This is a genomic window from Rhodococcus sp. NPDC060086 (genome assembly GCF_042730275.1).
GTDB lineage: Bacteria > Actinomycetota > Actinomycetes > Mycobacteriales > Mycobacteriaceae > Rhodococcus.
Genome location: NZ_JBHWWZ010000042.1, coordinates 1 through 41455, shown reverse-complemented (window position 1 = coordinate 41455; position 41455 = coordinate 1). Strand labels below are relative to the sequence as shown.

39 protein-coding genes, 2 rRNA genes and 1 riboswitch are annotated in these 41455 nt (G+C 65.0%); of the genes, 34 read left to right on the top strand and 7 right to left on the bottom strand.

The genetic code is table 11. The annotated features are described in order from the left end of the window. Positions 1-146: ribosomal RNA gene (locus ACFWB0_RS19850) — 23S ribosomal RNA — on the top strand; the annotation flags it as partial. A gap of 151 nt (positions 147-297) precedes the next feature. Beyond that, positions 298-414 (top strand): 5S ribosomal RNA (gene rrf, locus ACFWB0_RS19845). A gap of 176 nt (positions 415-590) precedes the next feature. Here rrf and ACFWB0_RS19840 read toward each other — a convergent pair. Both ACFWB0_RS19840 and ACFWB0_RS19835 read right to left on the bottom strand, forming a co-directional pair. Further along, positions 591-1367, bottom strand: a complete 777-nt coding sequence (locus ACFWB0_RS19840; RefSeq protein ID WP_378492169.1) for an SDR family NAD(P)-dependent oxidoreductase — start codon at positions 1365-1367, stop codon at positions 591-593. Between the two features lie 16 nt (positions 1368-1383). Further along, positions 1384-2652 (bottom strand): cytochrome P450, encoded by a 1269-nt coding sequence (locus tag ACFWB0_RS19835; RefSeq protein WP_378492168.1) that lies wholly within the window; start codon positions 2650-2652, stop codon positions 1384-1386. A 241-nt stretch (positions 2653-2893) separates the two neighbouring features. On the opposite strand from ACFWB0_RS19835, the gene ACFWB0_RS19830 reads away from it, so the two are divergent. The 10 genes from ACFWB0_RS19830 (at position 2894) to ACFWB0_RS19785 (ending at position 13054) form a co-directional block, all read left to right on the top strand. Next, positions 2894-3469, top strand: a complete 576-nt coding sequence (locus ACFWB0_RS19830; protein WP_378492167.1) for a TetR/AcrR family transcriptional regulator — start codon at positions 2894-2896, stop codon at positions 3467-3469. A gap of 299 nt (positions 3470-3768) precedes the next feature. Continuing rightward, positions 3769-4677, top strand: coding sequence for an MlaE family ABC transporter permease (locus ACFWB0_RS19825; protein ID WP_378492166.1), 909 nt, complete (start codon positions 3769-3771; stop codon positions 4675-4677). Beyond that, positions 4678-5532 (top strand): ABC transporter permease, encoded by an 855-nt coding sequence (locus ACFWB0_RS19820; protein WP_378492165.1) that lies wholly within the window; start codon positions 4678-4680, stop codon positions 5530-5532. It abuts the gene before it with no gap. Positions 5533-5535: 3 nt separating this feature from the next. Further along, positions 5536-6840: an MlaD family protein gene (locus ACFWB0_RS19815; protein ID WP_378492164.1), complete on the top strand. Its 1305-nt coding sequence runs from the start codon at positions 5536-5538 to the stop codon at positions 6838-6840. Then, complete coding sequence (locus ACFWB0_RS19810) at positions 6837-7874, top strand: MCE family protein (RefSeq protein WP_378492163.1); 1038 nt, start codon at positions 6837-6839, stop codon at positions 7872-7874. Before ACFWB0_RS19815 ends, ACFWB0_RS19810 begins: the two co-directional genes overlap by 4 nt. Before the next feature lie 4 nt (positions 7875-7878). After that, entirely contained in the window at positions 7879-8931 is a 1053-nt protein-coding gene (locus tag ACFWB0_RS19805) for an MCE family protein (RefSeq protein ID WP_378492162.1), read from the top strand. Further along, entirely contained in the window at positions 8928-10034 is a 1107-nt protein-coding gene (locus tag ACFWB0_RS19800) for an MCE family protein (RefSeq protein ID WP_378492161.1), read from the top strand. The genes ACFWB0_RS19805 and ACFWB0_RS19800 overlap by 4 nt, the downstream gene beginning before the upstream one ends. Next, positions 10031-11140: an MCE family protein gene (locus ACFWB0_RS19795; protein WP_378492160.1), complete on the top strand. Its 1110-nt coding sequence runs from the start codon at positions 10031-10033 to the stop codon at positions 11138-11140. Before ACFWB0_RS19800 ends, ACFWB0_RS19795 begins: the two co-directional genes overlap by 4 nt. Further along, positions 11137-12414, top strand: coding sequence for an MlaD family protein (locus tag ACFWB0_RS19790; RefSeq protein ID WP_378492159.1), 1278 nt, complete (start codon positions 11137-11139; stop codon positions 12412-12414). The genes ACFWB0_RS19795 and ACFWB0_RS19790 overlap by 4 nt, the downstream gene beginning before the upstream one ends. Positions 12415-12457: 43 nt before the next feature. Then, entirely contained in the window at positions 12458-13054 is a 597-nt protein-coding gene (locus ACFWB0_RS19785) for a hypothetical protein (protein ID WP_378492158.1), read from the top strand. Position 13055: 1 nt separating this feature from the next. On the opposite strand, the gene ACFWB0_RS19780 is transcribed toward ACFWB0_RS19785, so the two are convergent. Both ACFWB0_RS19780 and ACFWB0_RS19775 read right to left on the bottom strand, forming a co-directional pair. Continuing rightward, complete coding sequence (locus tag ACFWB0_RS19780; protein ID WP_378492174.1) at positions 13056-14414, bottom strand: M1 family metallopeptidase; 1359 nt, start codon at positions 14412-14414, stop codon at positions 13056-13058. Then, positions 14411-18319, bottom strand: coding sequence for a Pls/PosA family non-ribosomal peptide synthetase (locus tag ACFWB0_RS19775; RefSeq protein ID WP_378492157.1), 3909 nt, complete (start codon positions 18317-18319; stop codon positions 14411-14413). Before ACFWB0_RS19775 ends, ACFWB0_RS19780 begins: the two co-directional genes overlap by 4 nt. 243 nt (positions 18320-18562) lie before the next feature. Further along, positions 18563-18679, top strand: a riboswitch (SAM riboswitch). A gap of 70 nt (positions 18680-18749) precedes the next feature. Here ACFWB0_RS19775 and ACFWB0_RS19770 point away from each other — a divergent pair. From ACFWB0_RS19770 to ACFWB0_RS19760, 3 genes are read left to right on the top strand one after another with little or no spacing between them, the layout of a single operon-like run. Continuing rightward, a complete protein-coding gene (locus tag ACFWB0_RS19770; RefSeq protein WP_378492156.1) occupies positions 18750-20060 on the top strand; it encodes an aminotransferase class V-fold PLP-dependent enzyme in 1311 nt (436 codons plus the stop codon). Positions 20061-20111: 51 nt separating this feature from the next. Beyond that, on the top strand, positions 20112-20204 hold the full coding sequence (locus ACFWB0_RS19765; RefSeq protein WP_378492155.1) for a putative leader peptide: 93 nt from the start codon (positions 20112-20114) through the stop codon (positions 20202-20204). A 57-nt stretch (positions 20205-20261) separates the two neighbouring features. Next, complete coding sequence (locus ACFWB0_RS19760) at positions 20262-20840, top strand: hypothetical protein (protein WP_378492154.1); 579 nt, start codon at positions 20262-20264, stop codon at positions 20838-20840. Positions 20841-20860: 20 nt separating this feature from the next. Here ACFWB0_RS19760 and ACFWB0_RS19755 read toward each other — a convergent pair whose 3' ends face one another. Beyond that, positions 20861-21334 carry a YbaK/EbsC family protein gene (locus tag ACFWB0_RS19755; protein WP_378492153.1) on the bottom strand — a complete coding sequence of 158 codons (474 nt, stop codon included), beginning with the start codon at positions 21332-21334 and terminating at the stop codon, positions 20861-20863. Between the two features lie 104 nt (positions 21335-21438). Between ACFWB0_RS19755 and ACFWB0_RS19750 the strand changes: the two genes are divergently transcribed. Then, the gene (locus ACFWB0_RS19750) at positions 21439-22269 is read left to right on the top strand and encodes a crotonase/enoyl-CoA hydratase family protein (protein ID WP_378492152.1); all 831 of its coding nucleotides are present in this window, start codon (positions 21439-21441) and stop codon (positions 22267-22269) included. A gap of 82 nt (positions 22270-22351) precedes the next feature. Here the strand turns inward: ACFWB0_RS19750 and ACFWB0_RS19745 are convergent, their stop codons facing one another. Then, positions 22352-22843 (bottom strand): inorganic diphosphatase, encoded by a 492-nt coding sequence (locus tag ACFWB0_RS19745; RefSeq protein WP_054805650.1) that lies wholly within the window; start codon positions 22841-22843, stop codon positions 22352-22354. A gap of 174 nt (positions 22844-23017) precedes the next feature. Here ACFWB0_RS19745 and dacB point away from each other — a divergent pair, with 174 nt between their 5' ends. From dacB to hpt, 4 genes are read left to right on the top strand one after another with little or no spacing between them, the layout of a single operon-like run. Continuing rightward, on the top strand, positions 23018-24424 hold the full coding sequence (dacB, locus tag ACFWB0_RS19740) for a D-alanyl-D-alanine carboxypeptidase/D-alanyl-D-alanine-endopeptidase (protein ID WP_378492151.1): 1407 nt from the start codon (positions 23018-23020) through the stop codon (positions 24422-24424). Continuing rightward, positions 24421-25452: a zinc-dependent metalloprotease gene (locus ACFWB0_RS19735; RefSeq protein ID WP_378492150.1), complete on the top strand. Its 1032-nt coding sequence runs from the start codon at positions 24421-24423 to the stop codon at positions 25450-25452. Before dacB ends, ACFWB0_RS19735 begins: the two co-directional genes overlap by 4 nt. Continuing rightward, on the top strand, positions 25428-26486 hold the full coding sequence (gene tilS, locus ACFWB0_RS19730) for a tRNA lysidine(34) synthetase TilS (RefSeq protein WP_378492173.1): 1059 nt from the start codon (positions 25428-25430) through the stop codon (positions 26484-26486). Before ACFWB0_RS19735 ends, tilS begins: the two co-directional genes overlap by 25 nt. Before the next feature lie 20 nt (positions 26487-26506). Next, a complete protein-coding gene (gene hpt, locus ACFWB0_RS19725; RefSeq protein ID WP_378492149.1) occupies positions 26507-27067 on the top strand; it encodes a hypoxanthine phosphoribosyltransferase in 561 nt (186 codons plus the stop codon). 5 nt (positions 27068-27072) lie between these two features. On the opposite strand, the gene ACFWB0_RS19720 is transcribed toward hpt, so the two are convergent. Further along, complete coding sequence (locus tag ACFWB0_RS19720) at positions 27073-28998, bottom strand: protein kinase (RefSeq protein ID WP_378492148.1); 1926 nt, start codon at positions 28996-28998, stop codon at positions 27073-27075. 232 nt (positions 28999-29230) lie between these two features. Here ACFWB0_RS19720 and ftsH point away from each other — a divergent pair, with 232 nt between their 5' ends. The 14 genes from ftsH to ACFWB0_RS19650 form a co-directional block, all read left to right on the top strand. Next, positions 29231-31750 carry an ATP-dependent zinc metalloprotease FtsH gene (gene ftsH / locus ACFWB0_RS19715; protein WP_378492147.1) on the top strand — a complete coding sequence of 840 codons (2520 nt, stop codon included), beginning with the start codon at positions 29231-29233 and terminating at the stop codon, positions 31748-31750. A gap of 54 nt (positions 31751-31804) precedes the next feature. Next, positions 31805-32458, top strand: coding sequence for a GTP cyclohydrolase I FolE (folE, locus tag ACFWB0_RS19710; protein WP_378492146.1), 654 nt, complete (start codon positions 31805-31807; stop codon positions 32456-32458). A 56-nt stretch (positions 32459-32514) separates the two neighbouring features. Next, on the top strand, positions 32515-33339 hold the full coding sequence (gene folP / locus ACFWB0_RS19705) for a dihydropteroate synthase (RefSeq protein WP_378492172.1): 825 nt from the start codon (positions 32515-32517) through the stop codon (positions 33337-33339). Further along, the gene (folB, locus tag ACFWB0_RS19700; protein WP_378492145.1) at positions 33332-33700 is read left to right on the top strand and encodes a dihydroneopterin aldolase; all 369 of its coding nucleotides are present in this window, start codon (positions 33332-33334) and stop codon (positions 33698-33700) included. The genes folP and folB overlap by 8 nt, the downstream gene beginning before the upstream one ends. Beyond that, positions 33697-34251 carry a 2-amino-4-hydroxy-6-hydroxymethyldihydropteridine diphosphokinase gene (folK, locus tag ACFWB0_RS19695; protein ID WP_378492144.1) on the top strand — a complete coding sequence of 185 codons (555 nt, stop codon included), beginning with the start codon at positions 33697-33699 and terminating at the stop codon, positions 34249-34251. Before folB ends, folK begins: the two co-directional genes overlap by 4 nt. Continuing rightward, positions 34251-34724 carry a DUF3180 domain-containing protein gene (locus ACFWB0_RS19690; RefSeq protein ID WP_378492171.1) on the top strand — a complete coding sequence of 158 codons (474 nt, stop codon included), beginning with the start codon at positions 34251-34253 and terminating at the stop codon, positions 34722-34724. Before folK ends, ACFWB0_RS19690 begins: the two co-directional genes overlap by 1 nt. 99 nt (positions 34725-34823) lie before the next feature. Further along, positions 34824-35573: a DUF6779 domain-containing protein gene (locus ACFWB0_RS19685; protein WP_378492143.1), complete on the top strand. Its 750-nt coding sequence runs from the start codon at positions 34824-34826 to the stop codon at positions 35571-35573. A gap of 193 nt (positions 35574-35766) precedes the next feature. Continuing rightward, a complete protein-coding gene (locus ACFWB0_RS19680) occupies positions 35767-36702 on the top strand; it encodes a Rossmann-like and DUF2520 domain-containing protein (RefSeq protein ID WP_378492142.1) in 936 nt (311 codons plus the stop codon). Continuing rightward, on the top strand, positions 36695-37633 hold the full coding sequence (panC, locus tag ACFWB0_RS19675; RefSeq protein ID WP_378492141.1) for a pantoate--beta-alanine ligase: 939 nt from the start codon (positions 36695-36697) through the stop codon (positions 37631-37633). The genes ACFWB0_RS19680 and panC overlap by 8 nt, the downstream gene beginning before the upstream one ends. Positions 37634-37672: 39 nt before the next feature. Then, on the top strand, positions 37673-38110 hold the full coding sequence (gene panD / locus ACFWB0_RS19670; RefSeq protein WP_378492140.1) for an aspartate 1-decarboxylase: 438 nt from the start codon (positions 37673-37675) through the stop codon (positions 38108-38110). 2 nt (positions 38111-38112) lie between these two features. Further along, the gene (locus ACFWB0_RS19665) at positions 38113-38952 is read left to right on the top strand and encodes a type III pantothenate kinase (protein ID WP_378492139.1); all 840 of its coding nucleotides are present in this window, start codon (positions 38113-38115) and stop codon (positions 38950-38952) included. Positions 38953-39093: 141 nt separating this feature from the next. Continuing rightward, entirely contained in the window at positions 39094-39498 is a 405-nt protein-coding gene (locus tag ACFWB0_RS19660) for a rhodanese-like domain-containing protein (RefSeq protein ID WP_378492138.1), read from the top strand. Positions 39499-39572: 74 nt separating this feature from the next. Beyond that, the gene (gene lysS, locus ACFWB0_RS19655; RefSeq protein ID WP_378492170.1) at positions 39573-41114 is read left to right on the top strand and encodes a lysine--tRNA ligase; all 1542 of its coding nucleotides are present in this window, start codon (positions 39573-39575) and stop codon (positions 41112-41114) included. A 104-nt stretch (positions 41115-41218) separates the two neighbouring features. Continuing rightward, positions 41219-41455 (top strand): Lsr2 family protein (locus tag ACFWB0_RS19650; protein WP_378492137.1); only part of this gene is annotated, 237 nt, incomplete at its 3' end.

Here is a 41455-nt window from a genome sequence, read left to right as displayed (position 1 = left end):
TCTAAGCGGGAAGCCTGTTCCAAGATGAGGTTTCTCACCCTTTGATGGGGTAAGGCCCCCGGCAGACCACCGGGTTGATAGGCCAGAACTGGAAGTCGGGTAACCGATGGAGGTGACTGGTACTAATAGGCCGAGGACTTACCATGAAGGTGCTACGCGTCCACTGTGCGGTTTCTGAAACAGCACGCTCGCTTGCGCGAGTGTTGTCGAGTGAACGCTGTCTTTTCTTTCGGGAAGGGCGGTGAATCACCCGGCATCACTCGAGGGACGTGAGTGATGTCGTGTGTTTCACAGAGTTACGGCGGTTATAGCGATAGGGAAACGCCCGGTCCCATTCCGAACCCGGAAGCTAAGCCTGTCTGCGCCGATGGTACTGCACTCGACAGGGTGTGGGAGAGTAGGACACCGCCGAACACCCGTTCCGGAAGGGGCTCACACATTGTGTGGGCCCCTTCCGTGTTTGTATTGTATTTGCTGAAAGTGTTTGGGGGGCCTGCTGATGCGGGCCCCCCAAACACTTTTCCATCCCCCGGTGGCGACTCCCATCATGGTCGCCACACGCCTCCCCGCTTCAGGGCCGTGGTCACGGCTCAGAGATACCAGCCGCCGTTGACTCCGATGATCTGACCGGTGATGAAGCCGGCATCGTCGGAGCAGAGGAACGCGGTCGCTGCTGCGACGTCATGTGGTGTTCCCGTCCTGCGCACCGGTGTCATGCTGGCCAGTGTTTCGAAATTGATCAGCATCTCACCGGACTCCTCTGCCGCGCGTGCCATGGGAGTATCGATGATCGAGGGCGGAATCGTATTGGCAGTAATGCCTTTCGGCGACAATTCGTGTGCCAGTGCCTTGGTGAGAGCGATGACTCCCCCCTTGGAAGCGACATAGTGCGCACGATCGCGGGCGCCGGATTGTGCACTGGACGACGAGATCGTGATGATGCGACCCCACCCGGCCTCGATCATGTCGGGCACCGCAGATTGCACGCTGTTGAATGTTCCGGTGAGATTGACGTCGATAATACGTTTCCAGTCGGCGAGGTCGATCTCGGTGAACGGAGCAGTGGCCTCGATGCCGGCACTCGTCACCATGATCTTCACGGCGCCGAGTTCGGCGCGAACCTTCTCTATTGCAGTATCCACCCCGGCCCGGTCGACGACGTCGACTTCGAATGAACGGGCAATGGCGCCTTGTTCGTTCAGCTCGTCGGCGACCTTCTGTGCCGCGGCGCCACTCCTGTCGAGCAACGCGACGGGGTGATGCAGTGCGGCGAGCTGACGTGCTACGGACAGGCCGATTCCGGAGCCTGCTCCGGTGACAACTGCGACTCTGTTCGTGGTCTCGGCACCAGCGGTGTGGTCGACCATGTGGTCATTCGTCCTTTCAGCCGACGGGGGTGAATTCGAGATGGAGTTCGGTGAGGCCCCGGAGGATGTACGTCGGTTCGTATCTGAAGTCGCGTTCGCCGGCGGGACCGTGCTCGGCTTCCGAGACCCGAATGTCGTGCATGCGGTCGAGGATGCGTTCGATCGTCACGCGTGCCTCGACGCGTGCCAGCGGACCGCCGGGACATGAATGGACACCTCGTCCGAAAGCGATGTGTTCGCGTGCATTCTCGCGATCGATCTGAAGCTCGTGGGGATTTGCGAATCGGGCGGGGTCTCGATTCGCCGCGGGAAGCGACACCATGACCACTGTGCCCGCGGGGATCTCGACATCGCCCACCGTCGTCGTCTTACGGGCCAGCCGGAAGTCGCTTTTGACCGGGCCCTCCATGCGAAGCATCTCCTCGATGAACGGCGGAATCAGACCGCGGTCCTCGCGAAGCTGCTTCTGGAGTTCGGGTTTCTCGGCGATCTGGAGCAGCATCGAGGTGATGAGCCGCGCCGTGGTGTCCTGGCCGGCGCCGAAGAGGAAAGTGGCGAGCCGGACGAGCTCGACGACATCGGGAACTTCCCCGTCGGGATACTTCGCGTCGGCCAGAATAGTGAGGGCGTCGGGACGTGGTTCACGTCGGCGGTCTTCGAGGAACGCCGTGAACTTCTCGTCCAGGAACTCGAGAGGGTTGGAACCAAGGGCTTCGCCCTCGGTCGATCCGACCTTCTGTGCGTTGAGGTGCTGTTGGAAAGAGTCGTGGTGTTCCTCGGGAACGCCGAGTAGATCGGCGATGGTCAACAGCGCGAAGGGAACCCCGTAGCCGAAGAGGGCTTCGAACCTACCGGATGCGTGGAACTGATCGATCAGGCGATCGGACAGATCCCACATGAAGTGTTCGTTCTCGTCGAGCCGGCGCGGTGTGAACAGACCGCTCACCAGGCGTCGGATGCGGGAATGCTGCGGTGGATCCATCGTGACCAGGTGTTCGTACATCGGAAACTGTTCACGGTGTGCATCGATCTGAGCGTCGATGTTGTCGCTCTCCACCGGGAACGGTAGTGGAGGGAACGGGCCGATCGGTGCGACGATGTTGGAGAAACTCGACGTATCGCGAAGTACTGCAATGACTTCGTCGTATCCCGTCACTGCGATGACGTTCTGTGAGGCATCCAGTCGACGAACTGGACACTGCGAACGGTGATAGTCGAAGAACGGGTGTGGGTCGGAAACGAAAGACGGGTCCGTGAAGTAGTCCTTCGTATCGAAGTCGTTCAAGCCGAGCCTCCTGTGCGGAACCTGCTCATTGCATAAAGAATTGCAGCACAGCTAGATTCGATGGATCCAGCTAGCGGAGCCCTGGGCTGAGGGGTGTGGCCTCCGAACGCTGTGCACCTGCCTAGCATTGTCTGTGTCATGGATAACACACATGGGTGGATATGGTCAACATCACATCTGTTACCCAAGCTAGGATGTCGCAAAGTTGCAGCCGTGCAACTGAGAAAAAGGAGGTTGGCGGATGGCGTCGTCGCGCAGGCTCGGTGCACCGGATGCGAAGAATCGAACGGTCCTGCTCGATGCGGCAGAACGCTTGATGATCGAAAAGGGATACGCAGCAGTAACATCCAGAAGAGTTGCTGATGAGGCCGGCCTGAAGCCGCAGTTGGTGCACTACTACTTCAGGACGATGGACGACCTGTTCCTCGAGATCTTCCGCCGCCGTGCCGAGCAGGGCCTGGCTGTTCAGGCCGAGTTGATGGACGCGCCCAACCCGTTGCGGGCGCTGTGGGAGTTCAGCACGAGCCCAGCAGGCGTTGCGGTGACCATGGAGTTCATTGCGATGTCGCGCCACCGCGAGGCTTTGCGGGAAGAGATCGCGAACTATTCCGAACAGTTCCGCGCAGGCCAGCGAGCTGCTCTCGACAAGATCCTCGACCGCGTGAACCTCTCCGAGAAGATCCCTCCGGTCGTGGTCTCGGTGCTCATGACCAGCTTGTCCCGAGTGCTGGTCATGGAGGAGTCCTTGGGCGTGACCGGCGGCCATGCGGAGACGATCGAACTCGTCGAGTGGGTCCTGAGTAAATTCGACGAATAGTCATTCCTGCAGGTAGAGGCATATATAAGAGCGGTTATCAAAGCCGTCACGGCACGAAGATGTAAAGCATCATTGCAATTGCGAGAACTCTATTCTACTTTGATGCATGTCAGATGCTCGTTCGTAGAGTGACCGGTCCGGCCGCGGGCATCGGGGTGTGCGGCCGGGGCGCCTGAATGCGGGCGCATCCCGTCTGTCGGTTCTTCGTGCCGGCCGGGACCGTTCTCGGTGTGAAATGAAATTTCATTTTCCGACGCGCAGAGCATCTTTCGTACAGAGTATGAGCGACGACCGATCGAATGTCGGCCGAGCTCTTCGAATTCTTCCGCTCGCGAAGGGGATCGACTGTGGCAGAAGAGGGTTCCACTTCCACTCATGAGCAGTCCGCTACAGGCGAGATCGATGAATGGGCACGAGGGTATGTCCGGCGCCACCCCGTTGCCGCCCTCGCAACAGTGGGGGAACAATGCAAGCTCGGTGTCCGAACCGTCCACCATCTTGTGGTGGACATCGCCACCCTTCGGTTCCCTTTCGTGGAGTTCATTCGTCAGGCAGCGTTCATGGCGTCGGCGTCTGCACTGCCCACGATCTTCGTCGCGATTCCGATCGGAGTGACCCTCTCGATCCAGTTCGGGTTACTCGCCGGACAGGTCGGAGCGACCTCGCTGGCGGGAGCGGCAAGCGGGCTGGCCGTGATCAAGCAGGGCGCCCCGATGGTCGCGGCGTTGTTGATGGCGTCTGCGGCCGGCTCGGCCGTCTGCGCCGATCTGGGTTCGCGCAAGATCCGAGACGAGATCGACGCTCTCGAAGTGATGGGGATATCGGTGGTCAGGCGACTCGTGGTTCCGCGGTTCGCCGCGGCAATCCTGGTCGGCCTCGCGTTGACCGGACTCGTCTGCTTCGTCGGGTTTCTGTCCGGATATCTTTTCAACACCTTCGTGATGAACGGTACGCCGGGTAGTTTCGTTGCCACTTTCGCGTCGTTCGCGACGGTCGGCGACTTCGTTCTCACGATGATCAAGGCCATGGTGTTCGGCGCGATCGTTGCGGTGGTCGCGTGTCAGAAGGGGCTGTCGACCAGTGGCGGCCCCGCGGGTGTAGCGAACTCCGTCAATGCCACGGTGGTGGCGTCGATCCTGCTTCTGATGATCGTCAACGTTGCTTTCACGCAGCTGTACGTACTGCTGTTTCCGCGGACGGGGTTCTGAGTGGCTTCCCGCTATTTCCCCCCGGGAGTGAGGCCGATCGTCACCGCGGTCAGATCTCAGGCGACAGTGATCGCTCGTCTGGGCCACATGGTGACGTTCCTGGTGCGAGCACTCGCCGCGATCCCCACCACACTGCGGCACTACCGGAAAGAATTCCTCAGGATTCTTTCCGACGTGACCTGGGGTAACGGGTCCCTGGTCGTAGGTGGTGGCACGGCCGGAGTGATCATCGTGCTCGGGGCGGCCGCGGGAGCGATCGTGGCAATCGAGGGGTACAACGCGCTGCACCTCCTCGGGCTCGAGCCGGCAACCGGGATGATCGCGTCCACCGCCACAACTCGGGAACTCGCGCCCATCATGGCGTCGCTTGCCTTCGCTGCGCAGGCCGGATGCCGGTTTACCGCGCAGCTCGGTGCCATGCGGATCTCCGAGGAAATCGACGCGATGGAAACGCTCGCGATTCGGTCCATCCCCTACCTCGTGACCACAAGGCTTCTTGCGTCAGTGGTGGCGGTGATTCCCCTCTACCTCGTCTGCTTGGCGGTCAACTACGTCGCAGTGCAGGTTGTGATCGGTATGGCAGGCGGGGTCTCGTCCGGAACCTACGACCACTACTTCTCCTTGGTGCTCAGCGGCACCGATATCTTCTACTCGCTACTGAAAACCATCGTCTTCGTCATCATCACCACCACGATCCAGTGCTACTACGGCTACTACGCCGCCGGCGGTCCGCAGGGCGTCGGTACTGCGGCCGGACGAGCGATGCGAGCGAGCATATCCGCGATGATCGTGATGAATCTTCTGCTTACCCTTCTTTTTTGGGGACTCGGCTCCGGCGCAAGGCTCGGGGGGTAGTCGATGTCGTTTCTGTTGGAGAGCGATCCGCACAAGGCGTCGCTCCGTGACCTCGTCCTGCGGGGCAGCATTGCGCTCGTGGTGGCGGTGTTGTTCGTCGCGGGGATTCTCGCCAAGATGGGCGGTGTTTTCGACAAGGGTTACGACATCACCGCGACCCTGGCCGACGTCGGGGACGGCCTACCCGCCCGGTCCGACGTCAAGTTCCGTGGTGTTCTCGTCGGGGAGGTGAACGACGTCGAACTCCCTGCGGGGGATGGCGCCAATCTCGTGAATATCTCCATCCTGCCCGAACATCTCGCAGGAATCCCCGCAACGGTGACCGCACGCGTGGTGCCGAGCAACGTCTTTGCCGTCTCGTCCGTCCAGTTGGTCGACAACGGACCCGCGCCCCATCTCGAAGAGGGGGCAACGATCCCTCAGGACGAGAGTTTGTCCACGGTGCAACTGCAGACAGCATTGACGAAGCTTCGCGACCTCACGGCCGCGACCGCACGTCTCAGCTCGCAGGAGACTCTCGGAGTCCTCGCCACCGTGGCGCAGGCCACCGATCGGCGGGGCGACGACATCGTCCGTGCGGGAGCGCAATTGCAGCGAATCGTGCACGAGGTCGGCGCCGTCGTGACTCCCGACGGCGGCCCGTCGACCCTGTCCGCACTGGCGGATGCGGTGGAAGGATTGCAGCACTCGGCGCCGGAACTGCTCGATGCCGTCAATCATGCTGTCGTGCCCATGCGCACGATAGCGGAGAAGCAGGAGCAACTCTCGACGCTGTTCTTCGGAAGTGCCAACACGCTCTCGACGATGGCGACGTCGCTGGAGAACAACACCGACCGGATCATCGGCATCACCACCGAACTCGAACCCGTGCTGGGGGTGGTCGCCGACGGCGCCCACGAATTCACTCCGATCGTCACCAGGATGAATTGGATCTCGGGAAAGTGGTGGACGGAGTTCTGGCCGGTCGGCCAACAGAACGGCACAGGCAAGTTCGTCTTCCAAGCGACGCCCCACATCGAGTACACGCGCACCGACTGCCCCCGCTACGGAGATCTGGCCGGGCCCAGTTGCGCCACAGCCCCGGACACGGGCGCTCCACCTGTGGCCGAACGACTCGGATCGACAAGCACGATCGAGCGGGCCCCGATAGGAGGCAACGTCGGACAGGTCGGTGCGCCCGCCGAGAAGGACATTGTCGATCAGATCCTCGGCGGTGACTTCGGCGGGGCGGCAGACCTTCTCCTCGGACCCATCACACGCGGCGTCGACATCCGAGTGACCCCCGAGACGGACGGAGCGCCGCGATGACGATACGGAAGCCGCTGATCGGCCTTATCGTGTTCCTCTTGATCTCCGCGGGGTTGACCTGGCCGGTCGTGGTCACCCTGCAGCGAGGAGTTCAGGGTTCGACGAGCTCCTACTCTGCGGTATTCAGTGATGTGTCGGGTTTGCGTGTGGGCGACGACGTCCGGATGGCCGGCGTGCGCGTGGGCCGGGTCGACTCGATCTCGCTCGACGAGACGGTTGCGCGGGTCGGGTTCAGCATCGACTCGTCTCAGCAGGTGTTTGCGAACACCGAGGCAGCGATCACCTATCAAAGCATCATCGGCCAGCGCTATCTCGGACTTTCTCTGGGCCAGACCTCTGATACGGCGATCCTCGAGACCGGCGCTGAGATACCCCTCGCGAGAACAGAGCCGTCCTTCGATATCTCCGTGTTGCTCAATGGGTTCGAACCCTTGTTCAGTGTGCTCGACCCGGAACAGGTGGACAACATCACGGCCTCTGTGATCGCCGCGCTCCAGGGCGACGGCGGATCCGTGACCACCCTTGTGGCCGAGACATCGAGACTTGCGGAGTCGATGGCCGAGCCGGATCGCATCCTCGGCGACATCATCGTCAACCTCGACGGCATCATCTCCGATCTCGCATCGCAGAGCGGTGAGATCGACTCGGTGATCACCGGTGCACACTCGATCTTCACGGAGCTGAACGCCAGGCGCCCGGAACTTGTCGGTTCGCTCGACAGGATCGCCACCACAGCCGACAGCCTTGCATCGCTCACCGGTGAAGTGCAGCCGGATCTGCAGGAAATGCTGCGGAGACAACCGGGTTTCACCGGCCACTTCGTCGACACCAAACCATCGTGGGAGTACTTCGGTTTCAATCTCCCCGGTCTTCTGAAGGGGCTGGCTCGTGTGAGTGAGGACGGTGCGTACCTCAACGCCTACCTGTGCAACATCAACGCAACCCTCGTTCCCGAATTGAGTCATGTCATCCCGTCGATCGTGGCGGGGGCCACTCCCGGCGGCGAAACCAAGAACTCCCCGATCTGTAGGTGACGGCATGACACGAACAGGATCTACCTTCGCTCGGAGATTCCGGTTGCGACCGGTCGAGTCGTACAGCGCTGTCTCTCTCGGCGTGGTGACCGTGGTGGCGATCATTGCCGTGTTGGTCGCGACCGTCGGGGTTGCAAATCTGGGTCTCGGAAAGGCGACCTACGAGGCGGAATTCGTCCAGGCAGCTCAGATCGCGCCAGGGGACGGGGTGACGGTAGCCGGGATCCAGGTTGGCACGGTCGAAGGTGCACGACTCGAGGGTGACCACGTGGTCGTCGAAATGAAGATCGACAACGGTGTGAATCTCGGTGCCGACACGGTCGCGTCGATCAAGCTCACCACGCTGCTCGGGTCGCGCTATGTGGAGTTGCGTCCGGCCGGCGAGGGAAGCATCCCGGACAATAGGATGAGGTTGTCCAATACCGTTGTGCCCTATGATCTTCAAGAGGTTCTCGCCGACGCGACAACGACCTTCGAGCGGGTCGACGCGGAACGACTGGGTGCGACACTGAACGAACTCGCCGCGGAACTGGACGATCTTCCTGCGCTGATGCCGCAAGCGCTGGAGAATGTCGAGAGCCTGTCGAGGGTGATCGCGGACCGTCGGGACCAGGTCGGATCTCTCGTATCCGCAACCTATGAGCTCACGGAGATCATCCGCGCGCAGCAGGGCGACCTCGGTTCCCTTGTGCGAGACGGCAGTGAGATGGTGAACGAACTGGCTCTTCGGCAGAATCTGGTGGAGCGGTTGTTGTCGTCCACCAGCGGTCTTGTGCAGCAGCTGCATACGATCGTCGTCGACGATCGCGTGTCACTCGACGCATTGATCACCGATCTCGACTCGATGCTGCAGAGTCTGGGCAATCAGGATGAACTACTCCGCAATATTCTCCAGATTCTCCCGGTCCCGATCCGCAACTTCACGAACGCGACGGGTACCGGACCCGAACTGGATTTCACCTCCGTTGCCGGCCCGTTCATCGACTCGTGGATGTGCGCGATCAGCGGAAACGCCGAACTGCATTCGCTCCCTCCCTATTTCGAGGACTGCCAATGAAGAAACGTAGATGGGTGTCGATAGCGGCGGTGATCGCCGTTGTCGCAGGGCTTGCGTTCTTCGGTGCTCGATCGTGGTTCGCCGGCAACGGCGAGATCACCGTCACCGCGAAGTTCGACAACGGTGCCGGACTCTACGTCGGGAACACCGTGGCGGTGCTGGGTCTCGAGGTGGGCAGGGTGACCGCGATCGAACCGCATGGGACGCACGTGGCGGTGACGATGAATATCGATGGCGCCATGGATATCCCGTCCGATGCGCACGCAGTTGTTGTCTCGACATCGGTGCTTACCGATAGGCACGTGGAGTTGACCCCGGTGTATCGCGGCGGCGACACCCTCGAGGATGAGGCTGTGATCGGACTCGAGCGGACCCGCACCCCCATCGAGTTCGACAGACTTCTTGCCATGGCCGACACCATGGCGCTCGAACTCCAGGGTGACGGCGAGGGCAACGGAGCCGTCGCCGAACTCCTCAGCGCGGGCGCGTCGATGACCGAGGGGCAAGGCAGCAGTATCAGATCTGCGCTCGGAACGTTGTCGGAGGCTTTGAGGATCGGACCCGACGGGGGTGCCCGGACGCGCAACGAACTCACCACGATCGTCGACAATCTCGCAGTGCTGTCCGAGGCTGCGGCGGTCAACGATCAAGACATTCGTGAGTTCGGTGAAGTGGCGAGCCGACTCAGTGCCGTGCTGGCCGAATCCGGAATAGGCCTCGGCGACACCGGAACCATGATCAATGACATTCTGCTGCAGACGAATGATCTGCTGACGGCCAACCGCGGTGCGGTGCAAGCGACGGCGACGAACGCCGAGACGCTCACCCGCGCGCTCGCCGACTACCAGCGGGAGGTCGGAGAGTTCCTGGACCTGGCCCCGCTCCTGCTGAACAACGCCTACCACGTCATGGATCGGGAGAACGGCGGAGCCCGCGTACACGGACTGCTCGAGCGGGTCGCGCTCGACGGTCAATTGGTCAAGGAGGTCTGCAATCTCATGGGAATGCGGGATCTGGGTTGTGACACCGGCACCGTCAGCGACTTCGGCCCGGATTTCGGGATGTCGGGGATGCTCGAAGGACTTGCGGGGATGCACCGGTGAATCTCAGGATCAGGCGATGCGTAGGCGCTGCGTGCGTGATGGTTGCGGCGTCGTCGACCGTGGCCTGCTCGGTGGGGCTGGAACAGCTTCCGCTGCCTGCTCCGGGTTTGAGCGGTGACTCATACACTCTCACGGCAACATTCGAGAACGCGCTGAACCTACCGACGAAGGCCAAGGTGAAACTCGGCGGCGTCGATGTGGGGGAGGTCGACTCGATGGCGGTGGAGGGGTATCAGGCGGTCGTGACCATGCGCGTTGCGGAAGGTGTCATGGTGCCCGCAGGCAGTCGTGCCGAATTACGCTCGGCGACACCCCTGGGGGATGTCTTCATTGCGCTACAGGCACCCGAAGGGGAAGCTGTGGCCGCGCCTCCGCTCGGCGACGGCGACGCGATTCCGATTGCAGACACTTCTGCGGCCGCGACCATCGAGGAGTTGCTCTCGACCGCATCGGTCCTCGTCAACGGAGGTGCAGTTCGTAACCTCACCAAGATCGTGAACGGGCTCGGTAACGCTGTAGACGGGCGGGGTGCGAACATCGAGAGCCTTCTCGGCGAATCCGCTCGTCTGGTCACGCAGCTCGGCTCGCGTTCCGCCGAGATCGAACACTCACTTGTCCAAACCGACATGCTCATCGCGACACTGGCGGAACGGAAGTCGACGATCCGCGAGGTGGTTGCCGCGGCCGGTCCGGCGCTCGACGTCCTCGCCGGGGACACCGCGGAGATCCTCGATCTCGTGACCCAGGTGGATCGGATCAGTTCGCAGATGGCGAAGTTCCCGTCGGTCAACGGTACCGATACGCGGTCGATGGTCGCCGATATCAACAGGATTGCCGCCGAACTCAACAATGCGGCGACATCCCCCGATGCTTCAATCGAAGCCGTCAACAGCCTCTTTGCCCCGATCATGAAGACGACGAACTCGACGTCTGCTCACGCCGACGCGGACTGGCAGCAGCTGATCTTCGGCGCGATTCCGTCACCCGGTCATTCCGGGGATCCGGGAAGCCGGCTGCCCGAGACATCGGACATCGACACGATGGTGGGTGCCCTCACCCACTCCTTGCTGCGTCTGCAGGGCAGGTTGACGGGAGCGGGCGGATGACGACGAAGATGAGCGCGACAGACAGGATTGCAGTGCCGGTGGTCGGTGCGGTCCGGAGCGGATATCGACATCGTCTGGGTTTGTCCTTGACGGCGCTCGCAATGACACTGGTACTCGGAATCGTCTATCTGGTATTCGGGATATTCGAACTGAATCCGACCGATCGAAAGATCCAGGTGCAGGTGCATTTCGATCAGTCCGGTGGAATTCTCCCCGATCGCGACGTGACGTTGCGCGGAGTTCCGGTGGGCCGTGTGACGTCGGTGGATCTCACCGGGGACGGCGTCGTCGCGGTCGCTTCGATCGATTCGCAGACGAAGATCCCCCAAGGGTCGGAGGTTCGGGTTGCGGGTCTGTCGCTCGCCGGAGAGCAGTATCTCGACTTCCGTCCGAGTACCGATGACGGGCCGTATCTGACGGATGGCGCCGTGATCTCGACGAGGGATACCTCCACGCCGGTACCGCTGTCGGACCTCATGCACAATCTGGATGGCATGCTCGCACAGATCGATCCCGCCGAAGTCCAGGTGATCGTCGAGGAATTGGGAGTCAGCCCCGAGGCGCCCGAGAAGCTGTCCGACATCATCGACGGAGGGACCTTCCTCATCTCGACGCTCGATTCCGTCCTGCCGCAAACTGTGTCGATACTCAATACCAGCAAGGTGGTTCTCGATACACTTGCCGACGGGAGTCCGGGCCTTCAGACCACGTCGGCCAACCTGTCCGGATTGCTGCAGGGCGCGGAGGAGATGGACGCGGGGTTCCGGACATTCGTCGACACTGCTCCCGCGACCCTCGGCGCAATCGACTCGATCATCGCGGACAATTCTCCGACGATGGTGCAGCTGCTCGGCAATCTTGCGACCGTCTCTCAGATGGCATATCTACGGGTTCCGGCCCTGCAGGAGTTCTTCTTCCCGACCGAGCGGGACGGCTCGACACTCGAGGCGATCGGAACCGCGTTCCGTGACGGCGGTATCTGGGCGTACGTCAATTTGTACCCGCGCTACACGTGCGATTACGACCTTCCCCGCCGGCCGCCGTCGGTCCCGGATTTTCCGGAGCCTTATCTGTATACCTACTGCAACAACCCGGACCCGTCGGTTCTCATCCGCGGCGCCCGGAATGCTCCCCGCCCGCCCGGGGAGGAAGGGGAGGCCGCGCTTCCGCCGGGTGCCGATCCGGCTCGTACCGCCGATCCGACTCCGGTGGGGCCGCTGTCGGTTCCCTTGACCTACGGGGGTCCGCCCGCCGAGTACCTCTACCCGCGGTAGCCGAGATCTTCGTGCCCATCAGCTCTCTGGAAGGAGAATGCACATGAGCAAGACCAGTTCCACTCTCGCAGTCGACGCAGCCGTGACCGACACTGTCGACCCGGCGAATCAGAACGTCACCGAGGAAACCGGTGCCGAGCATGCCGGTGCCGATTCGGGTCGACGCATGCGGCGGATCCGCACCGCCGTGCTCGTCATGATCACCGTGGCGTCAGTGGCGTGCGCCGCATTCTTTGCGTGGAAGGCGCACGAGGTCAGGTCCGTCGACGCGGCGGCCACCGAGGCGCTCGCGACCGCGCAGGAATACGCGGTGACGCTGACCTCGGTCAGTCCCGGTGCACTCGACAGCAACTTCGATGCAGTGTTGAACGGCGCCACCGGCGAGTTCAAGGAGATGTACGCGCAGTCGAGCGGTGAACTGCGCCAGCTGCTCGTCGACAACAATGCGCAGGCGGAAGGCACGGTGGTGGAAGCCGGCGTCAAGTCGGCCACGACCGATCGCGTCGAGGTGCTGCTGTTCATCGATCAGACGGTGACGAACTCGGTCGTCCCGGAACCGCGACTCGATCGCAGCCGTGTCGTCATGACGCTCGAGCTCGTGGACGACCGCTGGCTGGCCTCGCAGGTGGACCTTCCCTGATCTAGGAAAGCCGACCGTTCGGCAGTGGTGGCAGTGCGGTGGTACCGAGCCACGCGTCCCACAGCGGTCGCAGTGACACATCGGTGAATCGTGTTGCCAGATCGATCAACTGGTCGGTGGTGACGTTGGAGTGCCGGTACTCGGTCGTCCACATACGCAGAAGGGTGAAGAAGCGTTCGTCGCCGAGTCGTAACCGCAACGCGTGCAACGTGAGGGCGCCGCGCTTGTAGATCCGGTCGTCGAACATGTCCTTCGGTCCGGGGTCGCCCAGGAGTATGTCCTGCGGCAGGCGAGTGAGCCCGGCGTGCGCCAGCCGCGCGTGTTCGTGCGCCGATGACCCCCCGGAGTTCTCCGACCACAACCATTCCGCGTAACACGCGAAACCTTCGTGCAGCCAGATGTCCTTCCATTGCTTCAAGGTCAGGCTGTTTCCGAACCACTGGTGTGCCAGCTCGTGCGCCACCAGCCGCTCCTCGTCGCGATTACCACTGCAGAAGTTCGCGCCGAAGACGGACATCCCCTGGGACTCGACCGGGATTTCGAGGTCGTCGTCGGTGACGAGCGCCGTGTAGTGCGCGAACGGATACGGCCCGAACAGCCGCGAGAACACTTCGATCATCTGTGACTGACGTCCGAAGTCCCTGTCGAACTTGGCGCGCAGCCGCGGCGGGTGCACAGCGAACTGCGGCACGGGCGACGACGCGACCCGGCGAACCTCGTAGTTCCCGATCTGCACGCTCGCGAGATACGTCGACATCGGTTCGGGCTGCTCGTACACCCACGTCGTGCGGCTGGACTTCGTCGTCTTGCGGAGCAGCGTCCCGTTGGCGATCGCATGGAACGGCGCATCCGTGGTGATCGTGACGCGGTAGGTGGCCTTCGAACCGGGATGGTCGTCGCACGGAAACCACGTCGGCGCACCGTTCGGCTGGCTGGCGACCAGCGAACCCTCGTCGAGTTCTTCCCAGCCGACCTCGCCCCACATGGTGTGCCGCGGGGTCGGGGTGCCTGCGTACTGGATGGCGAAGGTGAGAACCGCCCCGACCGGGACCGTCTGCGAGGACGTCACCGTCAGCTTGTCGTTGCGGTGGGTGAACTTTGCGGGACGTCGCCCGTTGACGGTCACTTTGGTCACGCGCATCGCCTGTGCGAGGTCGAGTGTGTACTTTGCGCGGACGTCGGTCGTGGTGGCGATGATCGTGGCGCGGCCGTCGAGCCGGTTGGCGGTCACCTTGTATGTCAGGTCCAGTTCGTACCGCGACACGCGATAGCCACGGTTCCCGCTCTGGGGGAGGTACGGGTCGAGGGGGCGATCGGGCCCGGTCGGGGCCACGGGCTTCGCCGGTTTGAGGGGCTTCATCGCGGTGACCACTCGCCCGGCCGGGACCATGGCGCGATCGGATTGCCCTGCCACCGAGTGGAAGGGGGAACCACGTCGCCGCGCATCACGAGGGACGCAGGTCCGACTGTGGCGCCGGCGCCGAGCCCCGATGCGGGCAACGCGACACATTGCGGGCCGAGCGTGGCGCCGGCTTCGAGGGTCACGGTGTCCATGGCCATGATCCGATCATGGAACAGGTGGGTTTGAACCACGCACCCCCTCTCCACCGTCGCGCCGGGGCCCAAAGTCACGAGATCGGCCTCCGGCAACCAGTAACTTTCACACCACACACCGCGGCCGATCTTCGCTCCGAGGCCACGCAACCACAGGTTCATCACGGCGGTGCCGGGGGTCGCCTGACCGAACCACGGCGCGGCAACCATCTCGACGAAGGTATCGGACACTTCGTTGCGCCACACGAACGAACTCCACAGCGGGTGCTCTTCTTTCCCGATGCGTCCGACGATTGTCCACTTCGCAGCGATGGTGACGATGCATGCGACCGCACCGGCAGCCATCAACACGAGGCCGCTCACCAGTGCCGCCGCCGGGTAGCCGAAATGGACGGCAATGGAGTTGAGGGAGAACAGGACCAGCAGCCCGATGCCGAACGTGACCACCATCGGAACGAGCCGGAAGGTCTCGACGGCCCCGCGCGCGATCTTGAGCTTCAACGATGGCTCGAACGTGCGACTCGAATCGGATCCGCCGGAGGACCGGCGCAACCGTACCGGGGGACTGCCGAGCCACGAAGACCCCGACTTCGCCTTCTCCGGTGCGGCCGAGAGGACCGCGACCAGACCGTGTTTGGGCACGCGACGACCGGGCGCTGCCATGCCCGAGTTTCCGAGGAACGCCCGCTTTCCGACCTTGGCATGCGATATGTACAGCCAGCCTCCGCCGAGTTCGTACGAGGCGACCATGGTGTCGTCGGCGAGGAACGCGCCGTCCGCGACCTTGGTGAACTTCGGAACCATGAGCACCGTTGATGCCTCGACGTCCTTGCCGATATCGGCGCCGAGCAGCCGCAGCCAGATCGGGGTGAGCATCGACGCGTAGAGCGGGAACAGGAACGTGCGCGACGAATCCATCAGACGTTCGGTGGCCCACACCTGCCATCCGACACGGCTTCGGACCGGATGCCAGCCTTCGGTCATGCCGATCGACAACAGTCGCACGGTGATCAGGGTGAGTACTGCGAACACGGCCATGGTGAGAATTCCACCGGCGGGCAGCATCGCAAGGGAACGGACCACGGCCTCGGTCACGCTCGAGGTGTCCTTCACCCACCAGACGAGCAGCGCGACACCGGCGCCGATTGACATGATCGGAAGTCCTGCGAGGAGGATCGACGTCACGCCGAAGATGGGAACCCAACGGGATCCGCGGGGTGGGTCTTCCGACGGCCACTGCGGTTCGGCCTTTCCGGTCTTCCGCGCGGGCGAACCGGCCCAGTGCTGGCTCGCCTTGACCCGGCCGAACACCGCCGACCCGGCCTCGACCTCGGCGTTCTTGCCGACGCGCGAACCGGGGGCGAGGAACGAGCGCGCACCGATCGACGCGCCCGCCCCGATGCGGATACTCCCGATGTGGACGACGTCGCCGTCCACCCAGTACCCCGACAGGTCCACTTCGGGTTCGATCGAGCAGCCGTCGCCGAGTTCGAGCATGCCGGTGACCGGGGGGAGGGTGTGCAGGTCGACTCCGTGGCCGATCTTCGCGCCCAGCGCCCGCGCATACTGACGCATCCAGGGCGCTCCCGACAGGTTGGTCGCACCGGACGCCTCCGACAACCGCTGGGCGGTCCACAAACGCAGGTGGACCGAGCCACCGCGGGGATAACTGCCGGGTGTCAGTCCGCGGAGGAGGGTCCGGGCGCCCAGCACCGCGGTGCTCATCCGGCCGAGCGGAGAGAGGAACACGACGATTCCGACGGCGACCCACCACCACGACAAGGTCACGGTCCACGGCACATCGGTGACCGTCGCGATGATGTTGTTCAGAATCGCGAGCCAGGTGATCCAGTGGAGGCCCGTCAACGTCATGAGCGGCACGGTCGCGGCGAGCTGCAGGAACTGTGCCCCCCGCGATACGGGGGCGACCTCGCGCGGAGCCGCGGTCTCGGTCGGGGCGAGTTCGTCGAGATAGGTGGCGAGGGATCCGAGCCGGGGTCGGTCGTAGAGTTCGGCAACCGTCATCTCGGGATAACGCTCACGCAGTGCGGTGACGAGTTGTGCGGCGGACAGGGAACCTCCGCCGAGTTCGAAGAAATCGTCGTCGAGACCCTCGATTCGGGCGCCGAGCAGTGACGACCACAGCCCCGCGACCCATTCCGCGGTCGGGGGGAGGCCGAGCGCTTCCACGGAGTCGGCGTCGGCGCCGGGCAGCGGCCACGGCAACGCGTTGCGATCGACCTTCCCGGACGTGCGCGTGGGCAGCTCGTCGACGAGCGCGAGACGCGGCACGAGGGCAGCGGGGAGCTGTTCGGACAGCAGATCGTGGGCAGACGCGACGTCGAAATGAGGATCGGTGGAGGCGATGTAGCCGACGAGGATCGAACTTCCGGCGGAGGTCTTACGGACCGCGCATGCACCGCCTGCGACTCCGGGCAGGTTCTGCAGGGCGTTGTCGACCTCGCCGAGCTCGATGCGTCGCCCGCCGATCTTGACCTGGTCGTCGGCGCGGCCCTGGAAGAGTAGTCCGGCGCTGTCGAGGACGACGAGGTCACCGCTGCGGTAGGCGCGGTCCCAGCCGAGGGTCGGCATGGGCGCGTACTTCTCGGCGTCCTTCGCCGGGTCCAGGTAGCGTGCGAGTCCGACGCCGCCGATCACGAGCTCACCGGTCTGCCCTTCGGCGACGGGAATGCCTTCGCTGTCGACGACGGCGAGATCCCAGCCGTCGAGTGGCAGGCCGATGCGGATGGGTCCGGTTCCGTCCATGATCGCGGCGCATGCGACCACAGTGGCCTCGGTGGGGCCGTAGGTGTTCCACACTTCGCGACCCGGAACGGCGAGGCGCTCGGCGAGGTCGGGTGGGCAGGCCTCCCCTCCGAAGATGAGCAGACGTACCGCTTCGAGTGCTTCCCCCGGCCACATCGCGGCGAGGGTCGGGACCGTGGAGACGACGTTGATGTTGCGGGAGACCAACCACGGGCCGAGGTCCATGCCCGAGCGAACCAGTGACCGCGGCGCCGGAACGAGACATGAGCCGTGCCGCCAGGCCAGCCACATCTCCTCGCACGACGCGTCGAAGGCGACGGACAGGCCTGCGAGTACCCGGTCGCGGGGGCCGAGCGGTTCGTCCCGGCAGAACAGGTTGGCTTCGGCGTCGACGAAGGCTGCGGCGTTGCGGTGTGTGACGGCAACACCCTTGGGGGTGCCGGTGGAACCGGAGGTGAAGATGATCCATGCGTCGTCGTCGAGTGTCGGTTCGCGCACGTCCGGTTCGTCGGCCGGTGGTGCGGTGCCGGGACCGATGCCCGCATCGGTGACGATCGCGGTGACCTTTGCCTCGGAGAAGACGAGTTCGGCGCGTTCGTCGGGATCGTCGGCGTCCACGGGGACGTAGGCGGCGCCCGCCGCGAGGACGGACAGGATGGTGACGTAGAGGTCCTTGGACCCCGACGACATGCGCACCCCGACACGATCGCCGGCGCCTACGCCGGCCTCCGCGAGGCCGCGGGCTCCCACGAATACCAGGTCGAGGAGTTCGGAGTAGTCGAGCAGCGTGGTGCCGTCGTCGATCGCGGGAGCGTGCGGATGCGACTCGGCGGTGGCGCGCAGCACGTCGACGAGTGTGCGTGGCGCGGGTGCGTGTGATCCGCGCAGGAAGATCTCGGGGACGAGCGACGTGTCGTCGGGTGTGGGCGGGTGTTGAGCAGACAATCCGCTGTCCTTCTACTCGGTGGGGCGATCCGGTTTATCTCAGGTGAAGGTGGACGGCAGATGAACTTTCGGTGGGGCAGTGGGCGAGGTGGGCGTGTGCGGTGTCGCGCTTCAGAGCAAAGCACGGCGGTGGTTTCTTTGCAGGTCAGAAGGAGAAACTCGGCTCTGCTCAGGAGCGGCTCCTCGGCCGCGCTCGGACGCTCGACTTGACACGAAGTGTGCCCGGTGTCATTGTCTTCGGCAGGTCATGAGTACCAGCATCAAGCCCCGGCTCGCTGGTCGGCAACCCTCCACCGCGGTGGGGTGCTCCGGGTGACGACCTGGCTGACGTTCCGAACCTGGGCGCAGCAAGCGCGGACTCCGCCGGCGAGCGAATCACCTTCGTCGTGGCGATCACCGACGGGTCCCTGATACACGAGGGAAATTCGTCATGACTGTTGCCACCACCACCTGTATCGCTCCGTTTGCTCGCGTGTCGGGTTGTGACGTGCAGGTTCCTCTCGTGCAGGGCGGCACCTGCACGTACGCGAACTTCGATTATGCGGCGAGTGCTCCTGCTCTGGCGAGCGTGACGGACCGGATCTCCGAACTGTTGCCGTTCTACGCCAGCGTGCACCGCGGCGCGGGCTATGCGTCGCGCATCAGCACCGCGAGCTACGAGGATTCGCGTGCGTCGGTCTCCCGTTTCGTCGGAGCCGACGAGGATCAGGTGGTGGTGTTCACCCGCAACACCACGGATTCGATCAACCTGCTCGCCGGTGCGGTACCCGGCGACGTAGTGGTACTCGACATCGAGCATCATGCGAACCTGTTGCCGTGGAAGAGCACTCGTGTTGTCGAAGCTGCGGATTCGATCTCCGAGACCGTGTGGCGGATCGCCGTGGAGCTCGAGCGTGCGCCGGCGGCCCTGCTCGCGGTGACCGGAGCATCCAATGTCACCGGTGAGGTTCTGCCGATCGCGGAACTCGCCGATCTCGCTCACGCGTGTGGTGCGCGGATCTTCGTCGACGGTGCCCAGCTGGCCCCGCATCGCCGCATCGATCTCGCTGAGTCCGGCGTCGACTACCTCGCGTTCTCGGGGCACAAGCTGTACGCGCCGTTCGGTGCCGGCGTGCTCGTCGGGCGGCGCGACTGGCTCGATGCGGCGGAGCCGTACCTTGCCGGCGGCGGTGCGGTGCGCGAGGTTTCCCTCGACCACACCGAGTGGGCGTGTGCCCCCGCCCGTCACGAAGCCGGTTCTCCGAATGTGCTGGGGGTCGCGGCGATCGCCGCCGCATGCGACACCCTCGCGGCGCATGATGCCGAGGCCGCCGCCCGTCACGAGGAGCTGCTGTGTTCGCAGCTCATCGACGGTCTACGCGACGTCAACGGCGTGGAAATTCTTCGCCTGTGGGATGATTCGGCGGACTGCGTCGGTATCGTCACGTTCGGCGTCGAGGGCTTCGCGCCCGGTGAGGTTGCCGCGTATCTCTCGGCCGAACACGGTATCGGGGTTCGTGACGGTCGTTTCTGTGCCCACCCGTTGCTCTCCCGCGTCGGACTTCCCGGCGGTGCGGTGCGCGCATCTTTGGGTCTGGGAAGCTCTTCCGCAGACGTCGACCGTCTGCTCGCAGCGCTTCGGCAGCTGGTGGAAGATGGGCCGTCCTGGTCGTACACCAAGTCCGATGGAGCCTGGAGTCCGTCGCCGGAGACCCGGCCCGGTCTCACGCAGTCGGGCGACGGTGCGGCGGAATGCGTCTGACGGTCACCGTAGCGATCGACAATTCCACACAAGCTCAGTAGGATTTCGCGCATGGCAGTATGGAGTTCGGCCGAGGCAGCGGCGCAGTGGTGCCGCCGTCACGTCGATCTGTGCCGTACGGCCTCCTGCATCTGTATGGACTGATGAGGTTCCCGTTTCCCGTTTTTCGATGCCGTATTCGGCATATCGAGAGGAATTCTCATGTCCTACAGTAGTTTTCAATCAATTGGATCCTTGCGCGTCGCAGTGGAATTCGACGAGGGGCCGGGCCCTGATGTGTGGGCCGATCTCACCGTCGATCGTGACGGGGGAGGATCGCTCGACCTCAGTGCTGCTCCGCGCACGGTCGTTCGGGTGCGTGCTGCCGATCTGCGCGAAGCGCGCAAGATCCGCGATCGGGTACGAGCCGAGGCTGCCGCGGAGGGTCGCGATCCCGACTCTCTCACCGTGCTGGTCGATCTCGAAGTGATCGTCGACGTCGAAGCGCGTGCCGCCCGTCGTCGGGCCCAGGAAGCATGGCGCAGGAACGGCGGGGGAGCGAGTGGTCTGTCCTATGTCGGCACTCCGCGCGGACTGGCCGGTCTGATCGCCGACATTCACGCGGTGAAGGTGGCCGACGGTGTCACGTTGATTCCGGTGGCCGGCCGCGTCACCGTCGACAACATCATCGACGGAACCCTGCCGTGGCTTCGTACCCTCGGCCTGGTCGAGATTTCGCCGTGGGCGGCGGAGATCGGTCGCAGGTACGTCGACGGCCGAGGTGCCGCGCTCGCATCCTGACCTGCCTGGCGCATTCTCGTCTAGTCGACCTCGACGTCGATTCCCGCGGTCACGCGTAGGAGTTCGGTGTACGAGGTGCGGAAGAGAGTGCCCGGGCACCCTCCTGATGCCCACAGTTCGGGGTATCCCGCCAGCGCAGTATCGACGTAGGTCGGAAGGTTGGTGGGATGCCCGAGCGGGGCGACGCCGCCGAGTTGCTGCCCGGTGACTTCGGCGACCATGTCGTCGGATGCGGGAGCGAGGGTGCCGCCCAACCGACTGCCGGTGCGCTCGGGCGACACCCGGTGGGCGCCCGAGACCAGAAGCAGTACCGGCTCGTCGTCGAGGAGGAACACGAGAGCCTCGACGATGGCGCCGACGTCGGCTCGCACTGCCGCCGCTGCCTCATCGGCGGTGTGTGCGGGAGCCGACTGCGTGGTGATCAAGCCGTGGTGGCCCCGGGCGATGAGTGTGTCGGCAACTCTGGCGGCATTCGGATGCAGTGGCCTGGGCATGATGCCACCCTATGAAAACCGGTGACTGCTGTGACCGGATCCACAAGGATCGGCGTGATCGGAAGCTTGGTGCGCTTTCCTCGCCCAGATATTACTGTCGAGTAATGACTGATTCATCCAGCTGGAAGGCGTTCACCGTCGAGCGCACCGAACACGTAGCCCAGGTCACGCTCATCGGCCCGGGTAAAGGTAATGCGATGGGACCGGACTTCTGGTCGGAATTGCCGGAGATCTTCGCGCAACTCGACGCCGACCCCGAGGTCCGCGCCGTTGTCCTCACCGGCTCCGGTAAAAACTTCTCCTACGGGCTCGACCTTCCCGCCATGGCAGGCGATCTGGGATCCGTGCTCGCAGACAAGGCACAGGCCAAGCCGCGCACCGACTTCCACGCGATGGTCAAGCGCATGCAGGGTGCGATCACCGCCGTCGCCGATTGCCGCAAGCCTGTCGTCGCCGCGATCTCGGGTTGGTGCATCGGTGGCGGAGTCGACCTCATCTCGGCGGCCGACATCCGCTATGCGAGCGCCGACGCCCGGTTCAGCGTCCGCGAGGTCAAGGTCGGGATGGTTGCCGACGTCGGTAGCCTCGCTCGCCTGCCTCTGATCATCGGCGACGGCCACCTGCGTGAGCTCGCGTTGACCGGCAAGGACATCGATGCGGCACGCGCCGAGAAGATCGGCCTCGTCGGCGACGTCTTCGACGACGCCCCCGCTGTGCTCGCGGCGGCGCACGCGACCGCCGCCGAGATCGCAGCCAACCCGCCGCTCGTCGTCCACGGCATCAAGGACGTCCTCGACCACACGCGCTCCGCGCAGGTCGACGACAGCCTCCGCTACGTCGCAGCCTGGAACGCGGCGTTCCTGCCGTCCGAAGACCTCACCGAGGCGATCACCGCCGTGATGCAGAAGCGCACGCCGGAGTTCAAGGGTCGCTAGCGACCGCTGGGCACTGCTGGGTAGCGAACGAAAAATCTCCCGGCCGATTCGATGATCGGCCGGGAGATTTCAGCTTCGGATCTCAGTGTCCGCCGTTGTCCTTCAGGCGCGCGATCGATGCGGTGACCTCGGCCTCCGCATCTGCGCGGCCGGTCCAATCGGCAGCCTCGACGTGCTTGCCGGGCTCGAGGTCCTTGTAGTGCACGAAGAAGTGCTTGATGGCGTCGAGCTCGAACTGCGGGACGTCGCTGATGTCCTGGATGTGATCCCAACGCGGATCTCCGGCCGGAACGGCCAGGACCTTGTCGTCGCCACCGGCCTCGTCGACCATCTTGAACATGCCGACCGGGCGGGCATCGACGATCACGCCGGGGTACACGGACTCGGGCAGCAGCACCAGGCAGTCGAGCGGATCGCCGTCCTCGCCGAGCGTGTTCTCGATGTAGCCGTAATCGGCGGGGTATCCGAACGAGGTGTAGAGATAGCGGTCGAGCTTGACGCGGCCGGTCTCATGATCGACCTCGTACTTGTTGCGCTGCCCCTTGGGGATCTCGATCGTGACCTCGAACTCCACGCCTTGCCTCACTTCGTCGATGTTTGCCAGTCGATACGACGTCCGTATCTGCGGCGATGGTCCGAAGTGAGGATAACCGCCCCGGCGCTACTCTGTAGGTGCAGGTACCGGACCGCCACGCGACCACCAGGGGCGCGAGTGTGTGGGGCCGAATGTGTTGGACACAGCGGAGGCGTGTTGGCGGGGCAAGGTAAGAGCAAGAAGCAGGGTGCGCTCGAGACCCGCAAGCGTAGGAGCTTTCGGATCCTTCTCGGTATCTGGATCGCGGGTTTCCTCGCGCTCGTGGTCGGTGGCGCATTCGCGGTGTACGACGTACGGAGCACCGCAGCCGCCGCCGTGGTCCCGGCTCCGGCGCCCGTCATCGCGACCCCGCAGGTCGTGGCCGTCGCCGACTCCGCCCCCGAGCCCACACCCGCCGGACTCGCTGCCGCACTCGATGCGGCCGTGGCGAACCCCGGACTCGGCGCGTTCACCGGATCGGTCACCGACACCGCGACGGGCACGGTGCTCTGGTCGCACGAGCCCGAACGCCCGATGACACCGGCGTCGACCACGAAGCTGCTCACAGCGGCGGCCGCCCTGATCGCTCTGCCGACCGACCACCGGATCACGACGAAGGTGGTATCCGGGTCTCGGCCCGGCGAGATCGTGCTCGTCGCCGGAGGTGACCCGACACTGACCGCGCAGCCCGTCGGGCAGGACGGTTTCTATCCCGGGGCTCCGCGCATCGCCGATCTCGCCGATCAGATCTCGAGGTCCGGCGCCGCTGTCGACTCCGTGCTCGTCGACATCGGTGTGTACAGCGGCGACACCCTCGCACCCGGATGGTTCCCCGAAGACATCGGCGACGGGTTCATTGCGCCCCTCGAACCGGTGATGCTCGACGGCGGGCGATCGAATCCCCTCGAAGACGAATCGTCACGCAGCGCGACACCGGCCCTGGACGCGGGGCGGGCACTGGCGAGCGCGCTCGGCGCCGACCCCGCGACCGTCGCCTTCGGATCAGCAGCTCCCGCTGCCACCCCCATGGCGTCGGTGCAATCGGCACCGTTGCGCGACCGGCTCGGGCAAATGGTGAGCCGATCCGACAATGTGCTTGCCGAGGCCATCGGCCGCGAGGTCGCCCTCGAGGCCGGAGCCGGGGCGTCGTTCTCCGGTGCCACCGGCGCCGTCCTGCGCACGCTGCAGGGCGCAGGCTTCGACACCACCGGTGTGACGCTGGCCGACCTCAGCGGCCTGTCGATCGACAACCGGATCCCGGCCGGTCTGCTCGACTCGGTGATGGCGGCCGCGGCGGGACCGGACAGCCGCGAACTGCGACCCATGCTCGACCACCTCCCCGTCGCCGGTGGTACCGGCACCCTCGCCGACCGCTACGGCGAGGTGAATCGGGCCGGAGCCGGGTGGGTTAGAGCAAAGACGGGCACACTGAATCTGGTGAGCGGACTTTCCGGTTATGTCGTCGACGTCGATGGTCGCGTGCTCTCCTTCGCGTTGCTGTCCAATGATCGTTCCCCCGGCGAGGCCAGGCCCGCACTGGATGCAGTGGCCTCGGTCCTCCGAGAATGTGGGTGCCGATGAGCGGGGCCGACCGCGCACTCGGCGACGCGATCGACTGGCCGTTCGCGGCGGGCGTCGGCGCCCGGCTGGCGCGTCCGGCGCCGGCGATGTCGCGCTACACCTACGACACCGCAGCAGCCGAACTTGCGTCGGCCTCCGACCGGGCAGAGGCCCCGGTCCGGGATCTCACCGGCCTCGGCGACGGTGCCGCACCACTTCCTGCGCTCGTCGTGGACCGACCGGGGTGGGTCCACGCCGCGGCCGCCTCGATGTCCGAGCTGGTCGGAGGGGGTGAGAACCGCTCGTGGGCCGCGAAACCCGCCGGGGCGCAGGCCGGTGCGATGCTCGCCTACCTGTCCTCGGCCGTGCTCGGGCAATACGACCCGTTCTCAGGGAAACTGCTGTTGGTCGCCCCGAATGTCGTCGCCGTCGAACGTGCGCTGAAGGTGCCCACCGCAGACTTCCGCATGTGGGTATGCCTGCACGAGGTCACGCATCGGGTGCAGTTCGCGGAAGCGCCCTGGATGGCCGATCTCATGCGCGATGCAGCGGGTCAACTGTCGGCCGCTGTCGACGAGCCGATCGGTGACATCGCCGGACGTGTCGTGTCGGCGGTCCGTGACCTGCGCGAGCCCGAGGGTAAGTCGATGTCGCAGCGCGGCATGCTCGGTCTGATGCGTGCGTTGCAGGCCGAGCCCCAGCGCGACAGCCTCGATCGCATGCTCGCGCTCGGCACCCTCCTCGAGGGTCACGCCGACCACGTCATGGACGCGGTCGGACCCTCGGTGGTTCCGTCGGTGGTCCGTATCCGGCGCGCATTCGACAGTCGCCGCCGACGCAGCAGCAACCCGATTCACCGCGTCATCCGCATACTGCTCGGGATGGACGCGAAGATCGCGCAGTACGTCCACGGCAAGAAGTTCGTCGACGCTGTCACGGCGAAGGTCGGGATGGAGCAGTTCAACGCGGTGTGGTCCGGGCCGGACGCGTTGCCGACGCTCGCCGAGATCGACAAGCCGGAAGCCTGGATCGCGCGAGTGCTGGGCTGATCGTGGCCGCGGCCCCGCCACCCCTGCTTCCCGAGACCCCCGCGATCCACGAGATCCGCCGGGCGGTGCGCGCCTGGCTCACCGAGCACGACGCGACCGCCGTCGTCGTCGGGCTCTCCGGTGGCGCGGACTCGGCAGCTCTGACCGCCGCCGCCGTCGCAGAAGCCGACGCCGTGCACGCCGTGGTGGTGGACCATCGTCTGCAGGTCGGGTCCGGCATCGTCGCCGCGCGGGCAGTCGAGTTCGCGGAGTCGGTCGGATGTGCTTCGGTGCGGGTACAGGCGGTCGATGTCACCGGCCCCGGCGGTCTCGAAGCTGCCGCGCGTCATGCGCGTTACCGGGCCCTCGACGAAGCACGGTGCGGTGACCCGGTGCTGCTCGGCCACACTCTCGACGATCAGGCCGAGACGGTTCTGCTGGGCCTCGGCCGCGGCTCGGGTCTGCGATCGATCCGCGGCATGGCGCCGTTCGACGATCCATGGGGACGTCCTCTCCTCGGCGTCCGGCGCGACACGACCCGGCTCGCATGCGAGGAACTCGGGTACCGCCCGTACGAGGACCCACACAACTCGGATCCACGGTTTACCCGTGTGCGGCTGCGAAACGAAGTCCTGCCACTGCTCGAGGACGTTCTCGGGGGCGGGGTGGCCGCAGCACTCGCGCGGACTGCGGCGCAATTGAGGGAAGACGGCGACGCCCTCGACGACGCCGCAGCGCGCGTTCTCTCGGACGCACTCGTGCCCGAAGCGCCGTGCGCCGTGCCCCAAGGACAGAGCCTGGATGTCTTCAGGCTCGCGTCGGCTCCACCCGCGGTCCGGCGTCGTGCGGTGAGGGTGTGGTTGATCGGAATGGGAGCCTCGTCACCGACCGATCGAACCCTGCGTGCTGTAGATGCCCTGGTGGGAGAGTGGCATGGGCAAGGACCGGTGGCGGTCGGCCGGGGCCCGCAACGGGGTACCAGGTTGGTGGTGGCACGACGGCGTGGCAGTCTGAGCGTGGAGTTCGTCGACCAGCAACGGTGTGCGGACGACTGACGGAAGGTAGGTAGGACCCGGTGTACGAAGGCGATATTGCGTCGGTGCTGATCTCGCAGGAAGAGATCGAGAAGCGCACCGCAGAACTGGCAGAGTCGGTTGCCAAGCGGTATCCGCCGGGTGCTCCCGAAGGCGATCTGCTCCTCATCGGCGTGCTCAAGGGCGCGATCTTCTTCATGACCGACTTCGCTCGTGCACTGCCGATCCCGACGCAGATGGAGTTCATGGCCGTCAGCTCGTACGGTTCGTCGACGTCGTCCTCCGGTGTGGTGCGCATCCTCAAGGACCTCGACAAGGACATTGCGGGCCGTCACGTGCTGATCGTCGAGGACATCATCGATTCGGGTCTGACCCTGTCGTGGCTGCTCCGAAACCTCAAGACCCGCAACCCCGCCTCACTCGAGGTCGTCACCCTGCTGCGTAAGCCCGACGCCGTCAAGATCGATGTCGAGGTCGCGGATGTCGGCTTCGACATCCCCAACGAGTTCGTCGTCGGTTACGGCCTGGACTACGACGAGCGGTACCGCGACCTGCCGTACATCGGCACCCTCGATCCGAAGGTGTACAGCAGCCAGCGCTGAGAAAACTACCGAAGCCGGCGGTCGGGACGGACCGCCACGGACCGCTGCAGTGCCTCGAGATCCTGCTCCATGAGTCGGAACAGCCAGTACACGAGGACGAACGCGCCGATGCTGCCTACCGACAGCACACGGACTGCGAGCTGAACCTGATGGACCTCGTCGATCGTGAGGAACGTCGACCCCGCGACCGCGGCGAGGGGCACGGCCGCTGCGACGGCGAGATAGCGGATGCTGCGACGGTGCAGCCCTTCGAGTTCGCGGGCATCGGTGGGGTCCGTCGCTCCGTGCGGCAGGAACGCGGGGTAGATCGACCGCACCATGTAGAACGAGACGAAGAAGAACGGGTATGCCACGGCGATCGCCCCGCACACGACGATCGAGGCGACGAAGTGGGTGATCGCCCTGCCGTCGAGGGCCCCCGACACGAACTCCATCACCACCGGAAACAGAATTCCCGACAGCACCCAGAGTGTCATCACCACCGCCGTGACGCGATCTGCGATGAGTAGTGCATCGTGTCGGGCACGCGCGAGTTCGACGGCGTCGTACTGCCGCCCGCGGCGCAGTCCGCGAGGCACAGTGATCAGTCGCCGCGCCAGATAGATGATCACCAGCGCACCGAGCGGAAACACGGTGGCGTTGATGATCAGCGCGACGGTCTGGAACTGGAGCTGAGCCTCCGGCGTCAGGTGGTCGACGATCAGATTCCGATTGTGCTGGAAGTTGTAGAGCGCCCCCAGCACATTGGGGATGCCGATTGCCGCGATCATCAGCGGGGTCACGGGCCTGCGTAGCCGCGCCCGCCAGCTCTCGGGCGGTGGGTCCACGAGTTCGCGGGCGCGCGCGTCGAGACACAGGTCGAACTGCTGCGCGAGTTCGGCGCCGGAGGCCCACCGGTCGGTGGGCTCGGGTGCGAGACACCGCATGAGCACACGTCGCAGGGTTTGCGGACAATCGTTCGGCAAGTGCGCGAGAGCGTCGCCGTCCGGTGGGGCGGCGCGTCTGCGGAGCATCGCGTCGAGGGCATCCATCGTGGGTGCCTCCGCGACGTGGGCGCCGCGGTCGTCGGTGGGTCTGCTTCCGGTGAGCAACTCCCACAGCATCACGCCGAGCGCGTAGATGTCGCTGCGGGTGTCGAGGTCGGCGGCACTGCGGGGCAGATGGGGATGGCACGCCTCGAGTTGCTCGGGCGACATGTATGCGAGCGAGCCCCCGAGATAGGCGAGAGGTGAGCTGTCGTCCACCGACTCGGCGAAGCTGATGTTGAAATCGGCCAGCTTGGGCACACCTTCGGCCGTGAGCAGTACGTTCGCCGGTTTGATATCGCGGTGCAGCACGCCGCGGCTCTCGGCGTAGTGAAGAGCCTCGGCGAGACGCCTGCCCAGCCACGCTACGGTCTCCGGCCACGTCAGGCCCGCGAGACGCTCCCGGACGGCGGATTCGGATGGTCTGATCTCGCCCTTGTCCTGGAGGGCTTCGTCGACGGAGTCGAGCAGCAGCCGACCGGAGCGTTGCTCCGGCGGTGTCGCCCGCACCTTGTACAACACACGGAGCAGTGTTCCGCCCGGCATGTACTGCATGTAGAGCAGTCGCAGGCCGTGTTCGGGCAGGATCCGCTGGTCGAAGACTCGCACGATGTAGTCGTGATCGAGCTGAGCGAGAGTCTGTGCTTCGTTTCCGCTGTTTCGGGAGACCTTCACCGCGACGAGACGCTGCATCGACTGCTGGCGTGCGAGGAACACGCGGCCGAACGCGCCGGTCCCCAGAGCCGTGAGCAGGTCGAAGTCGTCGATGCGTTGCCCGGCCTCCACATCGTCGAGAGTGATCGGGTCGCCGGAGTCCAGCATGTCGGGGCGCGTCGGTGTCGTGACGGTGAGGTCGACCGGTCGGGTGCCTGCCGTCCGGGTGGGGTCCGGATCCCGCGTGGCCATGCCCGATTTTCCCACATGCCGACGCGTCGGATACGGCACAATGCGCTGCCGGATGGTGCGGGAACCCCGGAGTGTTTCCGCGCGTTGTCATACCAGGCCACCACGCAGGGGCGTCATGGCAACGCCACGCGGTAACCTTGCGGTGCCCGATTGGTCACGGGTACGGCAGAGTCACGACGACCACCTTGCTGACATCACTATCGAAAGGACCGGCCGACCCGGCCGAACCTGTATGAACCGCAAGACAGTGTTTCGTAATCTGGGGATAGTCCTCGGCATCCTGTTGGTCATCTATGCCTTCAGTTACTTCGGCGACGACACGCGCGGCTTCACGAAGGTCGATACTTCCGTCGCGATCGCGCAACTCGACGCGGGTAACGTCAAACAAGCACAGATCGACGACCGTGAGCAGCAGGTTCGGTTGTGGCTCGAAAGCGGTAGCGACGCGACCGAGGGCTCGGTCGAGATCCTCGCCAAGTACCCGGAATCGGCGTCCGAGCAGGTCTTCGACAAGGTCGCGGCGTCGGATGCCGAGTCGTTCGACACGCAGGTCACTCAGGATAGCTGGCTGACGTCGATCCTTCTGTTCGTGTTGCCGATGATCATCCTTCTGGGTGTCTTCATCTTCGTGATGAGCAAGATGCAGGGCGGCGGCCGCGGCGGCATGATGGGCTTCGGCAAGTCGAAGGCCAAGCAGCTGTCGAAGGACATGCCGAAGACGACCTTCGCCGACGTCGCAGGTGCGAACGAAGCCGTCGAAGAGCTGTACGAGATCAAGGACTTCCTGCAGAACCCCGCCCGCTACCAGGCGCTGGGCGCGAAGATCCCCAAGGGCGTGCTGCTGTTCGGGCCGCCCGGCACCGGTAAGACCCTGCTCGCTCGCGCTGTCGCGGGTGAGGCCGGCGTCCCGTTCTTCACCATCTCCGGTTCCGATTTCGTCGAGATGTTCGTCGGTGTCGGCGCCTCCCGTGTTCGCGACCTGTTCGAGCAGGCCAAGCAGAACGCGCCGTGCATCATCTTCGTCGACGAGATCGACGCGGTCGGTCGCCAGCGCGGCGCGGGACTCGGCGGCGGACACGACGAGCGCGAACAGACGCTCAACCAGTTGCTGGTGGAGATGGACGGCTTCGGCGACCGCCAGGGCATCATCCTCATTGCGGCCACGAACCGTCCCGACATCCTCGACCCCGCCCTGTTGCGGCCCGGACGCTTCGATCGGCAGATTCCCGTCAGCAACCCGGATCTGGCCGGTCGCCGTGCGATCCTCCAGGTGCACTCCAAGGGCAAGCCGATCGATCAGCACGCCGACCTCGAAGGCCTGGCGAAGCGCACCGTCGGCATGTCCGGCGCGGATCTCGCGAACGTCGTCAACGAGGCCGCGCTGCTGACTGCCCGCGAGAACGGCAGCGTGATCACCGAGGCGATCCTCGAGGAATCCGTAGACCGCGTCATCGGTGGTCCGCGCCGTAAGAGCCGGATCATCAGCGAGCACGAGAAGAAGATCACCGCCTATCACGAGGGCGGACACACCCTCGCCGCGTGGGCGATGCCCGACATCGAACCCGTCTACAAGGTCACGATCCTCGCGCGCGGCCGTACCGGCGGACACGCGATGACGGTGCCCGAGGACGACAAGGGTTTGATGACCCGCTCCGAGATGATCGCCCGGCTCGTCATGGCCATGGGTGGCCGCGCCGCGGAAGAACTGGTGTTCCGCGAGCCCACCACCGGCGCCTCGTCCGACATCGATCAGGCGACCAAGATCGCGCGCGCGATGGTCACCGAATACGGCATGAGCCCGAAGCTGGGCGCTGTCCGGTACGGCCAGGAACAGGGCGATCCGTTCCTGGGCCGGTCCATGGGTGTGCAGTCCGATTACTCGCACGAGGTTGCGCGAGAGATCGACGAGGAGGTGCGCAATCTGATCGAGGCTGCGCACACCGAAGCATGGTCGATTCTCAACCAGTATCGCGATGCGCTCGATTTGCTCGCCGGTGAACTGCTCGAGCACGAGACCCTCACCCGCAAGGACCTCGAGCGGATCCTCGCGTCGGTCGACAAACGCCCCCGGATCACCGCGTTCAACGATTTCGGTGATCGCGTTCCGTCGGACAAGCCGCCGATCAAGACTCCCGGCGAACTCGCCAAGGAACGCGGCGAGCCGTGGCCGCCGGAGCCGCCGTCGCTGACCAAGCCTGAGCCGCCCCATCAGCAGCAACTCCCGCCTCAGCAGCAGGCGTACCCGCCTCAGCAGCCTGCCGGTCAGGCATCGCAGCCCGCGGGGTCGGCTCCGACCCAGCAGATGTTCCCGCAGCCGCCCGCAGGCCAGACGCCGCGGCCGGCCGGGCCGGCCCCTCAGCAGCACCAGCCATCCGGTCCGGGCAACGGCTACCAGGCTCCGCAGCCGGTACCCGTGTCGGAGCCCATGCCGGGCTTCCCGCCTGCCGGCCAGAACCCGGGCGGACCGCGCCACGCGACCCGTCCCGACTACGGTGCCCCCGCGGGCTGGTCCGCGCCCGGGTGGCCGCCGCAGGAGCAGCCCGAGCAGTCGCAGGACCAGTCCGGCGGCATCTACCAGCGGGGATACCCCGACTGGACGCAACAGGGCAGTGCCGACGGCGTCAACGGTGCAGGGGGTGACCCAGGCGCTCAGCGCGGTGACCCGGGCGTCCAGCGCGGTGACGACGAAGGTCGGAACCAGCCCGAGCCTCCCCCCACTCAACCGTGGGACGGCCCGACCGGTCATCGTTGAGATAGTCGGTTGCAGCGTAGTTCCCAGATCACATCAGAAAGTGGAGGACGTCGGGTGTCGGTGAATCACCTCAATACGGAGGCGAGTTCTGCCTCGGGCAACCATGACGGCGCGGAGTCGTTGAGCTTGTCGTCGGGCCGTCCCTTCGATCAGGATCGGGCCGAAGCGGCCGTGCGGGAACTGCTCATCGCGGTCGGCGAGGATCCCGAGCGTGAAGGGTTGCGCGACACCCCAGCACGTGTCGCGCGGGCCTACCGCGAGGTGTTCAGCGGATTGTTCACCGTTCCCGACGAGGTGCTCAACACCACCTTCGACGAAGGCCACCAGGAACTCGTCCTGGTGCGCGATATTCCCATGTACTCGACGTGTGAACACCACCTGGTCTCGTTCCACGGTGTCGCGCACGTCGGTTACATCCCCGGGTCCACCGGACGCGTGACGGGTCTGTCCAAGCTCGCACGACTCGTCGACCTCTACGCGAAGCGGCCGCAGGTGCAGGAGCGCCTGACGAGCCAGATCGCAGACGCACTCGTGCGTAAGCTCGAGCCGCGCGGCGCCATCGTCGTGGTCGAGGCCGAGCACTTGTGCATGGCGATGCGGGGCATCCGGAAGCCCGGAGCGAGCACCACGACGTCCGCGGTCCGCGGGTTGTTCCAGACGAGTTCGGCGTCTCGCGCAGAAGCCCTGGATCTCATCCTGCGCCGGTGAGCTTCCTTCAGGACACGCAGTGGCCCATCGTGCGGGACGCACAGTGGCCCATCGTGATGGGTGTACTCAACGTCACCAGCGATTCCTTCTCCGACGGAGGGCGCTACCTCGATCGTGACACCGCCATCGCGCGCGGACTCGAGCTTCGTGAACTCGGAGTCGACATCGTCGACGTCGGCGGCGAATCGACTCGTCCGGGTGCGGCGCGGGTCGACCCCGCGATCGAGGCGTCGCGCGTCGCGCCGGTCATCGAGGCTCTCTCGGCGGCTGGAATCGCCACCAGCGTCGACACCATGCGCGCGTCGGTCGCCGAGGCTGCCATCGAGGCCGGGGTGACGATCGTCAACGACGTCTCGGGTGGCCGGGCGGATCCGAACATGGCGTCGGTGGTGGCGTCGGCGCAGGTGCCGTGGATCCTGATGCATTGGCGACCCGCCGGCGACTTCGTGCACGCAGGGGGAAGCACCCACTACGACGATGTGGTGCGCGAGGTGCGCGACGAACTTCTCACCCAGGTCGATGTCGCCCTCGCGGCGGGAGTCGCCCGCGAGAACCTCATCCTCGATCCCGGTCTGGGATTCGTGAAGGGCCCCAACCACAATTGGGAACTCCTGCAGCGGTTACCCGAACTCAACGAACTCGGATTTCCCGTGCTGATCGGTGCGTCGCGTAAACGATTTCTCGGGTCGCTGCTTGCGGCACCCGACGGGACCACACGCGCGCCCGACGGGCGGGAGGTCGCTACTGCAGTGGTCTCGGCCCTCGCAGCGGCACACGGTGCGTGGGGTGTGCGAGTACACGATGTTCAGGCGAGTCGCGATGCGCTCGCCGTCGTCCGGGCATGGCAACTGGGCAGTGCGGAAGGTGTGCACGATGGGTGATCGCATCGAGCTGCGCGGACTGAAGGTCCGCGGAAATCACGGTGTGTTCGACTTCGAGAAGCGTGACGGACAGGATTTCCTGATCGATATCGTCGCCTGGCTCGATCTGGCTCAGGCGGGAACCAGCGACGATCTCGTCGACACCCTCGATTACGGGGGGTTGGCAGAGCGCGCCGCAGCAATCGTTGCCGGTCCCGCGCACGACCTCATCGAGACCGTGGCCGGCCGGATCGCCGAAAGCGTCCTGGCCGATGGCCGGGTGTCGCGGGTGGAGGTGACCGTGCACAAGCCGTCGGCGCCGATTCCCTTGACGTTCGCCGACGTGGCTGTGGTGGTGGACCGGACCCGGAGCGCCGAATGAGTTGTGCGGTTCTGTCGATCGGCTCCAACCTCGGAGACCGGCTCGCGCACCTGCAATCCGTCGTCGACGAGCTCGGGCCGCGCGTACGAGCAGTGTCGCGTGTGTATTCCACGGCGCCGTGGGGTGGTGTCGAGCAACAGGATTTCCTCAACGCGGTCGTGGTGGCCGAGGACGAGAATTTCGGTGAGTACGACTGGCTTGCGCTGGGCCGTGACCTCGAAGCGGCTGCTGCGCGCGTGCGGGTGCAGCATTGGGGTCCCCGCAGCCTCGATGTCGACGTCGTCGTCTGCCGGACCGGTTCCGGTGAGGTGCGCAGCGACGATCCGGAGTTGCTTCTTCCACACCCCCGTGCACACGAGCGTGCGTTCGTCCTGGTGCCCTGGCTCGACGTCGAACCGGAAGCGGACCTGACGGCGAACGGGCACAACCGACCGGTCGCGGACTGGCTCGCGGGCCTCGACGAGACCGAACGAGACGGCGTGCACCGCACAGAACTCGTCCTCGTCGATCACGCGCCGGACGCTGGGTCCCACCCCCGGGATCGCCCGTGATGAAGGCGACCCGGATCCGCGACCTGCTGGCTCTTGCACTGCTCGCCGCGGTCATCGCCTGGTTGCTCATACGCACCATGTACGGTTCGCTGCCGCCGATTCCCGGCTATGCCGGTGCCTCGTTGTACCTCGTGGCTGCGCTCGAAGCGGTGCTCGCATTCATGATCCGTTCACGTGTGAACAACCATCAGCTCGGCGACGGTCCACGCCAGTTGCATCCGATCACCGCGGCGCGGTCGGTGGCGCTCGCGAAGGCGTCTGCGCTCGTCGGCGCAGCGAGTACCGGCGTGTGGGTGGGCTTTCTGCTGTATCTCCTGCCGCAGCGGGGCATCGTGCGGGCGGCGTCGGAGGACACCACGGGCGTGATCGTCGGCGCGGTTGCAGGTGTGGTGCTCGTCGCTGCCGCGTTGTGGCTCGAGCACTGTTGCCGGACACCGGAGGATCCGGATGAGCCGTCCGAGCCTGCCACCTGACTGCGTGTTCGGTCACAGCCGCTGATCGTCGACGCACCTGAGTCGACGTATCGCTGCGAGATCTGCCCTGGTAGACCATCGACCAGTACGCTGGTAGCCATGGTGTTTCGGGGGCGTGAGAGCAAGGATCGGCGGCAGTGGCGCAGTTCCGGCTCGGTCGTCGTCGCCGGGCTGCTTGCATTGGCCATGGCGGCCTCGTTACTGCTCGTGTTCAGCGACAGCGTCCAGATGCTCCGGATCGCCGTGGTCGTCGCTTTGTGGTGCGCGGTCGTCGGGGCCATCGCGATGACGAAATATCGCCGTGAGTCGGCACTCGACAAGGCCAAGGCGGAAGACCTCAAGACCGTGTACGAGCTGCAGCTCGAACGAGAGATCTCCGCGCGTCGCGAGTACGAACTGGGCGTGGAGGAGAAGGTCCGATCCGAGCTCAGGATCGACGCCGACGAGATGACCGCGCTGCGGACCGAACTTGCGGCTCTACGCCGCAGCCTCGAAGCGTTGTTCGACGGGAAGCTCCCCGACGATGCTCCCGCGCTGAAGGGCGCCTCTGTCCGCGAACTCGACGGTGCGCCCCGAGTGAACGCGCCCAGCCCCTCGGGTCCGGCGTTCGCATCGCCCGACGACGAGCCTTTGACCGCGGAGACGGAAATCGTGACTCTCGGCGCCGAGACGTCGAATACCGACGCCGAGGCAGCAGAGGGACGAGACACCGCGGAGGGGGAGTCGGACACCCCGGGCGTACCCGCAGGTCGCCGCGCCCGCCGTCGCCTCGATGCAGAGTCGTCCGGTGGCCACGCGCAAGGGCGTTCGGTCGCCGAGATCCTGGCGAATCTGTCGTCGGATCGCTGAGACTCCGTCGGGTGCGCTGAGACTCCGTCGGTGCGCTGAGACGTCGGGGGCGCTGAGACCCGAACCCGCTGGTCGAGGTGGTGAGGTGTAGATCACCCCTGTTCTCCATGGCCTGTCACAAAGGCCGCGCGCTATTGTCGTGCAGAACGTCTGGTACCCGCCGCGCGGGACTGGAACGAACGAGAGGACCCCCGTGACTTCCTTCGGGATCACAAACGCGCCTGCACCTGCCCGGTTGTCAGTGGGCATCATCTCTGCAGGACGTGTCGGAACCGCACTCGGAGCGGCGCTCGAACGTGCAGGCCACGTCGTAGTCGCCTGTTCGGCTGTGTCGGAAGCGTCCAGGCATCGTGCCCGGACGCGCCTGCCGGATTCGCAGATCCTGCCGGTCGACGAGGTCGCGAGCAATCGCGACCTGCTCCTGCTCGCAGTACCCGATTCGGAGCTTGCCGGCCTGGCCGCAGGTCTCGCCGCCACCGGAGTCGTCCGCCGTGGAACCTTGGTCGTGCACTGTTCCGGCGCGCACGGCATCGAGATACTCGCGCCGCTCTCCGCAGTCGGCGCAACACCGCTCGCGATTCATCCCGCGATGACCTTCACCGGTCACGACGAGGACACTGCACGCCTGTCGTCGGCGTGTTTCGGGATCACGGCCGCCGACGAGATCGGCTACGCGATCGCGCAGGCACTGGTCATCGAGATCGGTGGTGAGCCGGTCCGAGTCTCCGAATCGATGCGACCGCTCTACCACGCAGCGCTCGCCCACGGCAGCAATCACCTCGTCACGCTCGTATCCGACGCCGTCGAAGCTCTCCGGGTCGCGCTGGCGGGGGAGGAACTCCTCGGCCAGCAACTCGTCGACGCGGATCCCGGTGGCGTCGCCGAACGCGTGATCGCGCCGCTGCTCACCGCAGCCCTCGACAACGTGCTTCGGCGTGGCCCGTCGGCCCTGACGGGCCCGGTGGCGCGTGGTGATTCCGATGCGGTGGCCACACATCTGCGTGTGCTCGAGGAGGTCGATCCACGGATCGCCGCCGGATACCGCGCACTGTCGCTGCGGTCGGCGCAGCGCACCGGTTCGAAACCGGAATTGATGGAAATCCTCGAAGGGGCTGATCACGGTGAGTGAAACGACACAGCGCGGATACGTGCGTGGGGAACTGACCGTGCACCACGACCCGGCTGCCTTGACCAAGGTCACCAAGGCGCTGCGCGGTGTCGGTCGCACCGTTGCCCTGGTGCCGACGATGGGAGCTCTCCACACCGGGCACCTCGAGCTCGTGCGTCAGGCGAAGCTGACCGGTGCAGTCGTGGTCGTGTCGATCTTCGTCAACCCACTGCAGTTCGGTGCGAACGAGGACCTCGATGCGTACCCGCGCACCGTCGACGCGGATCTCGAGTTGCTGCGCGAATCCGGCGTGGAGCTTGCATTCGTCCCGTCCGCCGCCTCGATGTACCCGGCCGGACGCCGCACCATGATCCACCCGGGGCCGCTCGGTGCCGAACTCGAGGGCGCATCCCGCCCCACCCATTTCGCAGGCATGCTCACGGTTGTCGCGAAGTTGCTGCAGGTCGTCGGACCGAACAGCGCGTACTTCGGCGAGAAGGACTACCAGCAGCTCACGTTGATCCGCCAGATGGTGACGGATCTGAACTTCGACGTTCGGATCGTCGGCGTGCCCACCGTCCGTGAATCCGACGGTCTGGCGTTGTCGTCGCGTAACCGCTACTTGGACGCCGAACAACGCGAGGTTGCCATGGTCCTGTCCGCGGCGCTCGTCGCAGGCGCGCATGCCGCCTCCGGCGGGGCGGACGCGATCCTGTCTGCGGCAGGCGATGTGCTGGCCTCCGCGCCTGCGATCGAGGTCGACTACCTGGAGTTGCGCGGAGCCGACCTCGGCGACGCACCCGAGCGCGGAGACGGCCGGTTGCTGGTGGCCGCACGACTGGGGTCCACCCGTTTGATCGACAACGTCGGTGTCGCAGTCGGAACCGGCTTCCTGGAACGGGCTGCCGGCCCTGTCGACCCAGATGTCGAAGACGACCTGCTTGCTCACTGACGTGAGTTCACGACGAGACGAAAGAAACTGAGGACCGACATGTTCCGCACCATGATGAAGTCGAAGATCCACCGCGCAACGGTGACCCACGCCGACCTGCATTACGTCGGTTCGGTGACGGTCGACCAGGACCTGATGGACGCGGCGGATCTGTTCGAAGGTGAGCAGGTGTGCATCGTCGACATCGACAACGGCAACCGCCTCGAAACGTACGTCATCGCCGGCGAGCGGGGCTCGGGCGTCATCGGGATCAACGGCGCTGCAGCGCATCTCGTCAATCCCGGCGATCTGGTGATCCTCATTGCCTACGGCGTGATGAACGAGCAGGAATGCAAGGACTACGCTCCGCATGTCGTGTTCGTCGATGCGGAGAACCGTCAGGTGGAACTCGGCAGCGACCCGGCGCACGCCCCCGAGGGATCGGGTCTGATCACCCCTCGGATGCTGTCGACCCTCAACGCCGCATCGATGGTGTAGCGGTGCTCCTGGCTGTCGATGTCCGGAACTCCAACATAGTTCTGGGCCTGTTCACCGGCAGCGGTTCGCACGCAAAACTGCTGCGAGATTGGCGTATTCGTACAGATTCGCGGATGACCGCGGACGAACTCGCATTCGCATTCCGAGGATTGCTGGGCGATCACGTGGAGCAGATCACCGGCGTCGCAGCGCTGTCGACGGTCCCGTCGGTGTTGCGTGAGTTGAGGGTGATGCTCGCCCGGTATTGGGATCGGGTTCCCCATGTGGTGGTCGAACCCGGTGTGCGTACAGGCGTTCCGCTGCTCGTCGACAATCCGAAGGAGGTCGGCGCCGACCGGATCGTCAACAGCCTCGCCGCCCATCATTTCTACGGTGGCCCCTGTATCGTCGTGGACTTCGGTACATCGACCTGTGTGGATGTGGTGTCCGCCAAGGGTGAGTTCCTCGGTGGATGTATTGCCCCGGGCGTGGAGATCTCGATGGACGCGCTGGCGTCCCAATCGGCGGCATTGCGCATGGTAGAACTCGTGCGGCCGCGCGCCGTGCTCGGCAAGAACACTGTCGAATGCATGCAATCCGGAGCGGTTTTCGGCTTCGCAGGCATGGTCGACGGACTCGTGGGCCGTGTGTGTGCGGAGGTTCCCGGATTCGGTGGTGACGACGTCGTGGTGATCGGCACCGGCGACAGCGCGCCGTTGATCATGGAAGAGTCGCGCCTGCTCGAGCACCACGAACCCGATCTGACCCTCGAAGGGTTGAGGTTGGTCTACGAGCGGAATCAGGAACGCCGTGTCGCGCGGCGGGGAGTCGTGGAGGCTTCCCCGCGGCGGGATTCTGTGTAAGAATGCTTCCCGTGATCCGCCGCAAGAGTGCCCAGGAGTGTTGTCGAGGCTGACGTCCGCCTCGACCGATAACACATTCCTGGGAGTTCTCTCATGCGCGCTGCGCTTGTTTCGTCCGTTTCTGCATCTGTCTCCGCTCCGGTGGCGCTTCTTCCGCTTGCCGTAGAGCGCACCTACCCCACCGAGCTGGCTGCTGCTGTTGCTCGAGGTGCGGTGATCGTCGATGTCCGCACCAACGCTCAGCGCGAGGTTCAGGGCACCCTGCCGGGTGCACTCGCGATCTCAGCGGAGCTGGTCGCAGAACGCCTCGATCCTTCGCATCCCGGTCGCCTGGCCGTCGCCGTCGACCCGGATGTCGAATGGATCCTGGTGTCCGCCGAGGGTACCGATTCGCACCGCCTCGTCACGGGCCTGCAACTGCAAGGGCTGCGTCGTGTCACGCACATGGTGGGCGGTTACGACGCGATCAGGTCGGCGAACATGGTTCACGCCGTCACGCAGGCCGAACACATCGTCGCTGACGTGGAGCGCGTCACTGCACACTGAGGGTGCACGCGTCACTGCACACTGAGGGTGCAGAAGACGCGGTACAGAAGGAACTGTACGGCTGAGACGTTGTGATGTGGCGCTCTCGGATAGTCTGGTTACCCGTGAGTGATGCCAGCGTTCAGCAGCCCGACGATACCCCCGAGCAGATCCGGGTCCGCCGCGAAAAGCGCGAACGACTCCTCGCCGAAGGCAAAGATGCGTACCCCGTCGTCGTGCCGCGCACGCACACGCTCGCGGAGATCCGTGCCGAGTACCCGGACCTCGAGCCGGATACTGCGACCGGCACGCAGGTCGGTGTGGTCGGTCGTGTGATCTTCATGCGCAACACCGGCAAGCTGTGCTTCGCCACGCTGCAGGAAGGCGACGGAACCCAGCTGCAGGTCATGGTCAGCCTCGCCGCGGTCGGGGAGGAATCCCTCGCCGAATGGAAGGGGCTCGTCGATCTGGGCGATTTCGTGTTCGTCCACGGTGAGGTGATCAGTTCACGGCGCGGTGAGCTCAGCGTCATGGCCGACTCCTGGACGATGGCCTCGAAGGCGCTGCGCCCGCTCCCTGTCGCGCACAAGGAGATGAACGAGGAATCCCGGGTCCGGCAGCGCTACGTCGACCTGATCGTCCGCCCGGAGGCACGCAAGAACGCACGTATGCGCGCCGAGGTCGTGCGTGAGCTGCGTAATGCGCTCGAACGCCGAGGATTCCTCGAAGTCGAGACGCCGATGCTGCAGACGCTGCACGGTGGTGCGGCCGCACGCCCGTTCGTGACGCACTCGAATGCGCTCGACCTGGACCTGTATCTGCGCATCGCGCCCGAACTGTTCCTCAAGCGTTGTGTTGTCGGCGGAATCGACAAGGTCTTCGAAGTCAACCGAAATTTCCGCAACGAGGGCGCCGATTCCACCCACTCGCCGGAATTCGCAATGCTCGAGACCTACGAGGCCTACGGCACGTACGACGATTCTGCGAAGATGATTCGCGAGATGATCCAGGAGATCGCGCTCGCCGTGTTCGGCAGCCACGTCGTCACCCTGGCGGACGGTACCGAATACGACTTCGGCGGGGAATGGAAAGTTCTCGAAATGTATCCGTCATTGTCGCTGGCGATCGGAACCGAAGTCACACCCGACACCACGATCGAGGAATTGACCGCGCTGGCCGGCAAGGTGGGGCTCGAAATTCCCGAGGGTAAGGGATGGGGCCACGGCAAGCTTGTCGAGGAGCTGTGGGAGCACATGTGCGGCGACCAATTGAACGAGCCGACTTTCGTCCGTGATTTCCCGGTCGAGACGTCGCCGCTCACTCGCGATCACCGCACTGTGCGCGGAGTCACGGAGAAGTGGGATCTCTATGTGCGCGGGTTCGAGCTTGCCACTGGCTATTCCGAACTCGTCGATCCGGTGATCCAGCGCGAGCGTTTCATGGATCAGGCGCGTCTCGCTGCCGAAGGTGATGATGAGGCGATGGTTCTCGACGAAGATTTCCTCGCCGCCATGGAACAGGGAATGCCGCCCACTACGGGAACGGGGATGGGAATCGACCGGTTGTTGATGGCGCTGACCGGACTGGGAATCAGAGAAACTATCCTCTTCCCCATTGTTCGCCCGACCACTCGCTGAAAAGGCCGGAAACCTCTTGGTATAGACATGCGTTAATTGCGGGGTATTGTGGTCTCGTCCCGTGGGGGGAGAGCGCATTTCTTCATCGAGAGGGTTTCCAGCACATGGCAAAGAAGGTCACCGTCACACTTATCGACGATGTCGACCAGGAATCGACGGCAGACGAGTCGGTGGAGTTCGGACTCGACGGCGTGACCTACGAGATCGATCTGTCGGAAGATAATGCGGCAGCGTTGCGGGACCAGTTGGAATACTGGATTCAGCACGCGCGCAAGGTCGGCGGACGTAAGCGCAGCAAAGCTGTTCAGAGTGCACCGGTGGCAAGCAAGTCGTCGCGGGGA

Bases quoted from the DNA above. Each gene is read 5' to 3' on its own strand.
- lysS (WP_378492170.1), top strand. From the start codon at position 39,573: ATGTGGCGCTCTCGGATAGTCTGGTTACCCGTGAGTGATGCCAGCGTT.
- ACFWB0_RS19805 (WP_378492162.1), top strand. From the start codon at position 7,879: ATGACACGAACAGGATCTACCTTCGCTCGGAGATTCCGGTTGCGACCG.
- ACFWB0_RS19750 (WP_378492152.1), top strand. From the start codon at position 21,439: ATGACTGATTCATCCAGCTGGAAGGCGTTCACCGTCGAGCGCACCGAA.
- ACFWB0_RS19810 (WP_378492163.1), top strand. From the start codon at position 6,837: ATGACGATACGGAAGCCGCTGATCGGCCTTATCGTGTTCCTCTTGATC.
- ACFWB0_RS19735 (WP_378492150.1), top strand. From the start codon at position 24,421: ATGAGCGGGGCCGACCGCGCACTCGGCGACGCGATCGACTGGCCGTTC.
- ACFWB0_RS19690 (WP_378492171.1), top strand. From the start codon at position 34,251: ATGAAGGCGACCCGGATCCGCGACCTGCTGGCTCTTGCACTGCTCGCC.
- ACFWB0_RS19840 (WP_378492169.1), bottom strand. From the start codon at position 1,367: ATGGTCGACCACACCGCTGGTGCCGAGACCACGAACAGAGTCGCAGTT.
- ACFWB0_RS19770 (WP_378492156.1), top strand. From the start codon at position 18,750: ATGACTGTTGCCACCACCACCTGTATCGCTCCGTTTGCTCGCGTGTCG.
- ACFWB0_RS19785 (WP_378492158.1), top strand. From the start codon at position 12,458: ATGAGCAAGACCAGTTCCACTCTCGCAGTCGACGCAGCCGTGACCGAC.
- ACFWB0_RS19760 (WP_378492154.1), top strand. From the start codon at position 20,262: ATGTCCTACAGTAGTTTTCAATCAATTGGATCCTTGCGCGTCGCAGTG.
- ACFWB0_RS19800 (WP_378492161.1), top strand. From the start codon at position 8,928: ATGAAGAAACGTAGATGGGTGTCGATAGCGGCGGTGATCGCCGTTGTC.
- folB (WP_378492145.1), top strand. From the start codon at position 33,332: ATGGGTGATCGCATCGAGCTGCGCGGACTGAAGGTCCGCGGAAATCAC.
- ACFWB0_RS19765 (WP_378492155.1), top strand. From the start codon at position 20,112: ATGGCAGTATGGAGTTCGGCCGAGGCAGCGGCGCAGTGGTGCCGCCGT.
- ACFWB0_RS19830 (WP_378492167.1), top strand. From the start codon at position 2,894: ATGGCGTCGTCGCGCAGGCTCGGTGCACCGGATGCGAAGAATCGAACG.
- ACFWB0_RS19720 (WP_378492148.1), bottom strand. From the start codon at position 28,998: ATGGCCACGCGGGATCCGGACCCCACCCGGACGGCAGGCACCCGACCG.
- ACFWB0_RS19815 (WP_378492164.1), top strand. From the start codon at position 5,536: ATGTCGTTTCTGTTGGAGAGCGATCCGCACAAGGCGTCGCTCCGTGAC.
- ACFWB0_RS19825 (WP_378492166.1), top strand. From the start codon at position 3,769: ATGTCGGCCGAGCTCTTCGAATTCTTCCGCTCGCGAAGGGGATCGACT.
- ACFWB0_RS19685 (WP_378492143.1), top strand. From the start codon at position 34,824: ATGGTGTTTCGGGGGCGTGAGAGCAAGGATCGGCGGCAGTGGCGCAGT.
- ftsH (WP_378492147.1), top strand. From the start codon at position 29,231: ATGAACCGCAAGACAGTGTTTCGTAATCTGGGGATAGTCCTCGGCATC.
- folP (WP_378492172.1), top strand. From the start codon at position 32,515: ATGGGTGTACTCAACGTCACCAGCGATTCCTTCTCCGACGGAGGGCGC.
- ACFWB0_RS19780 (WP_378492174.1), bottom strand. From the start codon at position 14,414: ATGAAGCCCCTCAAACCGGCGAAGCCCGTGGCCCCGACCGGGCCCGAT.
- panD (WP_378492140.1), top strand. From the start codon at position 37,673: ATGTTCCGCACCATGATGAAGTCGAAGATCCACCGCGCAACGGTGACC.
- ACFWB0_RS19755 (WP_378492153.1), bottom strand. From the start codon at position 21,334: ATGCCCAGGCCACTGCATCCGAATGCCGCCAGAGTTGCCGACACACTC.
- ACFWB0_RS19790 (WP_378492159.1), top strand. From the start codon at position 11,137: ATGACGACGAAGATGAGCGCGACAGACAGGATTGCAGTGCCGGTGGTC.
- folK (WP_378492144.1), top strand. From the start codon at position 33,697: ATGAGTTGTGCGGTTCTGTCGATCGGCTCCAACCTCGGAGACCGGCTC.